The 56,140-nt window shown below is 67.4% G+C and carries 51 protein-coding genes, 1 other RNA gene and 1 riboswitch (1 of these 53 cut by a window edge); of the genes, 34 read left to right on the plus strand and 18 right to left on the minus strand.

Annotated elements, in window-relative coordinates:
- Window positions 1–284 precede the first annotated feature (284 nt).
- The 3 genes from C9412_RS00010 (at window position 285) to pncB (ending at window position 3,241) form a co-directional block, all read left to right on the plus strand.
- A complete protein-coding gene (locus tag C9412_RS00010) occupies window positions 285–1,136 on the plus strand; it encodes a glycosyltransferase (protein WP_107229803.1) in 852 nt (283 codons plus the stop codon).
- On the plus strand, window positions 1,133–1,972 hold the full coding sequence (locus tag C9412_RS00015) for a glycosyltransferase family 2 protein (RefSeq protein WP_107229804.1): 840 nt from the start codon (window positions 1,133–1,135) through the stop codon (window positions 1,970–1,972). The genes C9412_RS00010 and C9412_RS00015 overlap by 4 nt, the downstream gene beginning before the upstream one ends.
- Window positions 1,973–2,059: 87 nt before the next feature.
- Window positions 2,060–3,241 (plus strand): nicotinate phosphoribosyltransferase, encoded by a 1,182-nt coding sequence (pncB, locus tag C9412_RS00020; protein WP_107229805.1) that lies wholly within the window; start codon window positions 2,060–2,062, stop codon window positions 3,239–3,241.
- An 18-nt stretch (window positions 3,242–3,259) separates the two neighbouring features.
- Here pncB and C9412_RS00025 read toward each other — a convergent pair whose 3' ends face one another.
- Window positions 3,260–3,625: a hypothetical protein gene (locus C9412_RS00025; protein WP_107229806.1), complete on the minus strand. Its 366-nt coding sequence runs from the start codon at window positions 3,623–3,625 to the stop codon at window positions 3,260–3,262.
- Between the two features lie 457 nt (window positions 3,626–4,082).
- On the opposite strand from C9412_RS00025, the gene C9412_RS00030 reads away from it, so the two are divergent.
- The 13 genes from C9412_RS00030 to bcsZ all read left to right on the plus strand — a co-directional run bounded on the left by C9412_RS00030 (window position 4,083) and on the right by bcsZ (window position 23,330).
- Window positions 4,083–4,622 (plus strand): fimbrial protein, encoded by a 540-nt coding sequence (locus C9412_RS00030; RefSeq protein ID WP_107229807.1) that lies wholly within the window; start codon window positions 4,083–4,085, stop codon window positions 4,620–4,622.
- An 85-nt stretch (window positions 4,623–4,707) separates the two neighbouring features.
- Entirely contained in the window at window positions 4,708–5,436 is a 729-nt protein-coding gene (locus C9412_RS00035; RefSeq protein WP_107229808.1) for a molecular chaperone, read from the plus strand.
- A gap of 92 nt (window positions 5,437–5,528) precedes the next feature.
- Window positions 5,529–8,093 (plus strand): fimbria/pilus outer membrane usher protein, encoded by a 2,565-nt coding sequence (locus C9412_RS00040; RefSeq protein ID WP_107229809.1) that lies wholly within the window; start codon window positions 5,529–5,531, stop codon window positions 8,091–8,093.
- Window positions 8,084–9,118, plus strand: coding sequence for a fimbrial protein (locus C9412_RS00045; protein WP_107229810.1), 1,035 nt, complete (start codon window positions 8,084–8,086; stop codon window positions 9,116–9,118). Before C9412_RS00040 ends, C9412_RS00045 begins: the two co-directional genes overlap by 10 nt.
- A gap of 220 nt (window positions 9,119–9,338) precedes the next feature.
- On the plus strand, window positions 9,339–10,877 hold the full coding sequence (bcsE, locus tag C9412_RS00050; protein ID WP_146160110.1) for a cellulose biosynthesis protein BcsE: 1,539 nt from the start codon (window positions 9,339–9,341) through the stop codon (window positions 10,875–10,877).
- Window positions 10,874–11,053: a cellulose biosynthesis protein BcsF gene (bcsF, locus tag C9412_RS00055; protein ID WP_107229812.1), complete on the plus strand. Its 180-nt coding sequence runs from the start codon at window positions 10,874–10,876 to the stop codon at window positions 11,051–11,053. Before bcsE ends, bcsF begins: the two co-directional genes overlap by 4 nt.
- Window positions 11,050–12,681, plus strand: coding sequence for a cellulose biosynthesis protein BcsG (gene bcsG / locus C9412_RS00060; protein ID WP_107229813.1), 1,632 nt, complete (start codon window positions 11,050–11,052; stop codon window positions 12,679–12,681). The genes bcsF and bcsG overlap by 4 nt, the downstream gene beginning before the upstream one ends.
- Window positions 12,681–12,875 carry a cellulose biosynthesis protein BcsR gene (bcsR, locus tag C9412_RS00065; RefSeq protein ID WP_107229814.1) on the plus strand — a complete coding sequence of 65 codons (195 nt, stop codon included), beginning with the start codon at window positions 12,681–12,683 and terminating at the stop codon, window positions 12,873–12,875. The genes bcsG and bcsR overlap by 1 nt, the downstream gene beginning before the upstream one ends.
- Window positions 12,872–13,627, plus strand: coding sequence for a cellulose biosynthesis protein BcsQ (gene bcsQ, locus C9412_RS00070; protein WP_107229815.1), 756 nt, complete (start codon window positions 12,872–12,874; stop codon window positions 13,625–13,627). Before bcsR ends, bcsQ begins: the two co-directional genes overlap by 4 nt.
- Window positions 13,627–16,251 carry a UDP-forming cellulose synthase catalytic subunit gene (bcsA, locus tag C9412_RS00075; protein WP_107229816.1) on the plus strand — a complete coding sequence of 875 codons (2,625 nt, stop codon included), beginning with the start codon at window positions 13,627–13,629 and terminating at the stop codon, window positions 16,249–16,251. The genes bcsQ and bcsA overlap by 1 nt, the downstream gene beginning before the upstream one ends.
- Window positions 16,248–18,632: a cellulose biosynthesis cyclic di-GMP-binding regulatory protein BcsB gene (gene bcsB / locus C9412_RS00080; protein ID WP_107229817.1), complete on the plus strand. Its 2,385-nt coding sequence runs from the start codon at window positions 16,248–16,250 to the stop codon at window positions 18,630–18,632. The genes bcsA and bcsB overlap by 4 nt, the downstream gene beginning before the upstream one ends.
- The gene (gene bcsC, locus C9412_RS00085; protein WP_107229818.1) at window positions 18,632–22,213 is read left to right on the plus strand and encodes a cellulose synthase complex outer membrane protein BcsC; all 3,582 of its coding nucleotides are present in this window, start codon (window positions 18,632–18,634) and stop codon (window positions 22,211–22,213) included. The genes bcsB and bcsC overlap by 1 nt, the downstream gene beginning before the upstream one ends.
- Window positions 22,197–23,330 carry a cellulose synthase complex periplasmic endoglucanase BcsZ gene (gene bcsZ, locus C9412_RS00090; protein ID WP_107229819.1) on the plus strand — a complete coding sequence of 378 codons (1,134 nt, stop codon included), beginning with the start codon at window positions 22,197–22,199 and terminating at the stop codon, window positions 23,328–23,330. Before bcsC ends, bcsZ begins: the two co-directional genes overlap by 17 nt.
- Before the next feature lie 61 nt (window positions 23,331–23,391).
- Here the strand turns inward: bcsZ and C9412_RS00095 are convergent, their stop codons facing one another.
- Complete coding sequence (locus C9412_RS00095; protein WP_107229820.1) at window positions 23,392–24,708, minus strand: NCS2 family permease; 1,317 nt, start codon at window positions 24,706–24,708, stop codon at window positions 23,392–23,394.
- 207 nt (window positions 24,709–24,915) lie between these two features.
- Entirely contained in the window at window positions 24,916–26,580 is a 1,665-nt protein-coding gene (ettA, locus tag C9412_RS00100) for an energy-dependent translational throttle protein EttA (RefSeq protein ID WP_107229821.1), read from the minus strand.
- 253 nt (window positions 26,581–26,833) lie between these two features.
- Between ettA and C9412_RS00105 the strand changes: the two genes are divergently transcribed.
- The 5 genes from C9412_RS00105 to ribD all read left to right on the plus strand — a co-directional run bounded on the left by C9412_RS00105 (window position 26,834) and on the right by ribD (window position 31,132).
- Entirely contained in the window at window positions 26,834–27,310 is a 477-nt protein-coding gene (locus C9412_RS00105; protein ID WP_107229822.1) for an RcnB family protein, read from the plus strand.
- A gap of 185 nt (window positions 27,311–27,495) precedes the next feature.
- Complete coding sequence (gene glyA, locus C9412_RS00110; RefSeq protein ID WP_053509807.1) at window positions 27,496–28,749, plus strand: serine hydroxymethyltransferase; 1,254 nt, start codon at window positions 27,496–27,498, stop codon at window positions 28,747–28,749.
- Between the two features lie 66 nt (window positions 28,750–28,815).
- Window positions 28,816–29,265, plus strand: a complete 450-nt coding sequence (locus C9412_RS00115) for a hypothetical protein (RefSeq protein WP_107229823.1) — start codon at window positions 28,816–28,818, stop codon at window positions 29,263–29,265.
- 139 nt (window positions 29,266–29,404) lie between these two features.
- Complete coding sequence (gene nrdR, locus C9412_RS00120) at window positions 29,405–29,926, plus strand: transcriptional regulator NrdR (RefSeq protein WP_004143350.1); 522 nt, start codon at window positions 29,405–29,407, stop codon at window positions 29,924–29,926.
- A 120-nt stretch (window positions 29,927–30,046) separates the two neighbouring features.
- Window positions 30,047–31,132 (plus strand): bifunctional diaminohydroxyphosphoribosylaminopyrimidine deaminase/5-amino-6-(5-phosphoribosylamino)uracil reductase RibD, encoded by a 1,086-nt coding sequence (ribD, locus tag C9412_RS00125; protein ID WP_107229824.1) that lies wholly within the window; start codon window positions 30,047–30,049, stop codon window positions 31,130–31,132.
- Window positions 31,133–31,255: 123 nt separating this feature from the next.
- On the opposite strand, the gene C9412_RS00130 is transcribed toward ribD, so the two are convergent.
- From C9412_RS00130 to C9412_RS00150, 5 genes are all read right to left on the minus strand, one after another.
- Window positions 31,256–31,795 carry a TonB family protein gene (locus C9412_RS00130; RefSeq protein WP_107229825.1) on the minus strand — a complete coding sequence of 180 codons (540 nt, stop codon included), beginning with the start codon at window positions 31,793–31,795 and terminating at the stop codon, window positions 31,256–31,258.
- Window positions 31,792–32,499 (minus strand): hypothetical protein, encoded by a 708-nt coding sequence (locus C9412_RS00135; protein ID WP_146161732.1) that lies wholly within the window; start codon window positions 32,497–32,499, stop codon window positions 31,792–31,794. The genes C9412_RS00130 and C9412_RS00135 overlap by 4 nt, the downstream gene beginning before the upstream one ends.
- A gap of 162 nt (window positions 32,500–32,661) precedes the next feature.
- Complete coding sequence (locus C9412_RS00140) at window positions 32,662–33,201, minus strand: hypothetical protein (protein ID WP_107229827.1); 540 nt, start codon at window positions 33,199–33,201, stop codon at window positions 32,662–32,664.
- A gap of 236 nt (window positions 33,202–33,437) precedes the next feature.
- On the minus strand, window positions 33,438–34,322 hold the full coding sequence (locus C9412_RS00145; protein WP_107229828.1) for a hypothetical protein: 885 nt from the start codon (window positions 34,320–34,322) through the stop codon (window positions 33,438–33,440).
- 148 nt (window positions 34,323–34,470) lie between these two features.
- The gene (locus C9412_RS00150) at window positions 34,471–35,094 is read right to left on the minus strand and encodes an outer membrane beta-barrel protein (RefSeq protein ID WP_107229829.1); all 624 of its coding nucleotides are present in this window, start codon (window positions 35,092–35,094) and stop codon (window positions 34,471–34,473) included.
- Window positions 35,095–35,329: 235 nt separating this feature from the next.
- A riboswitch (FMN riboswitch) is annotated at window positions 35,330–35,474 on the plus strand.
- A 77-nt stretch (window positions 35,475–35,551) separates the two neighbouring features.
- Between C9412_RS00150 and C9412_RS00155 the strand changes: the two genes are divergently transcribed.
- From C9412_RS00155 to thiL, 5 genes are all read left to right on the plus strand, one after another.
- Window positions 35,552–36,178: a riboflavin synthase gene (locus C9412_RS00155; RefSeq protein WP_107229830.1), complete on the plus strand. Its 627-nt coding sequence runs from the start codon at window positions 35,552–35,554 to the stop codon at window positions 36,176–36,178.
- The gene (ribB, locus tag C9412_RS00160; protein ID WP_107229831.1) at window positions 36,175–37,275 is read left to right on the plus strand and encodes a 3,4-dihydroxy-2-butanone-4-phosphate synthase; all 1,101 of its coding nucleotides are present in this window, start codon (window positions 36,175–36,177) and stop codon (window positions 37,273–37,275) included. The genes C9412_RS00155 and ribB overlap by 4 nt, the downstream gene beginning before the upstream one ends.
- Before the next feature lie 159 nt (window positions 37,276–37,434).
- A complete protein-coding gene (ribH, locus tag C9412_RS00165; protein ID WP_107229832.1) occupies window positions 37,435–37,902 on the plus strand; it encodes a 6,7-dimethyl-8-ribityllumazine synthase in 468 nt (155 codons plus the stop codon).
- Window positions 37,899–38,378, plus strand: a complete 480-nt coding sequence (gene nusB, locus C9412_RS00170) for a transcription antitermination factor NusB (protein ID WP_107229833.1) — start codon at window positions 37,899–37,901, stop codon at window positions 38,376–38,378. Before ribH ends, nusB begins: the two co-directional genes overlap by 4 nt.
- 122 nt (window positions 38,379–38,500) lie before the next feature.
- On the plus strand, window positions 38,501–39,463 hold the full coding sequence (thiL, locus tag C9412_RS00175) for a thiamine-phosphate kinase (RefSeq protein WP_107229834.1): 963 nt from the start codon (window positions 38,501–38,503) through the stop codon (window positions 39,461–39,463).
- Between the two features lie 176 nt (window positions 39,464–39,639).
- Here thiL and C9412_RS00180 read toward each other — a convergent pair whose 3' ends face one another.
- From C9412_RS00180 to C9412_RS00190, 3 genes are all read right to left on the minus strand, one after another.
- On the minus strand, window positions 39,640–40,011 hold the full coding sequence (locus C9412_RS00180) for a DUF805 domain-containing protein (RefSeq protein WP_107229835.1): 372 nt from the start codon (window positions 40,009–40,011) through the stop codon (window positions 39,640–39,642).
- A gap of 54 nt (window positions 40,012–40,065) precedes the next feature.
- Window positions 40,066–40,776 carry a fimbria/pilus periplasmic chaperone gene (locus tag C9412_RS00185; RefSeq protein WP_107229836.1) on the minus strand — a complete coding sequence of 237 codons (711 nt, stop codon included), beginning with the start codon at window positions 40,774–40,776 and terminating at the stop codon, window positions 40,066–40,068.
- A 63-nt stretch (window positions 40,777–40,839) separates the two neighbouring features.
- Window positions 40,840–41,349 (minus strand): fimbrial protein, encoded by a 510-nt coding sequence (locus tag C9412_RS00190; RefSeq protein ID WP_181358651.1) that lies wholly within the window; start codon window positions 41,347–41,349, stop codon window positions 40,840–40,842.
- A gap of 390 nt (window positions 41,350–41,739) precedes the next feature.
- Here C9412_RS00190 and C9412_RS00195 point away from each other — a divergent pair, with 390 nt between their 5' ends.
- From C9412_RS00195 to C9412_RS00205, 3 genes are read left to right on the plus strand one after another with little or no spacing between them, the layout of a single operon-like run.
- The gene (locus C9412_RS00195) at window positions 41,740–44,283 is read left to right on the plus strand and encodes a fimbria/pilus outer membrane usher protein (RefSeq protein WP_107229838.1); all 2,544 of its coding nucleotides are present in this window, start codon (window positions 41,740–41,742) and stop codon (window positions 44,281–44,283) included.
- Between the two features lie 28 nt (window positions 44,284–44,311).
- Complete coding sequence (locus tag C9412_RS00200; RefSeq protein WP_107229839.1) at window positions 44,312–44,833, plus strand: fimbrial protein; 522 nt, start codon at window positions 44,312–44,314, stop codon at window positions 44,831–44,833.
- Between the two features lie 53 nt (window positions 44,834–44,886).
- Window positions 44,887–45,903 (plus strand): fimbrial protein, encoded by a 1,017-nt coding sequence (locus C9412_RS00205; protein WP_107229840.1) that lies wholly within the window; start codon window positions 44,887–44,889, stop codon window positions 45,901–45,903.
- 108 nt (window positions 45,904–46,011) lie between these two features.
- On the opposite strand, the gene C9412_RS00210 is transcribed toward C9412_RS00205, so the two are convergent.
- Entirely contained in the window at window positions 46,012–46,425 is a 414-nt protein-coding gene (locus tag C9412_RS00210; protein ID WP_107229841.1) for a hypothetical protein, read from the minus strand.
- A 616-nt stretch (window positions 46,426–47,041) separates the two neighbouring features.
- Here C9412_RS00210 and C9412_RS00215 point away from each other — a divergent pair.
- Together C9412_RS00215 and C9412_RS00220 are read left to right on the plus strand one after the other, a co-directional pair.
- Window positions 47,042–47,842, plus strand: coding sequence for a Tox-REase-5 domain-containing protein (locus tag C9412_RS00215; protein WP_107229842.1), 801 nt, complete (start codon window positions 47,042–47,044; stop codon window positions 47,840–47,842).
- Entirely contained in the window at window positions 47,839–48,588 is a 750-nt protein-coding gene (locus tag C9412_RS00220; RefSeq protein WP_107229843.1) for an Imm52 family immunity protein, read from the plus strand. Before C9412_RS00215 ends, C9412_RS00220 begins: the two co-directional genes overlap by 4 nt.
- Before the next feature lie 211 nt (window positions 48,589–48,799).
- Here the strand turns inward: C9412_RS00220 and C9412_RS00225 are convergent, their stop codons facing one another.
- The 4 genes from C9412_RS00225 to C9412_RS00240 all read right to left on the minus strand — a co-directional run bounded on the left by C9412_RS00225 (window position 48,800) and on the right by C9412_RS00240 (window position 52,980).
- A complete protein-coding gene (locus tag C9412_RS00225; protein WP_107229844.1) occupies window positions 48,800–50,185 on the minus strand; it encodes an FAD-linked oxidase C-terminal domain-containing protein in 1,386 nt (461 codons plus the stop codon).
- Window positions 50,182–50,790, minus strand: a complete 609-nt coding sequence (locus tag C9412_RS00230) for a metal-dependent hydrolase (RefSeq protein ID WP_107229845.1) — start codon at window positions 50,788–50,790, stop codon at window positions 50,182–50,184. The genes C9412_RS00225 and C9412_RS00230 overlap by 4 nt, the downstream gene beginning before the upstream one ends.
- 110 nt (window positions 50,791–50,900) lie before the next feature.
- Entirely contained in the window at window positions 50,901–51,269 is a 369-nt protein-coding gene (locus C9412_RS00235; protein ID WP_107229846.1) for a YraN family protein, read from the minus strand.
- Window positions 51,259–52,980 (minus strand): penicillin-binding protein activator, encoded by a 1,722-nt coding sequence (locus C9412_RS00240; RefSeq protein ID WP_107229847.1) that lies wholly within the window; start codon window positions 52,978–52,980, stop codon window positions 51,259–51,261. Before C9412_RS00240 ends, C9412_RS00235 begins: the two co-directional genes overlap by 11 nt.
- 81 nt (window positions 52,981–53,061) lie before the next feature.
- On the opposite strand from C9412_RS00240, the gene rsmI reads away from it, so the two are divergent.
- Both rsmI and rnpB read left to right on the plus strand, forming a co-directional pair.
- Window positions 53,062–53,880 (plus strand): 16S rRNA (cytidine(1402)-2'-O)-methyltransferase, encoded by an 819-nt coding sequence (gene rsmI, locus C9412_RS00245; protein ID WP_005408070.1) that lies wholly within the window; start codon window positions 53,062–53,064, stop codon window positions 53,878–53,880.
- Between the two features lie 118 nt (window positions 53,881–53,998).
- Window positions 53,999–54,350, plus strand: an RNA gene (gene rnpB, locus C9412_RS00250) — RNase P RNA component class A.
- 75 nt (window positions 54,351–54,425) lie between these two features.
- Here the strand turns inward: rnpB and C9412_RS00255 are convergent.
- A complete protein-coding gene (locus tag C9412_RS00255; protein ID WP_107229848.1) occupies window positions 54,426–54,905 on the minus strand; it encodes a DM13 domain-containing protein in 480 nt (159 codons plus the stop codon).
- A gap of 101 nt (window positions 54,906–55,006) precedes the next feature.
- Window positions 55,007–55,783 (minus strand): NRDE family protein, encoded by a 777-nt coding sequence (locus C9412_RS00260; protein ID WP_107229849.1) that lies wholly within the window; start codon window positions 55,781–55,783, stop codon window positions 55,007–55,009.
- 323 nt (window positions 55,784–56,106) lie between these two features.
- Between C9412_RS00260 and mraZ the strand changes: the two genes are divergently transcribed.
- Window positions 56,107–56,140, plus strand: partial view of a division/cell wall cluster transcriptional repressor MraZ gene (gene mraZ, locus C9412_RS00265; RefSeq protein ID WP_004143635.1) — the beginning only. 413 nt of this gene lie beyond the right edge of the window; the window shows 34 of its 447 coding nt (coding positions 1–34); the start codon lies at window positions 56,107–56,109; the stop codon falls past the right edge of the window.

The following is a 56,140-nucleotide window of genomic DNA, read 5'->3' on the forward strand; positions in this document are numbered from 1 at the left end:
CGCTTTGCTTGCGAAGCACTGCTTCGCAAGCGCCCGAACGCCCAGCCGCCGGCGGCTGGGCCGGACCCCGGAGGGGGGTTTACGGCGTCCCCCGCAACCGGACCCACCCTGCCATCCCTCAGAAAACCCGCTGTTGCTGTTGCTGTTGCGGTTGCGGTTGCCGGCCAGCGGCCGGCACTACCACCGGTGCCGGGTGCAACCCGGCCGAACCACCGGTGCCGGGTGCAACCCGGCCGATACCCACCCGGTGCTACGCTGTGGCCACCGACAACCACGGAGGCGGGATGGGGGCGATCGTGTTGTTGCCGCTGTGCGTGGATGATGCCGCGCTTGACCGTTGCCTGGCGGCGCTGGATGCCGGCACGGCACCCGGTACCGCGGTCTGGCTGGCCGACGATGCGCAGACCGGCCCGCGTGCGCAGGCCGTGGTCGAACACTGGCTGGCGCATACGCCGTTGCAGGCCGAATACACGCGCCGCGCGCGGCCATTGGGCGAGGTGGCGCATCTGGATGAAATGCTGCGCGCCTGCGATGGCCTGGACGTGGCCGTGCTGGCGCCGGACAGCGTGCCGGCACCGGGTTGGTTGCAGCAGTTGCAGGACGCCTTCGCCCGCGACGCCGCCATCGCCACGGCAACGCCCTGGTGCAATGCCGGCGAAACCGCCGCGTGGCCGCGGCTGGGAGAGATCAATCCCGAACCGCAGGACCCGGCATTGCTGGCGCAGACCTGCGCCACACTGCCGACGCTGCACCCCGAACTGCCCTCGGCCGTCACCCATGCGGTGCTGGTGCGCGGCAACGCCCGCCGTCGCGCCGGTGGCCTGGACGTGGACAGCTACATCGGCTGGAATGCGGCGCTGGTCGACCTGAGCCTGCGCATGGCCGGGCTGGGCTGGCGCAACGTGCTGTGCGAGACCGCCTTTGTCAGCCGCGCAGGCGAGGCGATCAGCCGCGACGGCGATCTGGAAGCGCTGGCCGCGCGCTGGCCGGGCTGGGTGCCACGCCTGGCCGACTTCCTGATGCATGACCCGTTGCACGGGCTGCGGGCCGACCTGCAGCAGCGCATGCGGCAGGCGATAATGCCGCAGGAACAGGGCGACCTGTTCGTCCCGTCCGTGCCGGAGCCTCCCGTTTGAATGCTGCCATTGCCGCCGTTGTCGTCACCTTCCAGAGCGGCAGCACCATCGATGCCTGCCTCTCGCGCCTGCGCCAGGCGCAGGATGTGGCCGAGATCCGGGTGATCGACAATGGCTCGCTGGATGGCACGCTTGAGATCGTGCAGCGCCATGCCAGCCATGACCCGCGCGTGCGCTTTGTTGGCAACCCGGACAATCCGGGCTTCGCAGCAGCCAACAACCAGGGCGTGGCCGATTCGCGCAGCCCGTGGCTGGCCTTCATCAACCCGGACCTGATGGTCGAGGCCGATACCCTGGCCGCGCTGCGCGCCCGTGCCGATGCGCTGGGCGACTGCCTGCTGGGGGTGGAACAGGTGGATGAGCAGGGCCATGCCGATGAAGCGGTGCGGCGCCGTGACCCGGACTTCCTGATGATGCTGCGGTCGCCGGGCAAGGGCTCGAAGCTGGCGGTTCCGCGCGACCCGTCGCAGGCATTGCAGCGGGTGCCGGCGCTGTCCGGCGCACTGCTGCTGATGCCGCGCACGTTGTTCGACCGCATCGGCGGCTGGGACGCGGGCTACCGCCTGCATGCCGAAGACCTGGACCTGTGCCGGCGTACGCGCGCGGCCGGGGCGGTGGTGGCCATTGCCAACGACCTGCAGGTCACCCATGTGCGCGGCGTCTCCAGCCGCTCGCGTCCGTTCTTCGTTGAATGGCACAAGCACAAGGGCCTGTGGCGCTACTTCCAGAAGTTCGAGGCCGGGCAACGCTCGCTGCCGGTGCGTGTGGCGGTGTTTGCGGCAATCTGGGCCCATGCGTTGATGCTGGTGCCGAGGCTGTTGCGCCGGTCGTTGTAGCGCCGACCGGCGCGGAAAGCATCCACGCATGGCGTGGATCTACTGGCTCCGCCCCCGGTTCACTTCGGCGGGCGCATAATCCGCCCCATGCCTATCATCCAGTCCCTGCTCGATACCGACCTGTACAAGTTCACCATGATGCAGGCGGTGCTGCACCAGCATCCCGGCGCCCAGGTGCAGTACCGGTTCAAGTGCCGTACCCCCGGCATCGACCTGGCCCGCTATATCGACCAGATCGACGAAGAAATCGACCACCTGTGTGCGCTGCGCTTCAGCGATGCCGAGCTGGATTACATGCGTGGCCTGCGTTTCGTGAAGCCGGACTTCGCCGACTTCCTCGGCCTGTTCCATCTCGATCGCAAGTACATCCAGCTGCGTGCGTCGAAGACCGTGCCCGGCGAGATCGAGCTGGACATCACCGGGCCGTGGCTGCATACCATCCTGTTCGAGGTGCCACTGCTGGCGATCATCAACGAGGTCTGGTTCCGCAACACCACCACCGCCGACTTCGCCGAGGGTGAGCGCCGGCTGCAGGCCAAGGCCGCGCTGCTGCGCGATACGCCCGGTTTCGAGCAGTGCCGCATTGCCGACTACGGTAGCCGCCGGCGCTATTCCCGCGACTGGCACGCGCGCCTGCTGCCGTTGCTGCGCGACGCACTGGGGCCGCAACTGGTCGGCACCAGCAATGTGCACTTCGCGCGCCTGTACGGCATGACGCCGCATGGCACGATGGCCCATGAGTACCTGCAGGCGTTCCAGGCGCTGGGCCCGCGCCTGCGCGATTCGCAGGTGGCCGCGCTGGATTCGTGGGCGCGCGAGTATCGCGGCGACCTGGGCATCGCGCTGTCCGACGTGGTGGGCCTGGACGCGTTCCTGCGCGACTTCGACATGTACTTCTGCAAGCTGTTCGACGGCGTCCGCCACGATTCGGGCGATCCGTTCGACTGGGGCGACCGCTTGCTCGCGCATTTCCAGCAGCGCCGGGTCGATCCGCGCAGCAAGGTGCTGGTGTTCAGCGATGGGCTCGACATCGCCAAGGTGATGCGGCTGTACGACTACTTCCGCGGCCGTTGCCAGGTCGCGTTCGGGGTCGGTACCCACCTGACCAATGATCTGGGCCCGACGCCGCTCAACATCGTCATCAAGATGGTCCGCTGCAACGGCCAGCCGGTGGCCAAGCTCAGCGATTCGCCCGGCAAGAGCATGTGCGACGACCCCGGCTACCTGGCCTACCTGCGACAGGTCTTCGAGCTGCCTCAGTCCGAGTAGGGGCGTCGCCCTGTCGCCTTACAGGTAATCGACCACCACCAGGTACGCGCCCTGCAGCGGCTGCTGCCGGGCCGCTTCCACCCGGTAGCGCTCGGAGAAGGCGATGTCGCCGGCGCGCAATGCGCTGGCCGACACCGACAGCTTCTGGCCCTGGCGCTTGCCGTCGCGCAGCGTGGCGGCCTGGCCGTCGGCCAGCGCCGTCACCGCCACCGTCGAACCCTTGGCCGACGGCGGGCAGGCCGCCAGGCTCAGCTCGCCCTGGGACAGGTTCGTCGTGCAGCCCGGTTCGGCGATGCGGCCACTGAAGCGGATGCTGCCGCTGCTGGCCTGGGCCACGGCACTGAGCGACATCAGCGCCACGCACAGCAGAAGGGAGTTCCTCATGACACGTTCTCTGGTTCGGTGTGTCCTAGTTAGCGACAGCTTCGATCCAGCTTTAATAGGACGATTCCGAATCTGCTAGGGCCATCACCAACAAAGAGTGATGCGCATCAAATAAGCCGATTTTCCCCAGAAAACGTACGGTTTCCGCGCGTGCCGGCCGCGTCACTTGTTGCGTCAGAAGACGTCGCTTGTCGCTCGATGGCGGCACCGTCAACGTTCCCGCGCCGACGCGGGCTCAATCCGGGTAGCACGTCACACATGGGGCGTCAATGAATTGACGTTCAGAAAAATAATGAGACTTTCATCACACTTGTGCATATACTTTCGTCACGGATCCAGGGGAGGTACATCCGGATCCGGCCACAGGTGAGACGCAAGGATGGGTCTTGTTAGCCCGGCAGTGCTCCTTGCTTCCTCCTCTACTTCTCATCTCTTCAGTAGGGTTAGGTAAAAGCGAATGCACAAGATCAACCTCATTGCCGCTCTGATGCTGGCCGCCGCTCCGCTGGCCGCCAACGCCGCCGACGGCACCATCACCTTCAATGGCAAGGTGACCGACAAGACCTGCACCATCTCGACCCCGGGCGGCAAGGATTTCGCCGTGACCCTGCCGACCGTGTCCAAGAACACCCTGGCCACCGCCGGTGCCGTGGCCGGTCGTACCCCGTTCGCCATCAACCTGACCAAGTGCAGCGCCGGCAACGTCGCCACCTACTTCGAGCCGGGTTCCACCGTTGATTTCAACAGCGGCCGCCTGGTCAACCAGGCTTCGGCCAACGCTGCCACCAACGTGCAGCTGCAGCTGCTGGGTTCGAACAACCAGTTCCTGCCGGTCAAGGCTGCCGGCGCTGGCCTGGCCCAGACCAACTCGCAGTGGGTCACCGTCGGCACCGATGGTTCGGCTGACCTGAACTACTACGCCGAGTACTACGCCACTGCCGCCGCCACCCCGGGCGACGTCACCAGCAGCGTCAAGTACACGATCATCTACAACTGATCGTCGCCGTACCCGCATTGGCCGGCGTACGCGCCGGCCAGTGCTCCGCGGCCTCTGGCCACACCCCTCGAGCGTAGTCCTTCCGATGAAAGCACTCTTTCCCCGGGCGCTGCTGCTGGCAGCGTTCACGCTGCCCTTCTGCCAGAACGCTCTGGCCGGCGTGGTGGTCAATGGCACCCGCGTGATCTACCCGGCGCAGGCGCGCGAAGTCACCGTGCAGGTCGACAACGTGGGCGACTCGCCGGCGCTGGTACAGGCCTGGATCGACAGCGGCGATGCCAACCAGACCGCCGACACCAGCGATGCCCCGTTCGTACTGACGCCGCCGATCGCGCGCGTCGAACCGGGTCGCAGCCAGGCGCTGCGCGTGATCTTCTCCGGCGCGTCGCTGCCGACCGACCGCGAGACGGTGTTCTGGCTCAACGTGCTGGATGTGCCACCGTCGCCGGACAACGCCGACAGCGGCGACCAGAATTATCTGCAGGTCGCGTTCCGTTCGCGGCTGAAGCTGTTCTACCGGCCGCAGGGCCTGAAGGGCGTCGCCAATGACGCACCGGCAGCGCTGCGCTGGACCCGCACCGGCGACCGCCTGCGGGTGGAAAACCCCAGCCCCTTCCACGTCACGCTGGCCGAAGTGCATGCGCTGACCGGCAGCAGTGAAAAGGCCGTGGAGGACAAGGGCGCAATGGTCGCGCCGAAGCAGAGCCTGGAGTTCGCCGCACCGGCGGGCACCGACCAGGTGCGCTTCATCACCATCAACGATTACGGCGGCCGGGTGGAACACACGATCCGCCTCGGCAGCACCGGGGGCTGAACGCGCCGCGCCGGCCATGGGCCCGCGCATCCCGCCACCGCCGCCGTGCGGCGAATTGAAGGAATGTCAGTGTGATCGGAAACAGATTGACATTGTCGATCCATCAGGCGATCTGCCTGTTGGCTGCCGGCGTGGCCTGCCCAGGATGGGCGCTGGCTGCACCGGCCAATCTCGGCGAACAGGCGCTGATGGCGCAGAGTGGTGCGGCCACCGCGCGTGCGCCGGAGTCGGCCCAGTTCAATTCCAGCTTCCTGTCCGGCCAGGCCAAGCAGGTCGATCTGGCCGCCTTCAGCAACGGCAACCCGATGGTGGCCGGCAGCTACCGTGTCGACGTCTACGTCAACGGTGCCTGGCAGGGCCGTCGTGACCTGCAGTTCAAGGCCGATGCGCAGGGCCGTGTCGACGCCTGCCTGCCGCTGCCGATGCTGGAGGAAATGGGCGTGGACAGCGAGGCCGTGCTGCTGCAGCAGGACCCGTCCGTGCCCACCGACACCAGCAGCTGCGTGCCGGTGCAGCAGCGCATGGCCAACGCCTATGGTGTCTACGACAGCGGCAACCTGCGCTACGACCTCAGCATCCCGCAGGTGTTCCTGCGCCGCGAGGCGCGCGGCTATGTCAATCCGGCGCTGTGGGACCGTGGCATCAATGCCGGTTTCGTCGGCTACAGCTTCAACGCCATCGACAGCGACAGCCGCGTCGAAGGTGGCCAGCGCAACCGCAGTGCCTACCTGGGCCTCAACGCGGGCCTGAACCTGGGCGGCTGGCAGTTCCGCCATGATTCCAACCTGACCTGGAGCGATGGCGACGGCCGCCATTGGCAGAGCATCGCCACCTACGCCCAGCGTGGCATTCCGCAGGTGCGCGGCATGCTCACCATCGGTGAGGCCTACACCACCGGCGAACTGTTCGATTCGATCGGCTATCGCGGTGCCAGCCTGGCCAGCGACGACCGCATGCTGCCCGATTCGCTGCGCGGTTACGCGCCGGTCGTGCGTGGCATCGCCGAGACCAACGCACGCGTGGAAGTGCGGCAGAACCAGCAGCTGATCTATTCCTCCACCGTCTCGCCGGGCAGCTTCGTCATCGATGACCTGTACCCGACCGGCTACGGCGGCGATCTGGAAGTGAGCGTGATCGAGGCCGATGGCCGCCGCCGCGAATTCAAGGTGCCGTTCGGTTCGGTGCCGCAGATGCTGCGCGAAGGCGTGTCGCGCTACGCGCTGACCGCCGGCCAGGTGCGCAACAAGCTGCTGGCCGACGAACCCTGGCTGGTGCAGGGCACCTACCAGCGCGGCATCGGCAACCAGCTGACCGTGTACGGCGGCAGCGCATTGAGCGAAGGCTACCTGTCGCTGCTGTACGGCGTCGGCCTGTCCACGCGCATCGGCGCGTTTGCCGCCGATGTCACCCACGCACGCACCTCGTTCGACCACTACGGTGACCACACCGGTGCCAGTGTGCGCCTGAGCTACAGCAACATGATCGGCGAGACCGGGACCAACCTGACCCTGGCCGCCTACCGCTACTCCACCGAAGGCTTCTACAGCCTGCAGGATGCCCTGTATGGTCGCGACGCGGACACCCGCGGCATCGATCCGACCACCCGTGGCCGCCAGCGCAGCCAGTTCCAGCTGACCCTGAACCAGCCGCTGGGCCGCCGTGGCGGTGCCCTGTATGTGACCGGCTCGGTGCGCGACTTCTACGACCGCAGCGGTACCTCCAAGCAGTACCAGGTGGGCTACAACAATGCCTGGCGTTCGGTGAACTACGGTTTCTCGGCGCTGCGCACCGAAGAAGGTGTGCTGGGCCGCTCCGACACCCAGTACCTGTTCTCGATGAGCGTGCCGCTGGGTCGCGGTACCCACCCGGTGTCGTTCAGCGCCGACCTCGGCGCGCGCGACCGTGGTGGCTATGACAACAGCCGCGTCGGCATCACCGGTTCGGCCGGCGTGGACAACAACTTCAGCTACGGCGCGGCGCTGTCGGATTCGCGCGAGGGCGGCACCACCGCCGTCGGCAACGTCGAATACCGCAGCCGTTACTCCGCGTTGAACGCCACCTACAGCCACTCGCGCGACTTCCGCCAGGCCTCGGTCGGCGCCAACGGCAGCGTGGTGGTGCATCCGGGCGGCTTCACCTTCACCCCGCAGCGTGGCGACACCATGGTGCTGGTCGAGGCGCCGGGCGCGCGTGACGCCATGGTCAGCAATGCGCCGGGCCTGCGCGTGGATGGCCGTGGCTACGCGGTGGTGCCCTACGTGTCGCCGTACCGCCTCAACACCGTCACCCTCGACCCGCAGGGCATGGCCCACGACGTCGAGCTGGAAAGCACCAGCCAGTCGGTGGCGCCGTTCGCCGGTGCCATCAGCTACCTGCGCTTCGATACCCGCAAGGGCAACGCACTGCTGATCCAGGTGCGCAACACCGATGGCCGCACGATGCCGTTCGGTGCGCAGGTCAAGGACGAGCAGGGCCAGCCGGTGGGCATGGTCAGCCAGGGCGGGCGCCTGTACGTGCGCAGCGAGCACAACCAGGGCCGCCTTCAGGTGGAGTGGGGTGCCGGTGCCGAACAGCGTTGCACCATCGACTACCAGGTTCCGGCAGGCGCCGACGCGTCCAAGACCGGTTTCATTCCGCTGGAGGCAGCATGCCGTTGATTTCTTTCCGAGGCCGCAAGGCGCTGGCCGCGCTGGCGATGCTTGGCGGCGTGCTGCTGGCGCAGCAGGCCAGTGCCGCCTGCCGCATCCAGAGCAGCTGGTTCGTGGCCCAGGACGTGACCATGGACATGGGCCAGATCGTGATCCTGCCCAGCACCCCGGTCGGTGGCGTGATCAAGGAGATCAGCGAGCCGATCAACCAGCAGAACAGCGTGGCGCGCTGCGACTGGTCCGGGGGGCGCTCGATCGGCGAGTACGTCAATGCCGCACAGAAGCGCCCGGTGGCCGGATTCTCCAACGTCTATGAAACCGACGTGGCGGGCGTGGGCATCCGGCTGTACCGCGACTCCGGCGCGATCCAGACCTATTACCCGCACACCATCAATTTCGGCAGCAACAACACCATCTCGCTGGTGGGGGGTACCTTCCGCATCCAGCTGATCAAGACCGCCGCGCAGACCGGCTCGGGCGTGATCGCACCGAACGGTCGCTTCACCACCTACTACTTCGATGGCGACGGCGCGGGCCGGCCGGTGCTGACCTCCACCTTCAAGGGCTCGGGCACCACCGTGGTCAGCCCCACTTGCGAAGTGCAGGCCGGCAGCCGCAACATCGCCGTGGATTTCGGCAGCGTGCCCAACACCACCTTCACCGGCGTCGGTTCCAAGGCCGTCAACCGCGACTTCGAGATCCGGCTGAACTGCCAGGGCAGCAACGTGGCGGCCTACCAGAGCAAGATCGGCATCCGCCTGGATGCCGACCAGGACAGCTCCAACATGGCCGGTGTGCTGAAGCTCAGCGCGGCCAGCAACAGCGCCACGCGCATCGGCATCCAGATGGTCCAGCGCGACGGCACCACCGAACGCGAAGTGCGCTTCGGCCAGACCATCAACGTCGGCACCACCGCGCCGGGTACCAGCGTCATGGCGCTGCCGCTGCGCGCCCGCTACATCCAGACACAGGCCGGTACCGTCGGTGCCGGTGTCGCAAACGGCCAGGCAACGTTCACCATCCAGTACGAATAACGCGGCCAACGGCCGCCTTCCACCACCGCTGCGCCGCACCCCAACGTCGCCTGCCTGCAGGCGGCGTTGACCGCGTCTTGATCCCGCAAGCGTGAAGATCGGAGCTATCATGACCGTACAGCAACATGAATGTGATGTACGTCATGAAATTGAGCTTCCCTTCACCACAGCGTCGCCACCGGGTACTCCGCCTGGCTGAGCGCCGCTGAAAGGACCCGGCGTGACAGCGACCCACCTTGCCATTGCCGGACTCCCCGCGGAATACGTTGAGATGCGCAGCGGCGGCCTGTACTGGGTGGTCGCCGCCGGCAGCGCGCCGACCGATCTGCTCGGTGCCGGCGTGCTGGCCGCTGCCGACGCACTGCACGACGCCGTGCTGATCACTCTGGGGCGTGGTGGCGAACCGATGCTGTCGCTGTTGCCGGCCGCACAGGGGCCGGCGCAGCTGCGCCTGTTCCAGCGTTCGCACCGTGGCATGCAGCAGGCACTGCGCGGTCTGGTCGGCGATCTGCCGCGCACCGCGTCGGCACAGACACGGCTGAGCCTGGTGCAGTTTCCGGTTGCCGCGCTGGATGGATGGGATGACGCGCGCCTGGCACGCTGGTGCGCGCAACTGCAGGCGTGGGCCGAGCAGGCGCGCCAGGTGCTGCTGTTGTTGTGCCACGGCGAAGTGGCCACCCTGGCCCCGCGCCTGCTGGCATTGAACCGCACCTGCGCGGGCGTGGCCCAGCTGCATCCGCACCGGGGCGCGCTGCAGCTGCTGCTGCACTACTGGTCCAACAGCCACGGCGTGGTCGCGCAGCAGTCCTTTGGCGTGGTGCAGGAGGGCAACGCGCTGCACCATCGGCGCAGTGACGATGCCGTCGTCGCCCCCGCCCACGATGTCAGCGGCAGCGATCGCGATGTGTTCCTGGCCCAGGCCGAGGTGCTGGAGGGGGCGCCACCGCTGTCGGCCGCATGGCGCCTGTTCGATGGCTGGGGTGGCCTGTTGCCGGCGGCACTGCAGGCGCGCGAGGCGACCGTGGTGCTGGCCATCACCGAAAACGCCCAGGTCGATGCGCTGGCGCGGCTGCTGCATCGCCTGCGCCGCGAGCGCGGCAATGCGTTGAAGCTGGTCGTGCGTGAGCTGCAGCCCTGTCTCCGTTATGCCGATGAGCGCCTGCTGATGCAGTGCGGTGGCAGCCTGGTGGTGCCGGCTGATACGCCGTTGCCGCGCCTGTTGACCCTGCTTGAAACCGTGCAGCGGCAGCGCTGGCAGGGCCAGCTTGCCGACGATCCGGAACCGTTGATCCGTGCCCACCGTCCTCCCGCGCTCAGTGGCCTGGTCAATGTGGCGCGCTTCCGCCAGATTGCTGGCGAGCGCATCGACCAGGATGGCAGTGCGGTGGAGAGCGCCGTGCTGGCGCTGCAACCGGTGGCCGGGCTGCGCGCCGAGCAGACGCTGCAGCAGCTGCGCATCCGCCGCCAGGGCGATCTGGCCTGCATCTATCGCGGCCAGGTACGCCTGTTCCTGTTCGGTTGCCGCCGCGATGCCGTCGAGCAGGCGCTGGGCAACCTGTTCCGCCTGCCGTGGCGTGAGCTGTTCGATGGCTATCAGCGCCTGGCTGAATATGACATCGCAGCCATGAATGCCAGTGGCAGCGATCCCGACGCCGATGTGCTGCCGCCTCCTCCGGCGGCACTGCCGGTGGTGGCGGCGGCCGTGGAAGGGCCGTCCTTCACCGCTCCAACGCCGCTGCGGCTGGGAGATTCCGCATGACCACCGACCAGCAGCTGTGGACCCTGATCGTCGCCTGTGCACTGGTGATGATTCCGTTTGGCGTGATGCTGGGCAGCCTGTGGCGTGCCCTGCGCCGCCGCGTTGCGCGTGCGCTGCCACCGCGCCACCTGCGCCGGGTTGGCGTGCGCCGGCGTGCACCGCGAGGCGCTGCATGAGTCCGCAGACCGTTCCCGCATCGCCGTTCGCGTGGGCCGACCTGCGCGGCTGGAATCTGTACTTCCTGTCCAAGGTGGTGCTGGCCTGGATGGGCGCACTCGACCTGAAGATCCTGCCCAACCTGCTGTTCCTCGGTGCGCTGCTGGTGCCGCTGCGCTGGCGCTGGGCGCGCATCGTGCGCACCGTGGTGGCGGTACCGGTGGGCGTAGCGCTGTACTACCAGGACACCTGGTGGCCACCGTTCAAGCGGCTGCTGGTGCAACCGGGCGTGCTGGATTTTTCGGCCGACTACTGGCTCGAGCTGGCGCAGCGCTTCATCAACTGGCAGATGGTGGCGGTACTGGCGGTACTGCTGGTGGCGTACTTCCTGCTCAAGCCCTGGCTGCGCATCACCACCCTGAGCGTGCTCGGCATGCTCGGCATGGCCGTGCTGGCGATACCGATGCCGGCCGGCCTGGGCTGGGTGCAGGGCGCCGCCACGGCCTCGGCGCGTAACGATGGCGGCGGCGGCGGTGGCAGCCTGCCACCGGCCAACAATGAAAACCTCAACGCCTGGCTGGCCAGCTTCTACCAGCAGCAGGCCGGGTTGAAGACGAACTTCCCGGCGCCGTCCAGCGGCGCGCCGTTCGACGTGATCATCCTCAACATCTGTTCGCTGGCCTGGAGCGACCTGGATGAGGTGGGGCTGCGCCAGAACAACCTGCTCGACCACATGGACGTGGTGTTCGACGATTTCAACTCGGCCACCGCCTACAGCGGCCCGGCGGCGATCCGCCTGCTGCGTGCCAGTTGTGGCCAGACCTCGCATACCGCGCTGTTCGATCCGGTGCCGGCCGAGTGCCAGCTGTTCTCCAACCTGCAGCGTCTGGGCTTCCAGAGCGAGCTGGCGATGAACCATGACGGCCACTTCGACGACTTCATCGGTGAACTGCACCAGTACGGCGGCCTGCAGGCGCAGCCGATGGACATCAACGCGTTCCCCAAGGCGCTGGTGGCCTTCGACAAGTCGCCGCTGCGGCGCGATGGCGACGTGCTGATGGCCTGGTGGAAGCAGCGCCAGGCCGAGGCGTCGCAGCAGGTAGCGCTGTTCTACAACACGATCTCGCTGCACGACGGCAACCGCATCGTCGGTGCCGACGGTCGCTCCAACGCCGCCGACTACAAGGCGCGCGCGGAAATGGTGCTCGGTGACATGGCCGGTTTCGTCGATGCGGTGGAAAAGAGCGGGCGTCGCGCGATGATCGTGGTGGTGCCCGAACACGGCGCGGCCCTGCATGGCGACCGCATGCAGATTCCGGGCATGCGTGAGATTCCCAGCCCGTCGATCACCCACGTGCCGGTGGGCGTCAAGCTGGTGGGCATGGGCGCGCCGGCCGCCGGCGGACCGCGCCACGTGCCCGAGCCGAGCAGCTATCTGGCCCTGTCCGAACTGGTGTCGCGCGTGTATGCGCTCAACGCGCAGTCGCCGCCGAGCGAACGCAACTGGGACACCCTGCTGAAGGGCCTGCCGCAGACCCCGTCGGTTTCCGAGAACGAAGGCGCCAAGGTCATCGACTACGACGGCAAGCCGTGGCTGCAGTTGCAGGGCAGCCAGACCTGGAGCCCTTATCCGGAGGACGCGCGCTGATGGCCGCCGACACTCTTGCCGTGCCCACCACGCTGTCAGTGGAAGAGGATGACATCGACCTGCTGCGCCGCAGCCTGGACATGCCCGGCCTGCCGTACGTGGATTTCTCGGCCCAGCATGAGCGTGCGCAGGCGCTGGCGCGCTGGCCGTTGCTGGCCGAACTGGAGCGGGCCGAACTGGAGCAGCGCCGATGAGTACCTTGCTGTCGCTGCAGGGTATCCACGGTGGAACCGGGGTGACCACGGTGCTGGCGGCGCTGGGGCAGGGCCTGCACGCGCAGGGCGTGCGCGTGCTGCTGGTCGAGTGCAGTCCCGATCAGATGCTCGGCCTGCATCTGGGCCTGGCGGCCGACGTGGAGGGGGGCTGGGCGCGCGCGCTGCTGGAGGGCAGCGACTGGCGCGATGCCGCCTTCGCCTGCGCGCCGGGCCTGGCCGTGCTGCCGTATGGGCGGGTCGATGCCGAGGGCGCGATGCAGGTGGAACGCCACCTGCACGACACGCCCACCCTGTGGGCTGATCGGCTGCCACAACTGGCCAGCCAGTTCGACTGGTTGTTGTTCGATCTGCCGCAGCGGCTGCCGGCCCATGCGGCCGCGATCAACCAGCACGCGCGCTGCACCTTGCCGCTGCGGCTGGCCTGCGTCGATCCGGTCAGCCATGTGTTCCTGCAGCGCCAGCGCGACGATGATCGCCTGCTGCTGGCCAACCGCTACGACCCGGCGATCACCGTGCAGCGCGATCTCATGCAGCTGTGGCTGCATGCGCATGCGCGGCGGTTGGTGCCGCAGCCGCTGCATGAAGATGCCCAGGTGCCGGCGGCGCTGGCCAGCAAGCAGCCGCTGGGGCGGCATGCCGCCAACTCGCTGGCCGCCGCCGATATCGATGGGCTGGTGTTGTGGTGCCTGGCCGAAGCCGCGCGCCGGCAGGGCAGGGTAGGGGAGCGCTGATGAGCAGCCGCGTCTACTACCTGGGCTGGAGCCGCATGCGCGAGCGCGTCCATGCCGCGTGGCCGACGCGCGCCGTGCTGTGGTTGCTGCAGCTGCTGGGCTGGGCGCTGCTGCGCCTGGAGGGCCCGGCCTGGCAGGCACTGGCGCCGCGCCTGCGCACGGCGTTTCCGCAGGTGCAGGGTGACCGGCGCTGGCGGCTGGGTGACCCGCTGCGTCTGCTGATCCAGGCCGTGTGGCTGTCGGTGGTGCGGCTGGTACCGAAGGCTTCCAGGCGACGGCTGCGCCTGGCCGAAGCCCGCCGTCAACGCATTGCCGAGCTGCGTGGTGCGGCCGGGCGTGGCCGTCTGCGCTACCTGCGCGCGATGCGCGATGCGCCCAGCGAATTCTGGAACAGCCGCCTGGCCCACTGGTTCGGGCAACGGGCGCGCGCGCTGTCGCCACGGTCGCGGCAGCTGCTGACGCTGCTGATCGGGCTGGCCACGCTGGGGTTGGCCGTGCTGTGCATCACCCAGCCGTTCACCTATGTCGCGCAGTTCGTGTTCGTGCTGCTGCTGTGGGCCATCGCGCTGCTGGTGCGGCGCATGCAGGGCCGCTACGCCACGCTGGTGCTGGTGGTGCTGTCGATCACCGTGTCCTGCCGCTATCTGTGGTGGCGCTACACCGCCACGCTGAACTGGAACAGCACCTTCGATCTGGTCTGCGGCGTGGTGCTGCTGGCGGCCGAGACCTATTCCTGGCTGGTGCTGATGCTGGGCTACGTGCAGGTGGCCTGGCCGCTGCGGCGGCGCCCGGCGGCACTGCCGCAGGACATCCGGCAGTGGCCGACGGTGGATGTGCTGATCCCCACCTACAACGAAGACCTCGCGCTGGTGCGGCACACCGTGTACGCGGCGATGGGCCTGGACTGGCCGGCCGACAAGCTGCGCATCCATATCCTGGACGACGGCAAGCGCGAGGAATTCCGCGCATTCGCCGCGCAGACCGGGGTCAACTACATCACCCGCAGCGACAACCGCCACGCCAAGGCCGGCAATCTGAACCACGCGCTGACGCTGATCGACGGCGAGCTGGTGGCGATCTTCGACAGCGACCACCTGCCGGTGCGCTCGTTCCTGCAGATCACCTGCGGCTGGTTCCTGCGTGATCCAAAACTGGCGCTGGTACAGACCCCGCATCATTTCTTCTCGGCCGACCCGTTCGAACGCAACCTGCAGGTGTTCCGCAGCGACCCCAATGAAGGCGAGCTGTTCTATGGGCTGGTGCAGGACGGCAACGACCTGTGGAATGCGGCCTTCTTCTGCGGCTCGTGCGCGGTGCTGCGGCGCGAGGCCATCGATGCGATCGGCGGCTTTGCCACCGAAACCGTCACCGAGGATGCGCACACTGCGCTGCGCCTGCATCGCGGTGGCTGGAACTCGGCCTACCTGCGCATTCCGCAGGCGGCGGGCCTGGCGACCGACAGCCTGGGCGCGCACGTCAACCAGCGCATCCGCTGGGCGCGTGGCATGGTGCAGATCTTCCGCATCGACAACCCGTTGCTGGGCAAAGGCCTGAGCCTGTTCCAGCGTTTCTGCTACGCCAACGCCATGCTGCACTTCCTGGCCGGCATTCCACGCCTGGTGTTCCTGACCGCGCCACTGGCGTTCCTGCTGCTGCACGTCTACATCATCTACGCACCGGCGCTGGCCATCCTGTTGTTCGTGGTGCCGCACATGGCGCACGCCAGCCTCACCAATGCCCGCATCCAGGGCAAGTACCGGCGCCCGTTCTGGGGCGAGGTGTATGAAACGGTGCTGGCCTGGTACATCGCGCGGCCGACCACGGTGGCACTGTTCAGCCCGGGGCGAGGCAAGTTCAACGTGACCGACAAGGGCGGTACCCAGGCCGGTGATCGATTCGACTGGCGCGTGGCGCGGCCGTACCTGGTGCTGGCGCTGCTCAACGTGCTGGGCCTGTGCTTGGCCGTGTGGCGCTTCATGCACGGGCCGGCCGACGAGCGTGGCACGGTCGTGGTCAGCTCGCTGTGGGTGCTGTACAACCTGCTCATCATTGGTGGCGCGCTGGCCGTGGCCGCCGAAGTGCAGCAGGTGCGGCGCACGCACCGAGTCACCACGCGCCTGCCGATGGCGCTGCAGATTCCCGATGGCCGTCGTCTGCGCGGCGTGCTGCAGGATTACTCCAATGATGGTGTCGGCATCGAGCTGGGCGAGGATGCGCAGCTGGCCGAAGGCGAGCGCGTGCAGGTGCTGCTGGGGCGCGGACGCCGCGAGTTCGCGTTCCCGGCCCGCGTGCAGCGCACCGTCGGCCATCGCCTGGGCCTGTTGTTGCTGTTTGAGAGCGAGCGCCAGCGCGTGGAGTTCGCCCAGTGCACGTTCGCCCGCGCCGATGCCTGGCTGGACTGGCATGCCGGCTACCAGCCCAAGAGCCTGCCGCGCAGCCTGTGGAGCGTGCTGGTGCTGGGCTGGCGTGGTTACCGGCGGATGGGTGACTTCACGCCGTTCGACCTCGACCGTCCGATGCATTGGAGCCGTCGCCTGTTGCGATGGATGGCCAGCTTCGCCCCGCAACGTCCGCTTCCTTCCCACCCGGCTGACCCAGCCGCTGATCCAGGGCTTCGTCCATGAGCACTCCTCTTTCTCTGCGCTGGCTGCTGCTGCCCTTGCTGGCCCTGCCCGTGGCTTCGGGCAACAGTGCGCCGGCGCCGGCCCTCCCCGCCACAATGCCTGCCGCGCGCGCTGCGGCGGCCGCACTGCCGCCGCCGTCGTCGTCGCCGACCGGGACGGCGGCCGTACCCGCCGCACCTGCCGCAGGCAGCGAACCGGCGCTGGCGCAGACCTGGGCCGGCAGCGCCTGGCCGTGGCAGCGGCAGAACACCTTTGCCCAGCTCGGGCGGCGCCAGGACACACTGCTGTCCGGCGTGCGCAATGCCACCACGTTCGAGTTCCAGGTGCGCCGTGACCGCCTGGTGCGCGACGCCGAACTGGATCTGAGCTTCACGCCCTCACCGTCGCTGCTGCCGACCCTGTCGCATCTTCGGGTCTATCTCAACGACGCGATGATGGGCGTGGTGCCGATCAGCAACGATCAGCTGGGCCGCCCGGTGCAGGCCAAGCTGCCGCTGGATGCGCGCCTGATCGCTGATTTCAACCAGGTGCGGCTGGAGTTCGTCGGCCACTACACCGATATCTGCGAAGAGCCGACCCACAGTTCGTTGTGGGTCAACCTGTCCAGCAACAGCACCTTGCGCCTGGGCGGCCAGCCGCTGGCGATGCAGGACGATCTGGCCAATTTCCCGCTGCCCTTCTTCGACCCGCGCGATACCGCGCGTCTGGAACTGCCGGTGGTGTTCGCCGCCGCACCCAGCCTGGGCCAGCAGCGTGCAGCGGCGGTGATGGCCTCCTATTTCGGCAGTCTGTCCGGCTGGTGGCGCCAGGCGCGCTTCCCGGTCAGCTTCGGTGCGCTGCCCGACAGCGGCCATGCGGTGGTGCTGGCGGTCAACGGCAGGTTCCCGCCGGTGATCGCCAACCATGCACCGGTGAAGGGGCCGGTGATCGAACTGATGGCGCTGCCGGAAGACCCGCAGCGCAAGCTGCTGCTGGTGCTCGGGCGCAACGATGAGGACCTGCAGAAGGCGGTGGCTGCGATGGCGGCCGGCAACGTGTTGTTCCGCGGCCGCCAGGTCAGCATCGACGAGATCAAGCCGCTGGCCCCGCGCAAGCCGTACGATGCGCCGAACTGGGTGCGCACCGACCGTGCCGTGCGCCTGGCCGAGCTGCTGGACTACCCGCAGCAGCTGCATGCCAATGGCGTGTCGCCACAGCCGATCACGGTCAACCTCAACCTGCCGCCGGATCTGTTCATCTGGCGCAACCAGGGCATTCCGCTGAACCTGCGCTACCGCTACACGCCGCCGTTCGGCAGCGATGAATCGCGGTTGGGCGTGGCGATCAACGATCAGTTCATCTCCAGCTTCCCGCTGGTGCGGCGCAACGGCAAGCAGGGCCTGGAGGAAATCCGCCTGCCGGTGCTGGCCGGCGATGCCGGGGCCGATGACGGGCGCCTGCTGATTCCGGCATTGAAGCTGGGTGACCGCAACCAGCTGCGCTTCGATTTCAACTTCGCCAGCGTGATGGGCAGCGCCCAGCGCGACCATTGCCAGACGGTGCTGCCGCCGAACCTGCAGGCGGCCATCGAGGAAGACTCGACCATCGACTTCTCCGGCTTCCATCACTACATGGGGCTGCCGGACCTGTCGGCGTTCGCACTCAGCGGCTTCCCCTTCACCCGCATGGCCGACCTGTCCGAGACCGTGGTGCTGGTGCCGTCGGTTTCCAGCGAAGCGCAGGTGGGCCTGCTGTTGAACCTGGTCGGCGGCCTGGGCGTGCAGAGTGGCTACCCGGCCTACGGCCTGCGCCTGTCCGATGACTGGAAGCAGGCCAGTGCGCTGGATGCGGACCTGCTGATGCTGGGCGCGCTGCCGGCCGAGCTGCGTGGCAGCCAGCAGCTGTCGCTGCTGATCGATGACCAGCGCACGCGCCTGCTCAATGGCCAATCGCCTTCGCCGCAGGCGGCGATGGAACAGGCGCGGCGCGGCAGCCGTGCCGGCGACCCGGCGGTGACCGAAGTGGCCGTGACCGCGCAGGCCCCGTTCGCCGCGATCATCGGCATGCAATCGCCGCACCACGCGCAGCGCAGCATCGTTTCGTTGGCGGCCAGCAATGCCGCCGACTATGGCCTGCTCGATGACGCGCTCAGTGATACCGGCAAGCGTGAGGCGATCGCCGGATCGGTGGCGATCCTGCGCAGTTCGGGTATCCACAGCCAGTTCGTCGGCGAGCACTACTACGTGGGCGCACTGCCGTGGTGGCTGCTACTGTGGTACCACCTGGCCGACCACCCCGCGCTGCTGGCCGTGCTGGCCACGGTGGTGGTGCTGATGGTGGCCTTCCTGCTGTGGCGCACGCTGCGCTGGGTGGCAGCCAAGCGCCTGGACCCGGGGCACTGATGGCACGCAGGCGGCACCCGCTGGTCACCGCATCCGGCCTGGTCCTGCTTGGGCTGGCCGGGGCCGCGCCGTGTGCGGCGCAGGCGCTGCCGGAGACCCCCGGTGGCACCGTGGCCGAGCAGCGGCAATGGCTGCTGCAGCAGGTACGCATCGGTGAGGCCACCGGCCGCCAGAGCCTGATCGAGGACGCACTGGCGCGTCTGCGGATGCTGGCCCCGGATGATCGCGCTACGTTGGTGGCGATCCTGGAGGTGCAGCTGTCGCAGCAGAAGCTGGACGATGCCGAGGCCACGTTGAAGCGGCTGCGCCAGCTTGGTGCCGGCAGCCGCGAACTGGTGGCCGGTGAACGCCTCTGGCGCGCCTACCGTGGCGATCTGCAGCAGGAGTTGCAGCAGGCCCGCCTGTTTGCCGCCGGCGGCCGCAGTGCCGAAGCGCTGGCGATCTACCGTCGCCTGTTCAACGACGATCCGCCCGGCCTGCAGCTGGGTCTGGAGTACTGGCGCCTGCGTGGCAGCCAGGCCGATGGACGCGCCCTGGCGATCCGTGCGCTGAGCGAGCTCGATCGCAGCTACCCGGGCAATGTGACGCTGCTGCAGACGCTGTCGCAGCTGCTGTTCGCCGCCGGCCGCGACAACGAAGCGCTGGCCGCGCTGCAACGGATGGGACGCAACCCGGAGGCGCGCGGCATGGCCGCCGATGCCGAGTGGGCGTACCTGAAGGAGCAGCCGGCCGACGAACGCAGCGTGCGCCGCCTGCAGGATTTCATCACCCGCAACCCCACGTTCAACGATCTGGCATTGGTGCGCGAACGCTATGCCGACCAGCACAAGCGGGTGAGCGACCCGGCATGGCGTGCGGGCCTGCGTGGCCAGCAGCTGCTGGATGCCGGGCGCAACGCCGAAGCCGAGCGCGCCTTCCTGCAGGCCCTGCGGGGTTATCCGCGTGAGGCCGATCTGCTGGGCGGGTTGGGCATGGCGCTGATGCGGCAGGGACGGCGTGAGCAGGCCATCGGCTACTTCCAGCGTGCGGTGCAGGCCACACCGGCCGGTGACAGCAGCGATAAGTGGCGTGATCTGATTGCCAGCACGCGCTACTGGCTGCAGCTGGACCAGGCCGATGCTGCGCTGGCCGCAGGCCGGCTGGATGAGGCCGAGCGCCTGTATGCCCAGGCACGCCGCCAGCAACCGCGCGACGTCAATGCGGCGCTGGGCTTGGTCGACGTGGCCGTGGCCCGCGGCGATGACGTGGCCGCCGAACGGCAGCTGCAGCTGGCACGGCGGATGGCCCCCAACGATGCCAACGTGATCCGCAAGCTGGTGCAGCTGTACGGCCGCACCGACCCGCAGCGGTTGGAAACCTTCATCAACGCATTGCCCGCTGCCCAGCGCAGGTTGTATGCCGAAGACCTGCGCCAGCTGCAGATCAGTCGACTGCGTGAGCGTCGCGAGCAGGCGTTGGCTGCCGGCGATGCAGGCACTGCGATCACGCTGGGGCAGCAGCTGCGCGGCGAACTGCCGGGCGATGCCTGGCTGGCCTACGCGCTGGGCAACGAGCTGCGCAGCGCGGGCCGGCAGGACGAGGCCGATGCCGTGGTGGCCGACATGGCGGCCCGCAACGACAGTGCCGAGGCACGCTACGCACAGGCGTTGTACCTGTCCGGCTCCGATCGCCTGCCGCAGGCGCTGGCGGTGCTCGACGCGCTGCCGCAGGCGCAGTGGGACGATGACATCCGCGCGCTGTCCACCCGCCTGAAACGCCAGCAGCTGGTCGACCACCTGTGGGAGCTGCGTGCGCAGGGACGTGAGGCCGAGGCCATCGCGCTGCTGCAGCAGCAACCGCCCAGCACCGACAACGACCTGCTGATGGCCGAATGGGCGCGCCTGCGCGGTGACCACGCACAGGCATTGCACTACTACCAGCGCGTGCTCGCCGCGCAGCCGGACAATGTGGACGCGCAGCTGGGCCAGGTACAGGCCCGGATCGGCAGCGGCGATCTGGCCAGCGCACGCCGCCAGATGCACGACGCACCGCCGGCAGTGGACGATGCCGAGATCGGCCAGCAGCGTCAGCTCGCCACGATCTGGACCGACCTTCGCGAAGACACCAAGGCGCTGGCGATCCTGCGCGCACTGCTGGCGCGCAGGACCGGGCCCGATGCACAGTCCTGGCGCGACGCGGCACGGCTGGTGCGCCGCGATGATCCGCAGCAGGCGCTGGACATGTACGCGCAGGCGATGGCCGACAATGGCCTGCTGGCCCCCGCCCAGGCCACGCCACGAGACAATCGTGCGCTGACCCTGGCCAGCCGCGAGACCGCCGGTGATGACTGGTTGCGGCGCAGCCTGCGCAGCGACGTGGAGACTCTGTACCAGCAGGAGAATCCGACCCTGACGGTGATGCAGGACACCGGCCGGCGCAGTGATGGAACCCCGGGCATTTCGCGGCTGTCGCGCGATACCCGCATCGCCCATCTCGATGCCCCGTTCGCCGGTGGCCTGGGCTGGGCGCGCATCGAGCAGGTGAATTTTGATGCCGGTCGTTTCCAGACCGACGCGAATGGGGCCCACGACGAGGATTTCGGTAGCTGCGACCTCGATCTGCTGCAGGCCGACGGCAGTAGCCTGCGCGCACCGGGCTGCACCCGCTTCGTGCACCAGCGGCGCAGCTCTGGTGCCGGATTTGCCGTCGGCTGGCGCACGCTGGACGACCGCTGGAACCTCGACATCGGCCACACGCCGTCCAACTACGTGGTGGGCAACTGGCTGGGGGGCGTCACCCTCAACGGCGATCTCGGCCGGTTCGGCTGGGGCGCCACCGTGTCGCGGCGGCCGATGACCAATTCGCTGCTGTCCCAGGCCGGTGCCATCGACCCGCGCAGTGGCATCGCGTGGGGCGGGGTCACCGCCAACGGCGCCACCTTCAGCCTCGGCTACGACCAGGGCGGCCGCAATGGCGTGTGGTCGAACTGGAGCTGGCACCGGCTGACTGGCCGCAACGTGGTCGACAACACCCGCGCACGCGCGATGGTGGGCTGGTACCATAAGCTGATCCAGCGCACCGACATGCGCCTGGACGTGGGCACCACCGCCATGTACTGGCGCTACCAGAAGGATCTGGGTGGCTACTCGCTGGGCCAGGGTGGTTACTACAGCCCGCAGCGCTACGCCTCGCTGAGCCTGCCGGTCAGCTTTGCCTGGCGTAATGATGTGTGGTCGGTGCGCCTGGATGGCTCGGTCAGTGTGTCCAGTGCGCGCACCGCTTCGATCAGCCGTTTCCCCGATCAGGCATTGATCGAGCGGGTGATTGCACACCTCGAGCCGCAGTACGGCCCGCTGCGGCTGGACGAGGCCGGCCTGTACACCGGCAACAGCAGCAGCACCGGTACCGGCTACCGCCTGTACGGTGCGGTGGAGCGCCGCCTCGGCGATCACTTCGTGCTGGGCGCGGCCGGAACCCTGCAGCGCAGCCGCGATTTCTCGCCGAATTCGTTCCAGCTCTATCTGCGCTATACCTTCAAGCCCTGGCAGGGCAACCTGCCGTTGCCCGTGTCTCCGCTGGTGCCCTATGGCGAATTCCGCTGATCTGCGCCGCCGTCGCCTGTTGCAGGCGGCCGCTGTGCTGCCGGTGCTGGGCTGGTCGCGCGTGCGTGCGCAGCCGGTGCCGCGTTGGCCGGCCTGGAAGGTGCTGGTGGACAGCAGCCTGAGCCGCGACGGGCGCATGATCGACCGCAGCCAGCAGGACCAGCGCAGCACCTCGGAAGGGCAGTCGTACGCCTTGTTCTTCGCGCTGGTGGACAACGATCAGGCGGTGTTCGACCGCATCCTCGGCTGGACCCAGGACAACCTCGCCGGTGGTGACATGGGCAAGCGCCTGCCGGCCTGGCTGTGGGGACGCGATGACGCCGGAGCGTGGCGGGTACTGGATGACAACCCGGCTTCGGACTCCGATCTGTGGCTGGCCTACGCGCTGCTGGAGGGCGCGCGCCTGTGGCGCCGTCCCGCCCTGAAGGCCATCGCCGAGGGCATGCTGGCGCAGGTGCGGGCACGCGAGATCGTGGACCTGCCCGGGCTCGGCCCGATGCTGTTGCCTGGCCCACAGGGGTTCATCGAAGGGGACGCCACGCGGGTCAACCCCAGCTATCTGCCCCTGCCGCTGCTGCGCCGCTTTGCGGCGGAGGATCGCAGCGGGCCGTGGCAGGCGTTGGCGCGCAACAGCGTGCAGCTGTTGCAGCAGAGCAGCCCGCACGGCTTCGCACCGGACTGGGCAGCGTGGAAAGGCGATCGCTTCGTGGTCGACCCGGTGCGCGGCGCGGTCGGCAGCTACGATGCCATCCGCTGCTACACCTGGGCCGGCATGACCGCACCGCGTGATCCATTGTTCCGTGCGCAGTTGACCGCGTTGTCCGGGCCGCTGCAGCGCCTGCGCAGCGGTGCGTCGATGTGGGAAAAGATCGATACCCGCAGCGGACAAGGGCAGGGCGAAGGCAATTACGGTTTCCGTGCGGCGCTGCTGCCATACCTGATCGCCCAGGGCGAAACCCAGCGTGCCGATGCCGTGCTGGCCAGCCTGCCCAGCGCCGAGCAGCAGCGTGCTGACGCGCCGGCCTATTACTCGCAGATGCTGGCGCTGTTCGGTCGTGGCTGGGCCGAAGGGCGCTGGCGCTTCGCTGCCGACGGCCGCCTGCAGTTGCGCAGGTAACTGCAGTGCGGCAGGGTCGGATCCCATTGCGTAGCAATGGGCTCTGACCCCCAGCCAGGCATCATTCCAGCGCGTAGCGCAGGGTGAACAGCACCGCCACCAGCCACACCGCCGGATGCACTTCGCGCCAGCGGCCGGTACCGGCCTTCAGCGCGGCGTATGCGATGAAGCCGAACGCCAGGCCATTGGCAATCGAGTAGGTGAAGGGCATCGCCAGTGCACACAGCGCGGCCGGCACCGACTCGGTCAGGTCGCTCCAGTCCACTTCCACCAGCTCGCGCAGCATCAGGCCGGCCACGAACAGCAGCGCCGGTGCGGTGGCATAGCTGGGCACCATCGCCGCCAGCGGCGAGAACAGCAGCGCGGCCAGGAACAGCGCCGACACCACCAGCGCGGTCAGCCCGGTGCGCCCGCCCACCTGCACGCCCGAGGCGCTTTCGGCGAAGGCGGTGGTGCTGCTGGTGCCCAGCAGCGAGCCCGCAACAATCGCGGTGCTGTCGGCCAGCAGTGCACGCCCGAAGCGCTTCTGCGCGCCCGGCAGCTTCAGCAGGCCGGCGCGGCCGACCACGCCGTACAGCGTGCCGGTGGCATCGAACACTTCCACCAGCACGAACACCAGCACCACCTGCAGCAACACCGCCAGCGGCGCGCCACCGTCATGGTGCAACAGGCCCGGCAGGTCCAGCTGCAGGAAGGTCGGTGCCAGGCTCGGCGGCAGCGAGACCAGGCCCTGGTACTGCACATCGCCCAGCGCCCAGCCGGCGCCGGTCACGGCCAGGATGCCGATCAGGATCGCACCGCGGATGCGGCGCGCTTCCAGCACCGCGATCAGCAGGAAGCCGGCCAGGGCCAGCAGCGGCGGCGCGGTGTTCAGCGGGCCCAGCGCCACCAGGGTGTCTTCGTTGCCGACGATGACGCCGGATTTCTGCAGCGCGATGATCGCCAGGAACAGCCCGATACCGGCCACGATGGCCGAGCGCAGCGATGAGGGAATGCCCGACACCAGCCAGGCGCGCACCCCGGTCAGCGACAGCACCAGGAACACCAGCCCGGAAATGAACACCGCACCCAGTGCCTGCTGCCACGGCAACCCGGCGGCGCCGACCACGGTAAAGGCGAAGAACGCGTTCAGGCCCATGCCCGGCGCCATGCCGACCGGGAAGTTGGCCGCCAGCGCCATCACCGCCGAACCCAGTGCCGCGGCCAGGCAGGTGGCCACGAACACCGCACCGGCATCCATGCCCGTGGTTCCCAGGATTTCCGGGTTGACGAAGACGATGTAGGACATCGTCAGGAAGGTGGTGACACCGGCCAGCAGCTCGGTGCGCACGGTGGTGCCGTGCTGCTGCAGCTGGAACAGGCGTTCGAACAGGGACATCGCGAAATCTCAAACCGTTGGTGGTGGGTACCGACTGTGGGTGGTGGGTACCGACCGTTGGTGGTGGGTACCGACTGTGGGTGGTAGGTACCGACCGTTGGTGGTGGGTACCGACCGTTGGTCGGTACGCTTCAAAGCGTCACCACCAACGGTGGTGACCTACCAGAATGCAGAACGGCCGCGCAGAGCGCGGCCGTTCTTCCTTTCTTATTTCAGCGCCTTGAAGCGCAGGCGCTTGGGCGCGGCGTCGTCGCCCATGCGGCGGCGCTTGTCTTCTTCGTACTCGCGGTAGTTGCCCTGGAAGAACTCCACGTGCGAGTCGCCTTCGAACGCCAGGATGTGCGTGGCGATGCGATCCAGGAACCAGCGGTCATGCGAAATGACGAAGGTGTTGCCCGGGAACTCCAGCAGCGCATCTTCCAGCGCACGCAGGGTTTCGATGTCCAGGTCGTTGGACGGTTCGTCGAGCAGCAGCACGTTGCCACCCTGCAGCAGGGTCTTGGCCATGTGCAGGCGGCCACGCTCACCACCGGACAGCGAACCGACCATCTTCTGCTGGTCCTGGCCCTTGAAGTTGAAGCGGCCGATATAGGCGCGCGACTGGATCTCGATGCCGTTGATGTTGAGGATGTCCAGGCCGCCAGCGATTTCCTGGAAGACATTGTGATTGCCTTCCAGCGCGTCGCGGCTCTGGTCCACGTAGGACAGCTTCACGGTCGGGCCGACCACGATCTCGCCGGTATCCGGCTTTTCCTGGCCGGTGATCATCTTGAACAGGGTCGACTTACCGGCACCGTTGGGGCCGATGATGCCGACGATGGCGCCGGCCGGCACCAGGAAGCTCAGGTTGTCGAACAGCAGGCGGTCGCCGAACTTCTTGGAGACATTCTTGAACTCCATCACCGCATTGCCCAGGCGCTCGCCCGGCGGGATGAAGATTTCATTGGTCTCGTTGCGCTTCTGGTAATCAACCGACTGCAGCTCTTCCAGGCGGGCCAGGCGCGCCTTGCCCTTGGTACGGCCACCCTTGGCGTTCTGGCGCGACCATTCCAGTTCCTTCTGGATCGCCTTCTGGCGAGCCTTTTCCTGGTTGTCTTCCTGCTTCAGGCGCTCGTCCTTCTGGGTCAGCCAGTCGGTGTAGTTGCCCTTCCACGGAATGCCGCGGCCGCGGTCCAGTTCCAGGATCCACTCGGCGGCGTTGTCCAGGAAGTAGCGGTCATGGGTAACGGCCACCACGGTGCCGGTGTAGCGCGCCAGGAACTGCTCCAGCCATTCCACCGACTCGGCGTCGAGGTGGTTGGTCGGTTCGTCGAGCAGCAGCATGTCCGGCTTCTGCAGCAGCAGGCGGCACAGCGCCACGCGGCGCTTCTCACCACCGGACAGCTTGCCCACGATGGCATCCCACGGCGGCAGGCGCAGCGCATCGGCCGCCACGTCCAGCTGGTTTTCCAGGGTGTGCGCGTCGCCGGCGGCCAGGATCGCCTCCAGGCGCTCCTGTTCCTTGGCCAGCGCGTCGAAATCGGCGCCTTCCTCGGCGTAGGCGGCGTACACCGCTTCCAGCGCGGCCTGGGCCTGCAGCACTTCGCCCACGCCTTCCTCCACCGCTTCACGCACGGTCTTGGTCGGGTCCAGCTCCGGTTCCTGCGCCAGGTAGCCGACCTTGATGCCGGCCTGCGGGCGGGCTTCGCCCTCGAAATCGGTGTCCACGCCGGCCATGATCTTCAGCACGGTGGACTTGCCGGCGCCGTTCAGGCCCAGCAGGCCGATCTTCGCGCCCGGGAAGAACGACAGCGAGATGTCCTTGATGATCTGCCGCTTGGGCGGGACCACCTTGGACACGCGGTTCATGGTGTAGATGTATTGCGAGGACATGCGGTCTCCGTAGGCGCGGCCCTGCGCCCGGCCCGTCACGGGAAGATCCCGTTGCGGCAGCGGGCACAGACTGAAATGGAATACCGCCAATTATAGCCGGAACCGGTTCCGGGCCGCGCCCGGCAGGGCGCGCCGGACTGGCTGCGGCCTGAATACTCGGTCACAGTCCCGTAGCAGGAAGCGTTTCCAGCCGGAAACCGTTCAGACCGTATGCGCAATATGGGCTCACCACCCACCCAAGCAGAGGTCTCACATGCGCATCAATCGAGTAATGGCCAGTGCCGTGGCCTCTGTGCTGGCGCTCGGCGCCGTGGCCCCCGCCTTCGCTGACAACGACCACCGTGACCGCCGGGAATGGCGCGAAGACCGCCGTGAGTGGCGCCAGGACCGCCGCGACTGGGAGCGCGACCGCCGCGAGGCACGCCGCGACTACCGCGAAGACCGCCGCGACTGGCACCGCGATCACGACCGTTACTACCGCCCGGCACCGCCGCGCGTGGTCTACCGGCCGGCGCCGCCGCCGCCGCGCTATGGCAACTACGGTTGGCGGGTCGGTTCGCCCTACCGCAATTACTACTCCGGCCCGGTTTACGTGGTGAACGACTACCCGCGCTACCACCTGCGCCGCCCGCCGTATGGCCACCACTGGATCCGCGATGACCGCGGCAACATGCTGCTGGTGGCCATCGCCACCGGCGTGATCGCCCAGTACGTGCTCAGCGGCCGCTGAGCCGGCCACGGGGTCGGATCCCGTTCCAACGGAACGGGCTCTGGCCCCACAACGCCCATCGAAACCATACGGGGCCGGATTCCTTCGGGGATGCCGGCCCTGTTCGTTTCGGCCCCAGCGGCGCGGTGCGGGGCTACAATCAAGGGCTGAGCCGTACCCCTTTTCCCTGCCTGCTGGAGTACCCGATGTTCCCGCGTGACGTCCGCATCGAATCCTACGATCCCGAACTGGCCAAGGCCATCGCCGCTGAGACCCAGCGCCAGGAAGACCACGTCGAGCTGATCGCCAGCGAGAACTACACCAGCCCGGCGGTGATGGAAGCCCAGGGCAGCCAGCTGACCAACAAGTACGCCGAAGGCTACCCGGGCAAGCGCTACTACGGTGGCTGCGAATACGTGGACATCGCCGAGCAGCTGGCGATCGACCGCCTCAAGCAGCTGTTCGGTGCGGACTATGCCAACGTGCAGCCGCACAGCGGTTCGCAGGCCAACCAGGCCGTGTACTTCGCCCTGCTGCAGCCGGGTGACACCATCCTCGGCATGAGCCTGGCCCACGGCGGCCACCTCACCCACGGCGCCAAGGTCAATGCCTCCGGCAAGCTGTTCAACGCCGTGCAGTACGGCGTCAACGACCAGGGCCTGATCGACTACGACGAAGTCGAGCGCCTGGCCCTGGAGCACAAGCCGAAGATGGTCGTGGCCGGCTTCTCGGCCTACTCGCAGGTGATCGACTGGGCGCGCTTCCGCGCCATCGCCGACAAGGTCGGTGCCTACCTGTTCGTCGACATGGCGCACGTCGCCGGCCTGGTCGCCGCTGGCGTCTACCCGAGCCCGCTGGAACACGCCCACGTGGTCACCTCGACCACCCACAAGACCCTGCGCGGCCCGCGCGGCGGCATCATCGTGGCCAAGGGCGCCGACGAAGACCTGGTCAAGAAGCTGCAGTCGATCGTGTTCCCGGGCATCCAGGGCGGTCCGCTGATGCACGTCATCGCCGGCAAGGCCGTGGCCTTCAAGGAAGCGCTGGAGCCGGGCTTCAAGGCCTACCAGCAGCAGGTGGTGAAGAACGCGCAGGCGATGGCCAACACGCTGATCGCGCGTGGCTACAAGATCGTCTCCGGCGGCACCCAGAACCACCTGATGCTGGTGGACATGATCGGCAAGGATGTGTCCGGCAAGGACGCGGAAGCCGCACTCGGCAAGGCCCACATCACCGTCAACAAGAACTCGGTACCGAACGACCCGCGTTCGCCGTTCGTGACCTCGGGCCTGCGCCTGGGCACCCCGGCGGTGACCACCCGTGGCTACGTCGAACAGGACTGCGTGGATCTGGCCAACTGGATCGCCGACGTGCTCGACGCACCGGCCGATGAAGCCGTCATCGCCCGCGTGCGCGACGCGGTCAGCGCGCAGTGCCGCAAGTACCCGGTCTACGGCTGATCGAAGCAGGGGTCGGATCCCCTCCCGCAGGGAAGGGCTCTGACCCCGCTATCAGGAATCCCGTGCATGGATGAAAGCGGACACAAGCGCATGGTGGCGGTTGGCGGTCTGTTGCTGGGCCTGCCGGCCCTTGCCGTCGCAGGCACCGTCGCGGCGCTGGGGCTGATGGCTGCGGGAGACGGCAAGTATCTGTCCGGCAACGAACCCACCGTGCTGCTGCTGTGGTCGTCGGGCGGCGTCATCGGCCTGCTGTCGTGGTTGTGGCTGAGCGGTGTGTTCCTGCGCCGTGGCCGCCCCGGCCTGCGGCAATCGTCGCTTGCTGCGTGGGTGGGGTTGGGGCTGGGCGCTCTGGCGGCATTGGCCGTGGTCGCCTTCACGCTGCACCTGGTGTTCAAACAGGGCCAATGGGCCCTGCTGGCCTACCTGGGTGTGGGCCCACCGTTCCTGCTGCCGGCCGCACATCTGGCCTGGCTGCGCTGGGGGCAGGATGCTGCAGCCGCCGGTCAGGCCGGTTGAGCGAGCCGAGAGGCGGCCGTATCGGCTGCTACGCAGGCACTTTCGCGCAGACAGCATTTGCTGCATGGGCCCTTCTCAGGTACCTTTGCGACGCTGCCATGACCGTGGCAATTAGGTTGTCCCCTGAGCCAGGCGTTCCATGCACTGCCCCTTCTGCCAACATGCCGATACCCGGGTCATCGACTCGCGCGTCTCCGAAGACGGCGCGACGATTCGCCGTCGGCGTGAATGCGAAGCGTGCGGCGAGCGTTTCAGCACCATGGAAACGGTCGAGCTGAAACTGCCGGCCATCGTCAAGAGCGATGGCACCCGCGAAGCGTTCGACCAGCGCAAGGTGCGTGCCGGCTTCGATCGCGCGCTGCAGAAGCGCGCGGTGGCCGAAGACAAGATTGAAGCGGCGGTGCGCGCAGTCGTGCATCAGCTGCGCATCAGCGGCGAGCGAGAAGTGCCCTCGATCAAGGTCGGCGAGTTCGTGATGAACGAACTGCGCAAGCTCGATCATGTCGGCTACGTGCGCTTCGCATCGGTGTACCGCAGCTTCGAGGACGTGGCCGATTTCCGCGAAGAGATCGAGAAGCTCGAGCGCGATCTGCCGTCGAGCACCGAACAGCTGCAGCTGCTGGGCGATGTGATTGCCCTGACCAAGAAAAAGAAGGGCTGACGCCCTTGCCTGGGTAGCTGCCAACCTTGGTTGGCACCGATGGCCGCATCCACGGGTGGGTGCCAACCGTTGGTTGGCAATGATGGCATGGATCCACACCAACGGCGCTACCATGGCCGCATGAGCACATCGTTCTCCGTTCTCGATCACCTGCACATGGCCAATGCGCTGCGCCTGGCCGAGCGCGGTGCCTATACCACCCGCCCCAACCCGATGGTCGGCTGCGTGATCGCCCATGGCGAGCGCGTGGTCGGGCAGGGTTGGCACCAGCGCGCCGGTGGCCCGCACGCCGAAGTTTTTGCCTTGCGTGAAGCCGGCAGCGAGGCACGCGGCGCTACCGCCTACGTCACCCTGGAGCCCTGCGCGCACTACGGGCGCACGCCGCCGTGCGCACTGGCGTTGATCGAGGCCGGCGTGTCGCGCGTGGTTGCGGCACTGCGCGACCCGTTCCCGAAAGTCGATGGCGGTGGTTTCGATCTGCTGCGCGAGGCGGGCATCGAGGTCAGCGAGGGGCTGATGGCCGCACAGGCGCGCGAGCTCAACAAGGGCTTCCTGTCGCGCGTGGAGCGCAACCGCCCCTGGCTGCGGGTGAAGCTGGCCGCCAGTCTCGATGGCCGCACCGCGATGGCCGACGGCACCTCCAAGTGGATCACCGGCGCGGCCGCGCGTGAGGATGTCCAGCACTGGCGCGCGCGCGCCGGCGCGATCCTGACCGGCGCCGATACCGTGATCGCCGACGACCCGATGCTCACCGTGCGTCTGCCCGATACCGACGTGCTGCCACCGCTGCGCGTGGTGCTCGACGCACGCCTGCGTTCGCTGGAATGCAGCCGCGTGCGCGAGGGCGGGGCGCCGACGCTGTACCTGCACAACGCCGTGGTCAGCCCCCCGGATGCCGCGGATGCGGCGTTCGCCAGCGTCACCACCCGCCACGGTCGCCTCGACCTGGGCGCGGTGCTGGCCCTGCTGGCCGAGCGTGGCATCAACGAAGTGCACACCGAAGCTGGCGCCACGCTGGCCGGCGCGCTGCTGCGCGGCGGCTGGGTGGACGAGCTGCTGCTGTACCAGGCGCCGATCCTGCTCGGCGAAACCGGCCGCCCGTTGCTGGCAGGGCTGGGCATCGAAGCGATGGGCCAGCAGCGCCGCCTGCGCGTGGTCGATCAGCGCCAGGTGGGTGAGGACCTGCGGCTGCTGCTGCGGCCATAGCCGCGCCGCAGCCCTGTTCCGGTAGCGCTGGGCCATGCGCGGCGGGTGCTGTTCCAGGTCGCAGATTTGCCCGGCCTCGAGCACCGGCGACGTTTCACCCACCGGTCCATGATGGCCGCGTGGTCATGGCGCTGCCCGTTGCGTCGCTCCGTCGCGCGCGGACCAGCCGATCACCTCGAAGTTGAACGACGCGTCGACCTCGCCGCCCACATCACGGCCGTCCTTGCGCGCCGGCAGATAGCACCAGTCCTGCGCGGCCTCCATTGCGGCCGCCTCCAGCAGGACGTTGCCGCTGGATTCAAGCACGCGCGTATTGATCAGGCGCCCGCTGTCATCGACCTGCATCCGCAGGCGCACGCTGCCGCTCTCGCGCGCCCGCGCCGGAAAGCGCACCTGGCGCGCGGCGTGCGTGCTGCGCTCGATCATCACCTTGTCGCTGCGCTCGGTGAACGCGCTGCAGTCGAAGCGCGCGGTGAAGGACTTCGGTATCGGCGATGCGAAGCGCCGCAGGCAGGTCACTACATCATCATCGTCGTTGCAGCGTGTTTCCTGCGGCTGCAGGCGGCTGGCGGTCGATGCCGGTGCCGTATCGGGGACGGTGGTGGGAGCGCACGCACCCAGACCCAGCGTGGCCAACATAAGTGTTGTTGTACGCAGGCTCATTGGTCGTCACCTGCGCGGCCGCCCTCACTGGCGTTACGCGCGTCTGCTTCGATGCGTTCGTCCCAGTCGGAAAACGGCATCAGCGCCTCCAGCAGCTTCACACCAACCTGCAACATATCGGCACTGGCCCAGGGACCGTTGCCGCCGACACGGGAAAATTCCGCGCGTGCGGTGAACCGCGCATCCGGTGCATCGCGCAGGGTGGCGGCGTAGATCGCCAGGAACGATCTGAGCGCTCCGGCTCTCTGCGCGCGGTCGCGGGACCGCGCCAGATGGTCGCGATAGGCCTCGAAGGCGATGGAAACATCGGGAAACACGCAGTGGTAGTCGACGCTGCCGTGCGTGGACGTTGCATCTTCGGTGATGCGGTCGGCCCGGCACTGGATGGATTGCTGCCGCGTGCGGATGGCCGTGGCAGCGGCGTCGTCGAACCCCGTCGCCAGGTGCTCGAAGGCGTACAGCGAATCGACGATGCCGGCGATCTCCGGATACTCCTCCGGATCTGCGCCACGCAGGCTGCCACGAAGTGCCGCTCTGGCGGCCTCATCGTTCTGGGTGATGATGCGCGCATGGGCATCGAAGGTGGCTTCCAGTGACAGTGCGGCAGGCGTTGCCGCCGCGCAGGCGAAGGGCGCGCACAACAACAGGGTGAGGGCAGGCGTGTACATGAGCGGGCATGGCAGGGGGAGGGGGCCCCCAAGCATTCAGCGGTGCGGCGCCGCTGGCCATGCAACTCGTCCGAAATTGCGCTGTGGCCGATGCTCGATGGCAGGCGTCGGTTCATCCAGGGCGCGTTGCCTGTCCGGCCCTCTACCTGAACCCGTACAGGTAAGGGTGCGTGCCTGAGCGCCGGCCCGGCGGCTGCTTCACTCCGGCAACATCAGCAGCCGCTGGATCCACTGGTGCATCGGTGGCAGGTCCTGCGCGACCCAGGCATCATCGTCGCCGAGGCGGGCCAGGATCACACGGTCGGCATGGGCGCGCCTGGGGGCCGCATGCAGCGCAGCGATCACCTGGCGAACCCGGCCCAGGTCGCCGTCGTCGTGCGCGTCGTCCTGGCTGCCGGTCGCTGCTCCGTCCCCTACGCTCGCGTAGTCGGGCATTTGGCAGGTGTACGCCACGATTGCGATCTGCAGTCCATCGCCATCATGGCGTTCACTGCCGGTACTGCGGCAGTGGGTCTGTCGCAGCGCAATCGCCACCTGACGCGAAAGCTCGCGGCCTGCCTGGACGCGCGCGCTGTCGGCGGGCGCATCGCCGATCACGATCCTGTCCACCGCATCCTCCCAGCGTTCGCCCTGCACCGGTGCGCCGGTCAGTGCAGCGACCTGCGCCGCGGCATCGGCATCACCTTCCAGCATGAAGCGGGCGAGCAGGTCGAAACTCTGCTCCGGGGTCAGCGGCAATGGTTGCGCCGCAACGGAGGTCGCGACGAACAGCAGGGCAAACAGCAGGGCAAACAGCAGGCGTGACAGCAGTGGGTACTCCGCGAAGAGGCGAGGACAGGTGCCCGTTCCATTCCAGGAACGGCAGAGGGGCGTCGACCCGCGCTGCGATCGGCCGCGTGCGAATCGCTGTCGGCTGGTGCCGCAACCGTGGCCAGCAGCATGACTGCCGGCCCGATTGTTTCAACGCTGCGGTGTTACGCGCAGGCGTCGGTCCACATCATCTCGGCGATCGGGCGCAGCGCCTTGCACTCCTGCGTCATCTCCTCGGCCGACTGCACCTGCGCCTTGGCCTTCAGTTCCTCGGCCATCGCGTCCACGCCGCTGATCTGCTCCGGCGCGATCTTCGCCACGCAGGCGCGGTGCTGCTGCAACAGCAGGTCGCAGCCGGGCACGCCGGTCACCTTCGGCGCGGTGGCCGCCTGTGCGTCCTGCATCCACTCTTCGAACGGCGCCAGCGCACCGGTCACGGTGCCCACCAGGTCATCGAAATTGCCGCTGTACCAGTAACCGTTGTCCTTGGCCGGGTACAGGGTGAAGGTGCCGCTGACCGGCACGCGCACGCTGCTCTGCAAGGCCTGGGTATAGGCCTGGGTGAACTGCGTGCGCACGGCCGGGGTGGCGTCGGCGGCCAGGCTGGCGGCGAACAGCGGGCGCACCTTGGCCAGGTCGGGCACCTGGCAGGTGAAGCTGATGCGTGCCAGCTTCTGGTCTTCCAGGTACTCGTTGTCTTCGATCACGCCTTTGGTGGCGCGGCACTTCGAATCACGCAGCGCCTTGGCATACAGCGCTTCGGCCGCAGCGGCATCGGCCTTTGCGCCGGTACTGGCCAGCACCGTCTGCCACGGCTCGGCCAGCGCCTTGGCCAGCGCGCCCGGGGTCGGGGTCAGTGCGTCCTGGCCCTCGAAGGCCGGCTTCAGCGCATCGTTGAGGGCGCGGGTCGCGGCTGCGTCGTCTTCCAGCAGGGCGCGTGCGTACAGGTCGAAGGCCTGTTCGGGGCTCAGCTGGGCCGATGCAGCGCCGGCCAGCAGCGGGCTGCACAGCAGGGCGCTGGCCAGCAGCGTGCGGAGGGGGGTGTTCATGGCGGGAATTCCTGTTCCAGAGGCGCGCAAGCCTAGCGCATCTGCCGGTGTTTTCGATGGTGCGCAGTGATCGGATGCGGGTGCGTTCGAGCCAAAAAAAACGGGCCCCTTGCGGGGCCCGTTCGATCGCACGACGAGGATCGAGCAATCAGAAGCTGGCGCGGACGCCGGCGGAGTACTGGGTGACGTCGCGGTAGCCGGAGATTTCGCCGACCAGACCCCAGGTCCGGGTGAAGTTGATCTGGCCGCCGACGGTGCCGACCCAGGTGCCTTCGAAGTGGTTGCCGCCATCCATGTAGCCGGCCTTGGCCCAGGCTTCGGTCTTCGGCGACGGCTTGCCGCGCAGGCCCAGGGTGGCGCGGGCCAGGTTGGTGTGGTCCTTGCCACGCAGGCGGCCGTAGAAGTCCGAATGCACCGTGATCTCGGACTGCTGGCGCAGCCAGGCGACGTCGGCGGTGAAGTCCAGACGGTCGGTCCAGGGCATGTGGTAGCCCAGGCCCAGCTCCGGCTGGCTCATCTTCAACTTGTAGGAGCCGTAGGCGTAGTCGTAGGAATTGGAGGCGTAGGACCAGCCACCGAACACATGCACCTGCTCGGCCAGCGCGAACGAACCGCGCACGTAGCCACCGTCGATCTTCGGGTCGTTGAAGTCGCTGTCATCGGTGCGGGCCTGGGTCCAGCCGCCTTCGACGTAGGTGTAGCTCAGGCCCTCAGCAGCGGCGGCCAGCGGGGAAGCGGCCAGCAAGGCAGCGGCGATCAGGATCTTGCGCATCGAAATTCCTGTGGTTTTCAGTCCTTTGGCGGGCGCGCCGTGGCGGCAGCCCGTGGCGACGTCATGTCGACCGGCGCCAAGTTTAATGAAAGTTTTACAAATTGCGAGAGACGGCCGTCACAGGCCGTGGTCGGCGTGATCGGGGTCAGAGCCCATTGCTGCGCAATGGGCTCTGACCCCGGGCACCCCGTTCAGGCCGGGCTGCTACACTACGCAGGCCGGTTCGCCGGTACACAAACGTCTTCAGGGCGGGGTGCGATTCCCCACCGGCGGTAGGTGCGCAAGCACGAGCCCGCGAGCGCCCCGGTCTACGGCCGGGGGTCAGCAGATCCGGTCCAATGCCGGAGCCGACGGTATAGTCCGGATGAAAGAAGACGGTGCCACAGGGCCTTTGCGGCCCTGCGCCCGCCTGTTTGCCTTGCGGCGTTTTTCGCTCACTTTCCGCGGAGAACGTTTCTTGTTTACTGGAATCATCGAAGGCGTCGGCCGTCTGGCCGCACGCGAAGCCATCGGCGGCGATGTCCGCTTCACCTTCAACGTCGGCAACCTGCCGTTCGACCACGTGCAGATGGGCGAGAGCATCGCCATCAACGGTGTCTGCCTCACCGTCATCGCGTTCGACGCCAGCAGCTTCCAGGCCGATGCCTCCACCGAGACGCTCGGCCTGACCACGCTTGGTCAGCTGGCCGAGGGTGCGGTCATCAACCTGGAACGCGCCATGCGCCCGACCGACCGCCTCGGCGGCCATCTGGTCAGCGGCCATGTCGACGGCCTCGGCCAGGTGCTGTCCATTCACGAAGATGCCCGTGCCCAGCGCTGGCGCTTCGCCGCGCCCGCCGCGCTGCGCCGCTACATCGCCAGGAAGGGCTCGATCTGCGTGGACGGGGTCAGCCTCACCGTCAACGAAGTGGATGACGAAGGCTTTGAAGTCGCCCTGATTCCCCACACGGTGGCCAACACCGCGTTCTCCGCCACGGGCGTGGGCAGCGCCGTCAATCTTGAAATCGACCTGGTCGCTCGGTACGTGGAGCGGCTTATCAGTGTGCCGACCAACGGTCAGCACCTACAGGGAGATGTCGCATGAACTTCGCCCCCATTCCCGAGATCCTGGAAGACATCCGCCAGGGCCGCATGGTCGTCATCGTCGATGACGAAGACCGCGAGAACGAAGGCGACCTGATCATGGCCGCCGAGCTGGTCAAGCCGTCGGACATCAATTTCATGGTCACCCACGGCCGTGGCCTGGTGTGCCTGCCGCTCACCCGCACGCGCGCGGCCGATCTGGGCCTGGCGCCGATGGTGCAGGCCAATACCGCGCAGTTCCAGACCAACTTCACCGTCAGCATCGAGGCCGCCGAGGGCGTGACCACGGGCATCTCCGCGCATGACCGTGCGCACACCATCCGCACCGCGGTGAAGCCCAACGCCAAGCCGGCCGATCTGCACCAGCCGGGCCATATCTTCCCGCTGATCGCCCAGCCGGGCGGCGTGCTGACCCGCGCCGGCCACACCGAGGCCGGCGTGGACCTGGCCATGCTGGCCGGGCTGGAACCGGCCGGCGTGCTGGTGGAGATCCTGAACCCGGACGGCAGCATGGCGCGCCGCCCGGAACTGGAAGTGTTCGCGCGCGAGCATGGCCTGAAAATGGGTTCCATCGCCGATCTGATCGCCTACCGCCTGGCCACCGAAAAGACGGTCGAGCGCGTCGATGAGCGCGAGATCGACACCGAATTCGGCCCGTTCAAGCTGGTCACCTACCGCGACCGCATCGCCCACGACCTGCATTTCGCGCTGGTGCGTGGCACCCCGGATGCCGCTACCCCGACCCTGGTGCGGGTGCAGGTGGAAAACCCGCTGGCCGACCTGCTGCACTGGCGCCGCGATGATTTCGGCGTGGCTGCCACCGATGCCCTGCGCGCGATCGCTGCTGAAGGCGCTGGGGTGATGGTGGTGCTGCAGGCCCCGCGCGACGGCGAAGCGCTGCTGGCCCGCCTGCGCCAGCAGCCGGCGCCGGTGGTGCCGGGCAAGGACAAGGATGTGAGCCAGTGGCGCCGCAACGGTGCCGGCGCGCAGATCCTGTCCGACCTGGGTCTGGGCAAGCTGCGCGTGCTGGGTACCCCGCGCCGCCAGATCGGCCTGGCCGGGTATGGCCTGGAAGTGGTGGAGACGGTCACCCCGTAACCTCCTCGGCGTGCCGACCCACGGTCGGCACCCATGGTGGGTGCCGACCGTGGGTCGGCACTACCGATGTCCCCTTGGTGGGTGCCGACCGTTGGTCGGCACGCCCCCGGGGCCCATCCACGCTAGAATTACCCCCTTATCGAGTCCCCCAAGCCGCATATGAGCCACTACGAAGGCGATCTTCGCACCCCCGAGACGGCGCGCTTTGCCATCCTGGCCAGCCGCTGGAACGCCCGCATCACCGATACGCTGGTTGCTGGCGCCCGCCAGAGCCTGGCGGGCAACGGCATCACCGAAGCCAACATCGACGTGATCCGCGTGCCGGGTGCCTGGGAACTGCCGCTGGTCGCCGCGCGCCTGGCCGCCGCCCACGAACACGCCGCCATCCTCACCCTGGGCTGCGTGATCCGTGGCGACACCCGCCACTACGAACACGTGGCTGACCGCTGCGCCGAAGGCCTGATGCGCGTGCAGCTGGATTTCGGCGTGCCGGTGCTGAACGGCGTGCTGGCGGTGGAACGCGTTGAAGACGCCGAGGCCCGCGCAGGTGGCAGCCACGGCAACAAGGGCGAGGAAGTCGCACTCGCCGCATTGGAAATGGTCAATCTTCTGGAGCAGCTGCCATGAACAAGAACACCCAGGGCAAGCCCTCCGGTAAACCCGTCCGCCGCGATGGCGTCGATCCGGTGCTGCGCTCGCGCGCCCGCCGTCGTGCCGTGCAGGCCATCTACGCCTGGCAGATCTCCGGCGGCAACGCGCAGTCGCTGATCGCCCAGTTCGCCCACGAGCAGGCCCGCGAAATCGCCGACCTGGCGTATTTCGAGGCGCTGCTGCATGGCGTGCTCGACAATCGTCGCGACATCGACGAAGCGCTGGCCCCGTACCTGGACCGTGGCATCGAGGAAGTGGACGCGATCGAACGTGCCGTGCTGCGCCTGGCGACGTACGAGCTGCGCTACCGCCTGGACGTGCCGTACCGCGTGGTGATCAACGAAGCGATCGAATCGGCCAAGCGCTTTGGTTCCGAGCACGGCCACACCTACGTCAACGGCGTGCTGGATCGTGCCGCCGTGGAATGGCGCAAGGTCGAATCGGGTCACTGACCCATACCTGTGGTAGTGCCGGCCGCTGGCCGGCAGCTGCGGGGAACCCGAGGTTGCCGGCCAGCGGCCGGCACTACCGCCCACCGCGCATTGCGCGGCATGCATAACCGCGGGAGCGCCCCATGTCCCTGGCCGAATTCGCCCTCATCGACCGCATCCGCGCCCGCACCCTCGAGCGCGACGACATACTGCTCGGCATCGGCGATGATGCGGCGCTGCTGCAGCCGCGCCCGAACGAACAGCTGGTGGTCACCGCCGATACGCTCAACAGCGGCGTGCATTTTCCGGCGGAAACGCCGGCCTTCGACATCGGCTGGAAGACCCTGGCGGTCAACCTTTCCGATCTGGCCGCGATGGGTGCACGCCCGGCGTGGTGCACGCTGGCGCTGTCACTGCCGGACGCTACCGAAGACTGGATCGAAGCCTTTGCCGACGGCTTCTTCGCACTGGCCGACCAGCACGACATCGCGCTGATCGGTGGCGACACTACGCGCGGCCCGCTGTCGCTGTCGGTCACGGCAATGGGCCAGGTCGGTCGTGGCCAGGCACTGCGTCGCGACCGCGCGCAGGTGGGCGACGACATATGGGTCAGCGGCACGCTGGGTGATGCCGCTGGCGCGCTGCGCCTGTGGCAGCAGGGGGCATTGAACGTGGCCACTGCCACGCTGCTGGCCGATTACGAAAGCCTGCGCCTGCGCCTGCTGCGGCCGACCCCGCGCGTCACTCTCGGCCTGCGCCTGCGTGCGTTCGCGCATGCGGCGGTGGATGTGTCCGACGGCCTGCTGGCCGATCTGGGCCATATCGCCACGCGCAGCGCGGTGGCCGCGCATGTCGATGCCGATCTGTTGCCGATTTCGAATGCGCTGCGTGAGTTGTTGGGCCGCGAAGCCGCCCGAGAATGCGCACTGCGTGGTGGCGACGATTACGAGCTGTGTTTCACCGCTGCCGCCGACCAGCGCGACGCGCTGCATTACCTGGCCGAATCACTGGACCTGCCGCTGACGCGTATCGGCCGCATCGCCGAAGGGCAGGGCGTGCACGTGGATGGTGAAGCCGCCGACGGCGGTTACCAGCATTTCGCCTGAAGCACGACGGGGCCAGATCCCTTTGCAACGCAAAGGGCTCTGACCCCAGCCTGGCGTCATCGCGTTGCCATGGTAGGTGCCAGCCTTGGTTGGCACTTCCGTGTCGACCAAGGTCGACACCTACCCAAGCGGAGGCGCGACAAATGAAAACGCCGGGCATTGCCCGGCGTAATCGCTTATACGTGCGGCACCGGCGAGCCGAACCGGTTGTCACCCGGCGTGCCGGGCAGCAGCATGAACACCAGCACCGCCAGGCCGGCGAACGGCACCAGCGCCAGCAGGTACCACCAGCCCGAACGGTCAGTATCGTGCAGCCGGCGCACCGTCACCGCAATCATCGGAACGATCACCGCCAGCCACGTCACCAGGCTCAAGCCGGTCGAAACCAGTGCAAGGCTCTGCGAACCCGTGTAGCCGGCGATGAAGCTCAGGATGTAGGACGGGATCGAAATGATCACGATGAACAGCTGGAACCACCAGAACTCACCGCGGCTGGCGCGGCCGTTGAACTGCGTGAAGCGCTTCAGGGGAATCATCATCTTATGCATGTTCTTGTTTCTCGGTATCGGGAAATAGGGGTCGGTACTGCCCGCAGGGGAGCATCACAGCTGCACGCGTGCTTCGGCATCGCGCGGGGTGCCATAGTCATCCAGCCACTGGAAGCGGATTGCGGTGGGGACCGCAGCGCCCTGCGGCAATGGCAGTCGCAGCTGCATGCCTGGCGCCACCATGTCTGCCTCCACGGCACGGCCATCCGGCAGCGTTACCCGGCTGAAGGTCACGTGGTACGCGCTTGGGTTGAGTACCTGCAACGCGTCGCCATCGCGGGTCCACACCAGCGCGTTGGCGGCGTCGCCCGCACGCCCGGCCAGCCCGGCCGGCCGATAGAACAGCTTCACCCGCGTACGCATGGCGAACTGCAGCACGTTGCGGCCTTCCATCGCTTCCGGCTTCGGCGGAATGTCCAGCAGATTGAAGTACAGCAGCGATTCGCGCTGCTGCGGCAGGGTGGTGCCGGCCATCGGCGCGTAGGTCAGTCGATAGGCCTGGCTGCGTCCGGCCTCGATGCGACGCGTGGTCGGGGTGACCACGAAGGGTACCTTCTGGCTGCCCGCCTTGGCGTGGATGTCGCCATCGTCGAGCCAGACCTGGGCCAGCGCGACCTTCTGGCCACGGTTGGATGCGGTGACAATCACCGCGCCCTTGGCACCGTCGTAGACAACGCGGGTGCCCTGCAGCGTGACGGCCGCCGATACGGGTGCGGCCAGTGCCACCAGCAGGGCCAGCAGCGCAAAGCGTGTATGGGGTTTCATCGGCTCGCTCGCTGAGAGGAAAGGGAAAAGTGCCACCCATCCCTGGGTGGCAAGGCAACCCACTTACTTGTAGACGATGTCCATCTGCGCGGTGGCATTGGCAGTGCCTGCCTGCGCAGCGGCGTCGGTCTTGCTGAACCACACACTGTGCTTGAGCACTTCGCTGCCGTCGGCCGGCACGTTCACGAAGCGGGTCGGTGCAGTGTTGATGCGCAGCTGCGCATCGGCATCGTCATAGATCTTGTAGCCCACGCCCACGGCGGAACTGGCCGCCGTCAGTGCCAGGCTGCCGTCGGTGTTGGCCACGCCACTGAAACGAACGGCCAGTTCCTGTGCTGCGCCGGAGCCCGGGCAGGCGAGCGTGACGTCCAGATCGCGGCGGCCGATGCGATCGTTGGCATTCAGCTCCACCAGATCCATCTTGCCCATGTCCACGTCCACGTCGCCGGCAATGTCGGCCGTGCAGGTGGATTCGACAATCTCACCGGAGATGGTCAGGTCGGCAGCAAAGGCAGCCGGCGCAGCCACAGTGGCGGCCAGCGCGATGGCCAACGAAGAAGTGATGCGGTTCATGCGGTAATGCTCTCTTGATGATGGAAGGAAGTTGCCAGTGGCAACGCAGCATTCGCCGCAGGAAGGCGGGAAGCTGCATGTCGACAGGTGGCCATCCAGCGGCTCACGCTTGCTGCACCTGTGTCGGCCTGCGGTGGGGGCGACAGGCACGACGGATCGGCTGCGCGACTGGACGGTGCACATCCTCGTCGCGGTGGGCAAACGATTCCATACAACTTGTTGCAAGCCGAATGCGCCGGTCACTGCGCAGATGCGCCACGCCTGCGTTCTGCCGATCAGCAACTGCGGCTTGCAACAAGTTGTATGGATGGCAGTGGGCAACACGCCTAGTCTGCGTCGCCTCCAGCGGGCTTCTTTCCCCGCGCAGTGCGCTCACCGATGCGGGCCGTCATGACTCCCCTCAATCCCGCCCCTTCAAGTGCTCCCGCCGCATTGGCCGCAGCCATCGGCACGCTCCTGGCACTGGGGGCCACGGTGCCGCAGGTGCAGGCGCGCACCGGTGGCGAGGTGGAATTCAGCGAAGGCTTTGCCGCGGGCGTGGGCGGTGCCGACCTTTCCCGGTTCAGCCATGGCAACCCCATCGATCCTGGTCTGTACGCACTGGATCTACTCGTCAATGGCCAGTCGCTGGGCCAGCATCAGATCCAGTTTGTCGCCTCCGATGTTCCGCATGTGGCTCGACCGTGCCTGGTCCGAGCCCTGGTGGACCAGATCGGCCTGGCCGACAGCGCACGCCAGGCGATCGACCGGGCCACCGATCCGGACTGCATCGACCTTCCCGCGCTGATCGACGGAGCAGCGGTTGTCCATGACGACAGCCGACTGCAACTGGAGATTTCACTGCCGCAGGCCGCACTGATGCGTCAGGCGCGCGGCTTCGTCGCCCCTGATCAGCGCGATTCCGGGATAACGGCAGGCTTCGTCGATTACAGCGCCAGCCGTTATGCCAGCAACGGGAACACCAGCGCCTATCTGGGCTTGAACGCAGGCATCAACGTCGGTGCCTGGCGCCTGCGCCATCGCAGTTCCATCAGTCACAGCCAGCGCGGCACGCACACCAACGTGCTCAGCAGCTACCTGCAGCGTGACCTGCCGCACTGGAACAGCCAGCTGCAGCTCGGCCAGGGCAACACCGGCGGCGAGCTGTTCGACAGTGTGGCCTTCACCGGTGCGCGCGTGGCCACCGACGAACGCATGCTGCCCGATTCACTGCGCGGGTACGCCCCAGTGGTGCGCGGCATCGCGCAGAGCAATGCCAAGGTCACCGTACGCCAGAACGGCGGGGTGCTGTATGAAACCGCGGTGGCTCCTGGCCCGTTCGTCATCGACGATCTGTATCCCACCAGCGGCGGCGGTGACCTGGATGTCACGGTGACCGAAGTGGATGGCCGTGAAGAGCGCTTCACCGTCTCGTTCTCGGCCGTACCGCAGGCGCTGCGCGAGGGGAACCAGCGCTTCAGCGTGACCGCAGGCGCACTGCGCGATACCGGTCTTGCACAGGATCAACTGCGCTTTGCTGAAGCCACCTATGCGCGCGGCCTCAGCAACCACGTCACCCTGCTGGGCGGCGTGCAGGTGGCCGACGATTTCCAATCGGGGCTGCTGGGCGCTGCGTTCAACACGCCCTTTGGCGCCATCGGTGCCGATATCACCCATGCCCGCGCACGCCTGCCGCAGGGTGCGCAGCAGACCGGCAACAGCTACCGGGTGAACTTCCAGCGCAGCGTTGTCCGCACCGGCACCAACGTCGGTCTGGCGGCCTATCGTTACAGCACCGCGGGCTATCTGACCCTGACCGACGTGGCGCGCCTGGCGCATGATGCGTGGCAACTGCCGCCCGATCAGTTGATGCGCACACGCGAGCGCTTCCAGGTGAACTTCTCGCAGCGTGTCGGCCAACGCAGCCAGGTCTATCTGAACGGTGGGCAGGTGGCCTACTGGAACCGCGCCGGTACACACCGCGACCTGCAGCTGGGCTTCCACAGCAGCGTGCGTGCGGCCAACTACAGTGTCTCGGCCACCCGCTACCGTACCGCCGGCGGCCAGCCGGATACGCGGCTGTCTTTCCAGTTGAGCGTGCCGCTGGGGCGCGCTGCCGCCGCGCCGCGCCTGAGCAGCGGCCTCAACCACAGCGATGCCGGCACCCAGCGCCAGCTGGGCGTGAACGGCGCGCTGGGTGAGGATCGCCGCTTCACCTACAACCTGTCGGCCAGCGCCGGCCAGGGCAGCGACGGATACAACGTCTACGCCACCTACCAGGGCACCCACGCAGATCTCAGCGGCGGTTACACCCGTTCCAACGGTCAGAGCAGCAGCAACCTCGGCGCCTCCGGCAGCTGGGTGGTGCATGGCGGCGGGATGAACCTTGGCCCCCCCCTGGGCGAGAGCTTCGCGTTGGTGCAGGCCAAGGGCGCCGAAGGTGCACGCGTGGGCAACGGGCGCAAGGTGACGGTGGCGCACAACGGCTATGCGGTGCTGCCCTATACCAGCCCCTACCGCTGGAACCGCGTCGAGCTGGATACCGCAGTGCTGCCACTGGAGGTTGAAGTGGAGCAGAGTTCGCAGCGCGTGGCGCCCACCGCCGGCAGCATCGTGCAGGTGAACTTTGCTGCGCGCAACGAACGCACGCTGTTGATCGACGCCAGCGATGCCGACGGCAGGCCGTTGCCCTTTGGTGTGCCGGTCCGCCATGCCGATGGGCGTGCTGCCGGTCATGTGGGGCAGGGCGGAGTGATCGTGCTGCGCGCCGCACAGCCGGTTGGCCAGCTGATCGTGCAGATGGGCGAGGACGCCCGCTGCCAGCTCGACTACCAGATTCCCGCCCAGCCCGATGCGCATGGCCAGTACTGGGCACAGGTGCGCTGCCTGCCGTTGGCACTACACCGGCTGGCGATGGATGCACCGACGCCGATCGCCACCGGCTCCTTGCCGTAGAACTTCTTCGCCTTCATCCGGAGTCCCCATGAACATCCCTCTTCCCCGTATCACCGTCTGCGCCTTGGCCCTCGCCGGGCTGGCCGTCATCCCGGCAGCGTTGGCCGACACCGCCACCATCACCGTCAGTGGTCGCGTGTTGCCCGGCACCTGCACGATGGCCAACGCCACCATTACGCTGGATGACATCGAAGCTGCCGACGTCAGCCTGGGGCAGGCCAGCGGCTTGAAGCCCGGCGCGTTGAGCTTCACCGGTTGTGTGGGTGTCAGCAGCATCGACCTGAGCTTTGATGGCACCGGTGATGCCACCCAGGACAATCACTGGCAGAACAGCGCCAGCACCGATGCGGCCAGCGGGGTGGCTGTGGCCCTGCTCGATGGAACCGCAGGTACGACCTACCTTCGCAACGGCGACAGCAAGAGCGTAACCGTAGCCGGTGCAAGCAGTGCCACGCTGGATCTGCGCGCAGGCTACTACCGCAAGAGCGGCACGCTGATGAGTGCTGGCGCGGTCAGTACCCAGATCACGGTTACAGCCGACTACAAGTAACGCATTGCCGCTGCCAGGCCGATGCCGCGACCAATTTCGAAGGGAACCTCAACATGACGCTGCCCATCCAACACGTTTGGCGCCGCCGGCCCGCCCACGGGCGGGCGACGCTTCGCCATTGCCTGCAGGCGGGGGGGCTGATGCTTTCGGCGCTCGCCAGCGCACAGGCATGCACGTCCGTTGAGCCGGGGAACACCACCAGCATCACCATCCAGACCTGGGACGACACCGATCCCGATGTGGTGGTCAGCACCTGGCGACACACCGGAAACGCGAACTTCCTGCATGGCTGCAGCGGCATCACGCCGGTCGATGTAACTGCAGCCATGCCGGACCTGGAGTATGTGCGCGATGTTGTGGTGGACGGAGAGTCCTACCCGGCATTCGGTGTGAGAGGGCGGCCGCGGACTCCGTTGCTGGTGTTCCAGTACGCGGCCTCCGGGGGGTCGGGAGTCACTCGATTTCTGCCGTTCGATGTCCGTACGACGCTGCACTTCCCTGGCGATGGGATATCAGGCGTCGGCCGCTGGTCATGGGTGCGGGTGGCCACGATTTCACGCGGGGGCCAGGCAGAGTCGCTACCCACCACCGTGCTGGGCACGATCACCTACGTCTCGCCGGGGTTTCCCTCGCTGGTGAAAGTGGATGATTACAACGTTACTGCCAACCTGCGGACCAAGACCTGCACGTTGGCGGACCTGCCTGTCGCTCTGGATGACGCCTACCTGGGCGACCTGCCGAATGCGGGCAGTACCGCGGCCGAGAAGGATTTCAACGTCGTCATGCATTGCAATGGCGAGTTCCGGGTAGACCTGATGCTCACCGACGCGATGCAGTCTTCCAACACCGGCAGCCGCCTGTTCCCTACGCCCCAGGCCACGGCCGAGGGCATACGGGTGGAGCTGCTGCGCGCTGGCGTTCCGGTTACGTTGGGGCAGGCATGGACACTGCCGCAGAGCGCCAGTGGCGCCCAGGATGTGCCGCTGGCTGCCCGCTATTACCGTGAAGCGGGCAGCTATTCGCCCGGCGTGGTGGAAGGCCAGGCCATCATTACCGCTACCTACCGCTGACCGAGGCGCTGCGCCCTGGCCACCGCTTGTCGTAGAGGCGAGCCATGCGCGGCTTGCGCGCGCAGTGCGCGCTACATCGTCGGACAGCAGCCGAGCATGCGCTCGGCTTTACATTGCGGTGTGCAACTGCACATCCACATACTCGGTGAGCCCCCGGCAGGCCAGCAGCAGACCCTCGCGCGCACCGTCGCCCATCTCCTGGCTTGCCTCACCATCCACGCGCACGCGTTCGGTGGCATGCAGCAGCTCCAGCAGGAACGTCAACCCGGCATTGGCGCGGTCGATGCGTGCCAGGGCCAGCCGTTGCCCGGGCGTCCGACCGTTGCCCGGCCACGGCCGACCATCGGCGGCATCGCCCTGGCGGATATGCTGCAGGCAGGCCAGTAGCGTGATGCTGCCTGGTGGCTGACCTTCCTGAAGCGCTTCGAATGTACGTTCCAGCGTGCGAGCCAGGTCATCAGGCAAGCGCGTGGCGGCGTCGCCGAGGGTGGCGAACAGGTGCGGGTAGGTGGGATGGGTCATGGCGGCGTCCTTGAATGCGAGGCAAGGGGCCACCCCGCTTAACAGCGAGGGTGGCGGACGGTGCGTGGTTCCAATACCGGAGGTTGATGAAGAAACGCCGGCGGGCACGAAGCCCCCACGCACCGCCCGCCAAAGATTCGCGGACAGAATGCCTGCCGACGCCACCCTGGCACGAGGGAGGTCGGTGACGCCGGCAGGCAAGCGTAAACAACATATCAACCTAACGGGATTGGAAGCCCGTGCCACCCGTTGTCGGTGGCGCATACATCATGCGCACGAAGATGCTGCTGTACCAATGAGAATAGTTTCAAATTCAAAACTGTTGCAATCTGCATGCGCGTGAGAAGTAGCGGTGCAGAGTGAGGCGAATGCGTCAGAACATGGGGTCGGATCCCATTGCCATGGCAATGGGCTCTGACCCCTCCACCATTGCGGCATTGGCGCGTACTGTCGCAATCTGCATAGTCGGATGCCAGTAGCCGCTACGCGTCGGGCATTCCCACAGCTCAATACACACCGCAGTGCAGTGCACGCGCACTGAAGTCTTGCTAGCTTCAGGCCGAAGCCCGTGCGGAACGATGGCGCGCTGGCAAGGGCGTTACGTCAAGGAGCGAGCATGGGTACCAGAATCATTGGACCGAGGCCCTGGCTTGGGCCGGGCGTGGGTGGCGACAGTGGTGCTGTGGATGAGGAGGGCAGGCCCATTGATCCCTACGGCGGTCCCACTACGGGTGATGTGATCGACGGCGTGCGCGATACGCTGGGAGGTGTCTGGCAGCGCGTGCGGGGAGACGCCAAGCCCGATGCGCGCACCGAGCCGAAGGTGAGGGCGCGGGAGGTCGACTGTTCGGAGATGCCCGACGAGACCGCGTGCAACGAATGCCTGCTGAAGGAGGGGTTCATTGGCCCGCCCATCACCCCGCGCTATGTCAGCCAACGCAACTTGATCAACTACGAGTACCAGCTTTACATCGCCAACCTGCGCTCGGCGCCGTTGCGCTTTGGTTTCATGGTTGCCGACAAGGCAGATCCTGAGCGGCGATTGTTCTCGGTAGATCCCCTGTTTGATTCCCTCGAACGCGATGGGTTTTCGCGCACCGTACAGGAGTGGCATTTCAAGGCCTGCGAGTTTGATGGCTTCTGGTTGCGGGATTGCACGGTGGTGGAAGCGAAGGCCAGGTACGACCACTTCTTCGATGAAGATGGGCGAGCCAAGTACACATTCGTACGGTCAGGAATATTTGTGCCATGGCGAAGGCAGATCGTCAGGCAGCGCAGCGCCATTGCGATTGCTGGATCGCAAGGCAAGCTTATCTGGTGCTTCATGCAACGTCGCACCATGGCAGCGGCCGTCTCCATCGGCGGTATCGATCCTCTGCTCTGCAGATACGAGCCTTTTCCTGGAGAAGAAAGATGATTCTGAGTGCTCAAACCGCCCTCTGGACGACGCCTGTCGCGCGATCGCCTGAGGACGTCGTGCACCTGGCCAGGAACCTGGCCCATCATCTGGCACAGCAGCATCCCCTAATGAAACGCTGGTATGCGCTTCCCTCAGATCCCTCAGCGAAGGCCATATCTCTGGAAGACACCGACGCACTTACGGGTCGGATGAAGGAAGCAATTGAGCAGAGTCGAAGACGATCTGGCGACTATCCCGGACTTGGCGCTTCTTTGTGCCTTGCCAACGTCGACAACGACCGCGACTGGCGTAAGCCAGGGGTAGTGGTGCTCGAACTGGATCCGACAACGGGTTTCAACTGCTTCAGCCTGGAGGGAATCGAGCCATTTGGCGCATCGACACCCTCCCTTATGCTCAACGCATTGATGGAGATGGTGAGAGTGGTGAACCCTGTCTTCGCAGCGACGGACGTCAAGGCGAGGTCGTCAGAGAAGGGCTTGATCGATTATCAGCTGGATCGGCGTCTGTATCAGCATCGGCGGTTCTTCGGCTGGATGGGCTTTGTGCCAGCGCAGATCACTCACGCGCAGATTCGCGACGCACACGCCGTGCATCCGGTCGATGGCCTGGGTACGGTCATCGTCTCGGTGCCAGGGATGTTCAACCCCTGCGACGACGCACAGGTGGACAAGGTTCATCGCGTCGAAATGGATCTCGCCAGCTACGATCTGTTGCCGGTGACGGACCCGAACCTCAAGGGCTGAGCGGAGAGCAGCCGAGCGTGGGCTCGGCTCTACCGAAAGCACCTCTGTAGAGCCGAGCCGATGCTCGGCTCAGCGCGTGCAGCGCGGCGCTCTTCGCGATCTGAACGGAGAGCAGCCGAGCATGGGCTCGGCTCTACAGCGCGGTGGTCGCGCATGTTGGGGTCAGAGCCCATCGCCGTTGCGATGGGATCTGACCCCGATCAATCACGCACTACGTCGGCGGCAGCACTTTGCCCGGGTTGAGAATCCCATCCGGGTCCAGCGCGGACTTGATCGCGCGCATCGTGGCCAACGTGGCCGGGCTGAACGCCTGCGCCATGAAATCGCGCTTGGCCAAGCCAATGCCGTGTTCGCCAGACAACGTGCCACCCAGCGCCAGCGTCAGTTCGAAGATCTTCGGCAACGCGGCGTGCGCGCGTGCGTTCTCGTCGGCATCGTCCGGGTGGTAAAGAATGTTGACGTGCAGGTTGCCGTTGCCGGCATGACCGAAGGTGACGATGGTGAGCGTGTACTCGCGTGCCAACGCCTGTACTCCGGCCACCAGCTCCGGAATGCGCGACACCGGCACCACCACGTCTTCATTGATCTTGCCGGGCGCGACGGTGCGCAGTGCCGGCGACAAGGCCTTGCGTGCGGCCCACAGCTGGTCGCGCGCGCGGCCTTCCATCGCCACGTCCAGTTCGATCATGCCGTCGCCTTCGGCGGCGCTGGCCAATGCCTGCAGCAGGTAGGGCAGGGTGTCGTGGTCGCCATCGGCTTCGACCAGCAGCATCGCGCCGGCCTCGGGTACTTCAGCGCCGTTCAAGCGCAGCAGCTCCAGGCTGCGCGCATCCATGAACTCCAGGCGCGTAGGCACCACCGGCTGCGACATCAGGCGTGACACTGCGGCGGCGGCGGCATCGGCATCGCGGTACAGCACGCGCAGGCCGGCCTGGCTGACCGGCAGCGGGGTGAGCTTGAGGGTGGCTTCCACGATCAGCGCCAGCGTGCCTTCGCTGCCTACCAGCAGGTGGGTGAGGTCGTAGCCGGTGGAATCCTTGGTGTAGGCACCTCCGCAGCGGATCACCTCGCCGGTGCCGGTCACCGCCACCAGGCCGAGCACGTTGTCTCGGCTGGTGCCGTACTTCACCGCGCGCGGGCCGCCGGCGTTGCAGGCCAGGTTGCCGCCCACGCTGCAGATCTCCGCGCTGGACGGGTCCGGTGCCCAGAACAGACCGTGTGGCGCCAGCGCCTGCTGCAGGGTTCCATTGAGCACGCCCGGCTGCACCACGGCGCAGCGGTCGCCGGCACGGATCTCGACGATGCGGTCCATGCGGGTGAACGACAGCACGATGCTGCCCGGCAAGGGCACGGCAGCACCGGTGGTGCCGGTGCCCGCGCCGCGCGCGACCAGCGCTACGTGATGGGCACGGCAGGCGCGCACCAGTGCCTGCACCTGTTCGATATTGGCGGGCAGCGCGACGGCGGCAGGGCGTTGATGACGCCACGAGTTGTCCTGCGCGTTCGCCTCCAGTGCGTTGTCATCCATGCGCCAGCCCTCCGCGCCCAGCAGGGCAGACAGTTCGGCAATCAATGCGGCGGGCAGGGCAGTACTCATGAGGGATCTCGTGGGGCAGCAGGAGCGGGTTGAATGAGCTTCCAGGCAACAACGGCGCCGGCCAGCGGCAACCAGACCCAGCGCAGTTCAGAGAGCAGGGTGGCGATGCCGCGCGCGCTGAAGAACTGCGGGGCGAACGGAGAGACGCGGATCGGTCGCCACGGTGCGAAGAAGCGCTGTTCGCTCCACGGCCAGGCCAGGGCAACGCCGAGCCCGCCGGAGGTCATCGCATCGAGCAGGGGATGGCTGGCGGCGCAGATGAAGACGAATACCGCCGCCTGTAGGGTGGACGCCATCGTTGACCGCACCGTGGTGGGTGCCAACCTTGGTTGGCACACATACGCCGACCAAGGTCGGCGCCTACCAAAGAATGCAAACAACGCCGCCAACGCGGCGAGCAGGCAGGCAAACAACAGCGAATGGCTGGCCCCGCGATGGCCGAACGCATCGGCATAGGGAATGTGCAGTGCGAACGCCAGCACATCGGCATCGGGCAGCATCGCTGCGGCCACACCCGCAGCCAGCAGCCACCCAGGAATGCGGCCACGATCCGCGGCGCACCACAGCGCCAGCGGCACAGCGGCATGGGTGATGATCGACGGCATCAGTCACGCACCACAGTCGTGCCGGCCAGGCTGCGCTCTGGTAGGTGCCAACCTTGGTTGGCACAGAAGCGCCGACCAAAGTCGGCCGCTACCAAAGCAAACGGTACCCATCAGCAATCATCCAACCGGAACGCGTCGCGCAGCCAGTTCAGCTGCGGCGGTTCACCCGTAGCTTCCACCACATCAAAGCGGCAAGGCGCATCGGCCAGCGCCGGATGGTCCTGCAGGTACAACAACGCGGCATGCGCCACGCGTCGGCATTTGCGCACATCCACCGAGGCCGCGCCGCCACCGAAATCGGATCGCGCGCGGTAGCGCACTTCCACGAACACCACGGTGCCGGCATCGTCCATCACCAGGTCCAGTTCACCGCCGCGATAACGCACGTTGCGTGCGCGCGGCAACAAACCGGCCTGTTGCAGATGCTGCTCGGCGGCAGCTTCCACCGCCGAGCCGCGTTGGCTGCGCTCAGCGACCACCGACGATCGGCATCGGCCGGCCGCCGTTGAAGGTGGACCAGGCCGGCTGGCGCAGGATGTTGCCGTTGCTGTCCAGGAACAGGGTGCCAGTGGCGCCGTCCAGGCCACCTTCGTTGGACAGCTTGTCCAGGTAGGCGGTGATCTTCCAGGCATCGGCGCCGAAGGCGAACAGGCGGCCAGCGGCACCGCGTGCGCTGGGCAGGGTGCTGGCGACCTGGCTGGCCGAGGGCAGGCCGGACACGCTGCGCACGTTCCAGGCTTCGTTCGGGTAGACGATGCCGTCCAGCGCCACGTCTTCTTCCACCTTGCCGCTGCCGACGGTCAGCTGCGAGGTGCCGACGCGGGTGGCGCCACCGGCACCGGCCAGCGCCAGCTGCGGCGCCAGCAGGCGGGCCTGCGGCGCGCGCACGGCCAGGAACACGGCATCGACCTGGCCGGCATTGCGTACCTGCGCACCGACATCGCCGACCGCATCGCTGACGCCGATCGTGGCCACCACCTGGCCGCCGCGCTGGGCGAAGCGTTGGGCGAAGGCGGCGGCGGCACGACGGCCGGTGTCGTCGGCGCTGTTGATCACCAGCGCCTTGCCGCGCTCGCGGCCACGCAGGTATTCGGCGGCGACGATGCCGTCGTCTTCCGGTGCCAGCGAGAAACCGGCACTGCCGGCCGGCGGTGCGTCCTTGCCACGGTTCAGCGCCAGCACCGGCACTTTCAGCTGCTGGCGGCCATACACTGCGTCCACTTCGTCGCGGCCGAGCGGGCCGACCACGAAGTCGGCACCGGCGCTGACGGCCTTGTCATAGGCGGCCAGCGCACCGGCTGCGGTACCGGCGGTATCGATGAAGGTGATGTCCGGGCGGCGGCGGGTCTCGCCGTAGTACGCGGCCAGCAGGCCATCGCGCACCGGCTGCGCGGCGGTGGCCAGGCGGCCGCTGAGCGGCAGCAGCACGGCCAGCTTGACCGGCGGGCGGTAGCCATCGCTCAGCGCCGGCGGGCGCTTGCTGGTATCGAACTGGGCCGCGCCATCACGATCGAACGGGCGCGGCAGCGGCAGGCCACGCGCGATCAGTGCGCGGCCAGCGAAGTTGTACAGCGGGTCGTTGGCTGGCAGCGCGGCGGCGCGGCTGCGCAGGGTGGTGTCGTCGAGGGTGCCGAGCAGGCCGGCGATGGCCGACTGGTTCTCGTTGCGGGCGGTGCCGGTCAGGCCGGCATGCGCGCGGGCACGTTCGGCGGCGGCGCCAAAGCTGTCGCCGGTCCCCTGCAGGGCGGCGGCGCGGGCCAGGTACCAGCGCGTGCGCAGCGCCGGCAGCACGTTGTCGCCGCTGTCCTTCAGCAGCGCCAGCGCCTGCGCCGGCTGCTTGTCGGCCAGTGCCAGCTCGGCACCGGTCAGCTGGTAGCGCTGCAGGCTGGCACCGGTCAGCTGGCGGGCGGTGAGCTGGCCCAGCAGGCTGCGTGCGCGGGCACTGTCGCCGGCCAGGTTCCAGGCCCAGGCCGCGTCGGCCAGGGCGTTGGCGCGGGCACCGCCGCGCAGGGTGGCGGCCAGGCCTTCCAGCTGCAGTGCGGCGTCGCGCGGTTTGCCCTGTTCGATCAGCGCCAGCGCCTGGCTCTGCGCCGGCGATTCGGGCGCGCTGGTCAGGCTGGTGGTGGCACAGCCGGCCATCAGCAGCAGCGACAACGACAGGGCGGAGATCCGTGCGGCGGGCTTGTTCATGATCGGGTCCATGCGATGAGGGCAGCGGCCTTGGCCGGGTACACGCTACGATTCTACCCTTGCCCCGTGAGTACCGCTGAAATGAGTGTGCCAACCCTGTACGTCGTCGCCACCCCGATCGGCAACCTGGCCGATCTGAGCCCGCGCGCGCAGGAGGTGCTGCGCTCGGTGGCGGCCATCTGTGCCGAGGACACCCGCCGCAGCGGCCAGCTGCTGTCCCATTTCGGCATCCAGCAGCCGCTGGTGGCCCTGCATGAACACAATGAAGAGGCCCTGTCGCAGCGCCTGGTCTCGCGGCTGCAGGCCGGCGAGTCGCTGGCGCTGGTCAGCGATGCCGGTACCCCGCTGGTCAGCGACCCCGGCTTCCGCCTGGTGCGTGCTGCGCGCGCGGCCGGCATCAAGGTCAGCCCGATCCCGGGCGCCTGCGCCGCCATCGCCGCGCTGAGCGTGGCCGGTCTGCCCAGCGACCGCTTCAGCTTCGAAGGTTTCCTGCCGGCCAAGGCCAGCGGCCGCCGCGACCGCCTGCAGGCGCTGGCCGGTGAAGTGCGCACGATGGTGTTCTATGAGTCCTCGCATCGCATCGCCGAATCGCTGGCCGACATGGCCGCGATCTTCGGCGGCGAGCGCCCGGCGGTGCTGGCGCGCGAGCTGACCAAGCTGTTCGAGACCGTGCTCGACGGCGATCTGGCTGGCCTGCTGGCCAAGGTGGAAGCCGACGAGAACCAGCGCAAGGGTGAGTTCGTGGTGATGGTGCAGGGCGCCGGCGATGACGAGGAAGCGCAGTTGGCGCATGGCCGCCGGGTGTACGCCAAGCTGAGCGAGCACCTGCCGCCGTCGACTGCCGCCAAGCTCGCCGCCGAGTTGACCGGCGCACCGCGCAAGGCGTTGTACGGCAGTTGATGGATCGCACCCACCAGGGCAGCGGAATCGGTAGATTCACGCCATGCGTGGATGGATGAATCGCACGTCGCGATCAACGCGGCAGGAACCCCCCACGTGCGCTAGAATGCGCGCTGGCGGAGCCGGCCAGACAGTCGCGTCATCCTTTCGGGGGTGCCGAGGAAAGTCCGGGCTCCATAGGGCAAGGTGCCAGGTAACGCCTGGGCGGCGCAAGCCGACGGAAAGTGCAACAGAAAGATACCGCCTACGTCTTCTTCGGAAGGCCGGTAAGGGTGAAATGGTGCGGTAAGAGCGCACCGCGAGTCTGGCAACAGACCGGCACGGCAAACCCCACCTGGAGCAAGACCAAATAGGGATCCTTTGGCGCGGCCCGCGTTGGATCCGGGTAGGTTGCTTGAGCGTTGCGGTGACGTAACGCCTAGAGGAATGACTGTCCACGACAGAACCCGGCTTATCGGCCGGCTCCGCCTCCTTCTTTTCATTGTGCGCACTGCACATCGGTAATGCCGGCCAGCGGCCGGCATTACCTCGACATCGGGGCGTCCTCAATCCGGCGTACGGTACTGCCCCGCGGAAATGAACTGCTCGAAGCGTTCGCACCACACCACCACGGTGGTGTAGTCGTCCACGTTGACGCTGTCGGGCACGTCCACCAGGAAACGGTTGAAGGTCTTCACTTCGCCGATGCGCTGGGCCTGCGCCTTGATCTTCAGGAAATCGGCTTTGTTGTCGACGAAGTCGCGCACCAGGTAGACCTTGTAGTCCGGCCCCGGGCCCATCTTGCCGTCGAAGGCGACCTGGCGCGCGCTGACGCTGACCTTGCCGTCGGCCCAGTGCACCGCGTCGCTGCCCTTGAGGTCGCGGCGGAAGGTGGTGTGGTAGCGGGCTTCGCCCATGGCGGCCTGCACCTGCGCGACCGGCGGATCATCCGGGGCGATCAGGATCGGCAGCAGGTACACGCCCAGGCCGAAGCCGAGGCCGAGCGTGAGCAGGTGGGTGGCGGCAAGTACGAGAACACGGCGCATCGATGACTCCCTGTGGATCGGTGGGGCGCGCGGCAGGACCGCGCCCGGTCATCGTGTGGCGTGCAGGCAGACATTTATAGACACAGAAAACAGGTACAGGGTCAGAAATCGACCTGGCTCTGGCCAAGGGCCACGCCCTGTGGGCCGAAGCGGCGCTCGTGGATCTGGCCGTGACCATCGGCGTCGATCAGCAGCACGGTGCTGGCGCGGGTGCCGTAGTCGTCGCCGCGGATGAAGGCCGGGCTCAGCCAGCGCTCGCGCTCCAGGCCGATGCCGGTGTCGGGCAGGTCGCTGTCGGCGGGGCGGTGTTCGTCGGCGAGGGCCTGCCAGAGCGGGGTCAGATCCCTTTCCCCTTGGGAAAGGGATCTGACCCCGTCTTCCTTCAGCCAGGCGGAAAGCGCGGCCATCAGCCGGCGGGTCTTTGGCCAGGGGGCGTCCAGTGCGCCGTTGGACATGCCGTGCACGCCGGGGTTCAGGTGTTGGCGTTCGGCGGGGTGGTTGCCCAGGAACTCCAGGCTGTCGCTATCGGCCAGCAGGAGGTTGAACGGGGCATAGGCGCCGGCCACGGTCGCCAAACGCTCGATATGCACGGCGGCCGGGTCGCGGCCACGCAGGAAGTCGGCCACCAGCGCGCCGCGCGACGGGCCGGTCTGTGCGGCCAGCGGATCGCGGACATTGGTGACCACTGCCATCCGGCCGCCGGCACCGACGCCGGCCCAGCCGCCACCGGAGCGCAGGTCGCGCCCCCCGATGACGGAGGTCTCATCTTGCCAGGGGGCCAGCGCCGCAGTCGGGCGGGCGTGGAACTCATCACGGTTGCCGATCATCACCAGCCGCCAGCGCGGGTGGTGCATCCAGCCAAGAGCGAGCAGGCACATGGCCTCATTGTGCACGGTTTGCGCAGTCTGACGCCGTTTTCGACCCGCCGCGGATGAATGCGCGGCCGATGTTTCATGCCCTGTCCACACCCCTGAACTTCCGTTCAATCTCAAAAAATGAGACGGATCAGCAACTTGTGGATAAGCCTTGAACAATTCTCTAAAGGTTGTTGCAAGCCATTGATGCGGCTGGCGATTTCCCTGCTGAAAAGTTGTTGACAACCCTCGGCCCGCTGCTAAGGTGGGCATCAGAGGGAAATCCGGGTGTTTTGTGGGTTTTCGTGGTTCAATGTTTCACCGGGCGAAGGATAGGTGCACGCGTCGTGTTCCAGGGCGAGACGGCCATCACAGTTGACG

This window comes from Stenotrophomonas sp. Nf1 (assembly GCF_003028475.1).
Lineage (GTDB): Bacteria > Pseudomonadota > Gammaproteobacteria > Xanthomonadales > Xanthomonadaceae > Stenotrophomonas.

What these genes read in the sequence shown, in the direction of transcription:
- C9412_RS00010 (WP_107229803.1), top strand. Translation starts at nt 285, where the DNA reads ATGGGGGCGATCGTGTTGTTGCCGCTGTGCGTGGATGATGCCGCGCTT.
- pncB (WP_107229805.1), top strand. Translation starts at nt 2,060, where the DNA reads ATGCCTATCATCCAGTCCCTGCTCGATACCGACCTGTACAAGTTCACC.
- C9412_RS00025 (WP_107229806.1), bottom strand. Translation starts at nt 3,625, where the DNA reads ATGAGGAACTCCCTTCTGCTGTGCGTGGCGCTGATGTCGCTCAGTGCC.
- C9412_RS00030 (WP_107229807.1), top strand. Translation starts at nt 4,083, where the DNA reads ATGCACAAGATCAACCTCATTGCCGCTCTGATGCTGGCCGCCGCTCCG.
- C9412_RS00035 (WP_107229808.1), top strand. Translation starts at nt 4,708, where the DNA reads ATGAAAGCACTCTTTCCCCGGGCGCTGCTGCTGGCAGCGTTCACGCTG.
- C9412_RS00045 (WP_107229810.1), top strand. Translation starts at nt 8,084, where the DNA reads ATGCCGTTGATTTCTTTCCGAGGCCGCAAGGCGCTGGCCGCGCTGGCG.
- bcsF (WP_107229812.1), top strand. Translation starts at nt 10,874, where the DNA reads ATGACCACCGACCAGCAGCTGTGGACCCTGATCGTCGCCTGTGCACTG.
- bcsG (WP_107229813.1), top strand. Translation starts at nt 11,050, where the DNA reads ATGAGTCCGCAGACCGTTCCCGCATCGCCGTTCGCGTGGGCCGACCTG.
- bcsR (WP_107229814.1), top strand. Translation starts at nt 12,681, where the DNA reads ATGGCCGCCGACACTCTTGCCGTGCCCACCACGCTGTCAGTGGAAGAG.
- bcsQ (WP_107229815.1), top strand. Translation starts at nt 12,872, where the DNA reads ATGAGTACCTTGCTGTCGCTGCAGGGTATCCACGGTGGAACCGGGGTG.
- bcsA (WP_107229816.1), top strand. Translation starts at nt 13,627, where the DNA reads ATGAGCAGCCGCGTCTACTACCTGGGCTGGAGCCGCATGCGCGAGCGC.
- bcsB (WP_107229817.1), top strand. Translation starts at nt 16,248, where the DNA reads ATGAGCACTCCTCTTTCTCTGCGCTGGCTGCTGCTGCCCTTGCTGGCC.
- bcsC (WP_107229818.1), top strand. Translation starts at nt 18,632, where the DNA reads ATGGCACGCAGGCGGCACCCGCTGGTCACCGCATCCGGCCTGGTCCTG.
- bcsZ (WP_107229819.1), top strand. Translation starts at nt 22,197, where the DNA reads ATGGCGAATTCCGCTGATCTGCGCCGCCGTCGCCTGTTGCAGGCGGCC.
- C9412_RS00095 (WP_107229820.1), bottom strand. Translation starts at nt 24,708, where the DNA reads ATGTCCCTGTTCGAACGCCTGTTCCAGCTGCAGCAGCACGGCACCACC.
- ettA (WP_107229821.1), bottom strand. Translation starts at nt 26,580, where the DNA reads ATGTCCTCGCAATACATCTACACCATGAACCGCGTGTCCAAGGTGGTC.
- C9412_RS00105 (WP_107229822.1), top strand. Translation starts at nt 26,834, where the DNA reads ATGCGCATCAATCGAGTAATGGCCAGTGCCGTGGCCTCTGTGCTGGCG.
- glyA (WP_053509807.1), top strand. Translation starts at nt 27,496, where the DNA reads ATGTTCCCGCGTGACGTCCGCATCGAATCCTACGATCCCGAACTGGCC.
- C9412_RS00115 (WP_107229823.1), top strand. Translation starts at nt 28,816, where the DNA reads ATGGATGAAAGCGGACACAAGCGCATGGTGGCGGTTGGCGGTCTGTTG.
- nrdR (WP_004143350.1), top strand. Translation starts at nt 29,405, where the DNA reads ATGCACTGCCCCTTCTGCCAACATGCCGATACCCGGGTCATCGACTCG.
- ribD (WP_107229824.1), top strand. Translation starts at nt 30,047, where the DNA reads ATGAGCACATCGTTCTCCGTTCTCGATCACCTGCACATGGCCAATGCG.
- C9412_RS00130 (WP_107229825.1), bottom strand. Translation starts at nt 31,795, where the DNA reads ATGAGCCTGCGTACAACAACACTTATGTTGGCCACGCTGGGTCTGGGT.
- C9412_RS00135 (WP_146161732.1), bottom strand. Translation starts at nt 32,499, where the DNA reads ATGCTTGGGGGCCCCCTCCCCCTGCCATGCCCGCTCATGTACACGCCT.
- C9412_RS00145 (WP_107229828.1), bottom strand. Translation starts at nt 34,322, where the DNA reads ATGAACACCCCCCTCCGCACGCTGCTGGCCAGCGCCCTGCTGTGCAGC.
- C9412_RS00150 (WP_107229829.1), bottom strand. Translation starts at nt 35,094, where the DNA reads ATGCGCAAGATCCTGATCGCCGCTGCCTTGCTGGCCGCTTCCCCGCTG.
- ribB (WP_107229831.1), top strand. Translation starts at nt 36,175, where the DNA reads ATGAACTTCGCCCCCATTCCCGAGATCCTGGAAGACATCCGCCAGGGC.
- ribH (WP_107229832.1), top strand. Translation starts at nt 37,435, where the DNA reads ATGAGCCACTACGAAGGCGATCTTCGCACCCCCGAGACGGCGCGCTTT.
- nusB (WP_107229833.1), top strand. Translation starts at nt 37,899, where the DNA reads ATGAACAAGAACACCCAGGGCAAGCCCTCCGGTAAACCCGTCCGCCGC.
- thiL (WP_107229834.1), top strand. Translation starts at nt 38,501, where the DNA reads ATGTCCCTGGCCGAATTCGCCCTCATCGACCGCATCCGCGCCCGCACC.
- C9412_RS00180 (WP_107229835.1), bottom strand. Translation starts at nt 40,011, where the DNA reads ATGCATAAGATGATGATTCCCCTGAAGCGCTTCACGCAGTTCAACGGC.
- C9412_RS00185 (WP_107229836.1), bottom strand. Translation starts at nt 40,776, where the DNA reads ATGAAACCCCATACACGCTTTGCGCTGCTGGCCCTGCTGGTGGCACTG.
- C9412_RS00190 (WP_181358651.1), bottom strand. Translation starts at nt 41,349, where the DNA reads ATGAACCGCATCACTTCTTCGTTGGCCATCGCGCTGGCCGCCACTGTG.
- C9412_RS00195 (WP_107229838.1), top strand. Translation starts at nt 41,740, where the DNA reads ATGACTCCCCTCAATCCCGCCCCTTCAAGTGCTCCCGCCGCATTGGCC.
- C9412_RS00200 (WP_107229839.1), top strand. Translation starts at nt 44,312, where the DNA reads ATGAACATCCCTCTTCCCCGTATCACCGTCTGCGCCTTGGCCCTCGCC.
- C9412_RS00205 (WP_107229840.1), top strand. Translation starts at nt 44,887, where the DNA reads ATGACGCTGCCCATCCAACACGTTTGGCGCCGCCGGCCCGCCCACGGG.
- C9412_RS00210 (WP_107229841.1), bottom strand. Translation starts at nt 46,425, where the DNA reads ATGACCCATCCCACCTACCCGCACCTGTTCGCCACCCTCGGCGACGCC.
- C9412_RS00215 (WP_107229842.1), top strand. Translation starts at nt 47,042, where the DNA reads ATGGGTACCAGAATCATTGGACCGAGGCCCTGGCTTGGGCCGGGCGTG.
- C9412_RS00220 (WP_107229843.1), top strand. Translation starts at nt 47,839, where the DNA reads ATGATTCTGAGTGCTCAAACCGCCCTCTGGACGACGCCTGTCGCGCGA.
- C9412_RS00225 (WP_107229844.1), bottom strand. Translation starts at nt 50,185, where the DNA reads ATGAGTACTGCCCTGCCCGCCGCATTGATTGCCGAACTGTCTGCCCTG.
- C9412_RS00230 (WP_107229845.1), bottom strand. Translation starts at nt 50,790, where the DNA reads ATGCCGTCGATCATCACCCATGCCGCTGTGCCGCTGGCGCTGTGGTGC.
- C9412_RS00240 (WP_107229847.1), bottom strand. Translation starts at nt 52,980, where the DNA reads ATGAACAAGCCCGCCGCACGGATCTCCGCCCTGTCGTTGTCGCTGCTG.
- rsmI (WP_005408070.1), top strand. Translation starts at nt 53,062, where the DNA reads ATGAGTGTGCCAACCCTGTACGTCGTCGCCACCCCGATCGGCAACCTG.
- C9412_RS00255 (WP_107229848.1), bottom strand. Translation starts at nt 54,905, where the DNA reads ATGCGCCGTGTTCTCGTACTTGCCGCCACCCACCTGCTCACGCTCGGC.
- C9412_RS00260 (WP_107229849.1), bottom strand. Translation starts at nt 55,783, where the DNA reads ATGTGCCTGCTCGCTCTTGGCTGGATGCACCACCCGCGCTGGCGGCTG.